A 49,083-nucleotide genomic window follows, 5' to 3' on the forward strand; every position below is an offset into this window, starting at 1 on the left:
ATTTTCAAGTGAAAATGTCCGTAATTGGGAAGATAACGGACATTTCGGTGGATTTTCGAGGAAAAATGTCCGTCATTGAGAGGATAACGGACATTTCAGTAGCTTTTCCATGAAAAATGTCCGTCATTGGGGGAGTAACGGACATTTCAGTGGCTTTTTCGATGAAAAATGTCCGTCATTGGGAGGATAACGGACATTTCAGTGGCTTTTCGAGTAAAAACGTCTGTCATTGGGGAGATAACGGACATTTCGATGAAATTGAGATTTCGGGAACCATTAAGCTCTTACCATTCCTGTTTTCTTCATTTCGGATTGTTTAATACTTTTGCAAAATCAGGTCTTTAGAAATTAACACAAGCAGCCCCAAGCTCAATAAAGCTTTGGGGCCGTTTTCAATATGCGCATGCGATAGGCGTTTTTTGCGACTTCGCCTAGATGCTCCATTAAATTATTATTTGCGTAGGCGCCAATGACCGCACCAATTCCAGGGACAAGCTGAAGGATTTTCACAAAATCGATATAGTCTCGATATTCTTGTTGAAATTCTCTCCAGTCCATATCTTTCAATCCTACACTTCTGTCTTCCCATTCCTCAATAATCTGCATCGTTTCCCTTCTTTTTTCATCACTCGAGAAAGCGAGCTTGAAGACATGGAGTATAAAAAGGCGTTCTTCATATTCATTCGTATCATATCCATAAACAGCTGCCACTTCAAAAAGGAATTTCATTTTAATTGATAAAAGCAATGGAAAATCAGCTAAACCAAGAAGTATTCCTCCCGCTCCTGTACCCGCCCCTTCAATAATGGCTGTTTTCCGGTATGAAGATAATTTCCCAGTAAATTCAGCATCTTTTTCTGCAAGCGATAAACTCTTTGATTGTCTTTTTCTCGTCATTAAGTTCGATCCCACTAGAGTCGCTTTGACCATGTTTTTAATACTGTCAGTCATAATTTGATGAGCTTTGTCCGGAATAAGATTATTTACCTTCATTTGCGCCTTTTTCGAAAAGCGATTAAGGAGACCGGATTTTTTTAGCATTTTCCGCTTCCACTCTTCGATCTCTTGATAAGCTTTTACCTCGTACTCATTCATAAGCGATTCTTCCTTTGCGATTTCTGCTATTTAATACGTTAATCTGCGATAGTTAGTTTCATTCAGGAAGACTATTTCCCTTATCGTTTTAGGATTGAAGCTTTTTCTGAATATAAATATTAGTAAAGAAGTAAGCAAAACATAATCCGGCAATTAAGGAGATGATCGACACTATCATATCCCCTTTTACGAAAACCGCTATCGATAATAAGACAGTTTGTAAATATAAAATCCGCGACAAAAGCTTTTTAAACGATACTTCTTTAAGCGATTCCTCTACCGGGTAAAGTTTTATCCAGAGTTTGTTTTGATGATGATTCCATAGCGGCAACAATTGAAAGCCTGTTAAATACATGAACAACAGCATGAGCAATATTTGGCCCCAACCAAATGAGAGGACATAGATTGCGGCTGCACCAATAAAAGTCAGACGAATAAAAAGACCAAAATAATCACCAGCTCGTAAAAATGCTGTTATGTAAAGATGGCTAAAAGTGTTTTTTTGCGCAAATGTTAGCTTGCTCAACAACCAATCTAGCCATTTCCGCCTTTTCACTCGGTCCCTCAAATTCGGGACATCGGTAAACATATTGGCAAGCCGATAAAAGGTAGTCATGCGTCGTTGCTCCTGTTCTATTAACAACTCCCACTTTAATCCCTTTTCCTTCATATTTTTATGATAAAAGAATATTAAAACTAGCAGCAGTGCTACTTCTGGGAGAAGAAAGCTCATACTTGCTCCTGAAAAAATAAAAAATAAAAAAACGGCATTCACAGCATATCTAACAAAGGAATCTAATAAATGAACTTTTATTTCAACAAAGTATTGTACTTTCCAGCGAATAAGGAGGTTTAATACCTTAAAAATTAGCATAGCAAGTAAAAAGGGCAAAAATGCTTGAAAATCCCCATTGTTAACCTTCGCATACATAGGCATAAAAATCCCAAGTCCCATAATAAGCAGGTAAACTTGAACAAGAAAACTTACCATCATTGAGCGTCTAAAATAATTGCGCAGTTTGCTTTCAAGCGGTAGAAGAAAGATGCGGTCTGCTTCTAAAAGAAATGTAAAAATAGGACTATATGTCAGTAATATCGCCAAAAACAGCGCCATAATCAGAGCAACAGGAAACTGCTCCGGAATTGTTTTTAACCATTCTTGATAGTAAAAAGCGGCAGTGCCAAGTAAAAATATCATGACAATGACGATATGCCCATTAAAAATGTAGCGAAGATAACGACTAAATTCTTTGCTTGACTGACTAAACCGTTCTTTCCATAACTTCTTCTCTTCAAACATTGTCTTCTTCCTTTGTCAGTTGAATATAAAGATCATCAAGCGTTGCACCAGGCATGGCGAACTGAATCCTTAATTCTGAAAGCGTCCCCTGCGCCCTCACCTTACCTTCATGCAAAATGACAAACCGGTCACAATATCGTTCTGCTGTCGCAAGAATATGAGTAGACATTAAAATACCCGCGCCGCCATCTTTCATTTTTTTCATCAGATCAAGTAAAGATTGAATGCCTAGCGGGTCAAGCCCGACAAATGGCTCATCGACGATATATAAGGAAGGCTGAACCAAAAAAGCACACATAATCATCACCTTTTGCTTCATCCCTTTGGAAAAGTGAGCCGGGAACCATTTCAACCGTTTTTCCATCCGGAACTCCTTTAAGAGCCTCTCCATTCTTTCCTTAAATACTTCTTCATCAAGGCCATACGCCATTGCCGTAATTTTCAAATGTTCTTCCAATGTTAGCTCATCATATAAAATCGGGGTTTCAGGCACGAAGGTGAACTGCCTCCGGTACCCTTCTTTATCTTTATGAAATGTTTTCCCGCTAATTGTAATCATCCCGCTATGGGGTTCCATGAGGCCAATGACATGTTTAATTGTCGTACTTTTTCCAGCTCCATTTAACCCAATTAAGCCAACAATTTCTTGTTCTCTAACTTCAAAAGAAATATCTTTTAATACCGGGTTTCTCGAATAGCCACCAGTAACATTCTCTATTTGCAAAAGAGCCATTTTCAACGTCCTTCCCTTAATTGCTATTACCATTGTAGAAAAAGCGATGGCCGCTTGTCCACTTTCTAGAGGTGTTATGAGTGTAAAGGGACTCTTTATTTTCCTTAGCCTCTCTCGGATTAAAAATAATATTTCTTTATCACTGGATGTATATGAAATCTGAAAGCGGGTATTCTAATCTATGAAGGGGAAACAAGCCACTTGATAATCAAAGAATTATCAAAATTTGAAATGAGGTGTCTGTAGCAGACAGTTTCCTTTCATTAAACGCGATAAGCTTCTAACGTTTTGCATATAAATGTATGTTCAAAAAGAAGTAAAAAACTTTTTGAGCAGCATCTATAACTAAGGGGATGGTTGCATTGGGCTACTATTGTGCTAATTAACCGAAGATCTATGCATCTGATCGCCTAACCCGAAGGTGGTCTAGCATTCACTTTGAAATGAGGTGTCTGTTAAAGACAATTACCAGGCTTTATACGTTGAATAACATATAAAGTAATAAGGGGATGGTCAGCTTGAACAAAGATCGAAAGTCTCTAGAAGTAAACACAATCATTCAAAAATAAATGAGGTGTTTATCAAAGGGAATAACCTGAAGTAGAAACGTCGAAACGAAGCTTTCCCCTTCACGAAGGCAGGATTCCATGCGGATCCTGCCTTTAAACCTTTAGAAAATTATGATAAGATAAATTGAAAAGTCCACACGCCTTCGAAAATCAAGTGTTCTAAACCTTATCAAGCACTTTCATCATCTAATTGAGCACTTTCCACATAATATTGAGCATTTTTCCGATCTTATAGGGGCGTGAAGCTTGATATTAGAAATATTTACTATTGGGAACAGGAGATGTAATGATGAGCGATTGTATTTTTTGTAAAATAGTGAATGGAGAAATTCCTTCAGCAAAAGTATTTGAAAATGAGCATGTCGTAGCTTTTCTAGATATTAGTCAGGTTACAAAGGGTCATACATTAGTGATTCCTAAAATACATAAAGAAAACGTATTCGAATTAGATGCCGAAACCGCTCGTCACATTTTTGAAGCTGTTCCTAAGATCGCTGGTGCGATTAAAGCGGAGTACAGTCCACTCGGCTTAAACATACTTAATAACAATGGCAAGGATGCTGGACAAGAAGTATTCCATTTTCATTTGCACCTTATCCCTCGTTATGGAAGTGGCGACGGCTTTGGAGCAGTTTGGAAATCGCATCAATCTGATTATACGCCAGCTGACCTGCAAGAGATCGCAGGAAGCATCCAAAAACATTTAATAGTGAATAATTAAGAAAAAAGAGACTTCTTCTAATGAATAATTAGAAAAGTCTTTTTACTTTTTTATCCTCTCCTAACTTTAATAACAAGAATTCAAATCTCACTAAACTTTTCAAAATATTCATATTTCCATCTGTACAAATACATTTTTTTTGTTAACATAAGAATATCTTTTAAATCATAGAAAAAAATCATTTTTAGATGGTCCTTTTACATCGGGGACTTTTTGAAGAATAATGGAGGGAAATAAAATGAATCGCGCATTTAATTTTAACGCAGGGCCTGCTGTCTTACCTGATTCAGTGTTAAAAGCGGCTGAAAAAAATTGGCTTAATTTTAATAATAGTGGAATGGCGGTTATGGAAATTAGCCACAGAAGCAAAGAGTATGAGGCCATCCATGAAAAAGCTAAATCCCTATTGCGACAGCTCTTGTCCATACCGGATAGCCACGAGGTTCTATTTCTACAGGGTGGAGCAAGCCTTCAATTCACGATGGTTCCAATGAATCTGCTTTCAGAAGGGAAATCAGGTCATTATATTTTAACCGGAGTCTGGTCCGAAAAGGCTTTGCAGGAGGCCGAAAAAATCGGTCACACTTCAATCGCCGCTTCAAGTAAAGAACAACAATATCGCTCTATTCCTGACTTTAACCATGAGAGTTTATCCGAGGATGCCGCTTATCTGCACATAACAAGTAATAATACCGTTTACGGCACTCAGTGGCATTCTTTTCCTTCGAATGAAAAAGCACCATTAATAGCCGATATGTCGAGTGATATCCTTAGTAAGCCTTTAAATATTCAAAATTTCGACCTCATCTATGCAGGAGCGCAAAAAAATCTCGGCCCTTCAGGTGTAACAGTTGTTATTATCAATAAAGAACTGCTTGCAAGATCAGATAAAAACTTGCCGACAATGCTTAATTATGGCACTTATGAAAAACACAATTCGCTTTATAACACTCCCCCTACCCTTGCGATTTATTTGCTCTCACTCGTTCTAGAATGGGCAGAAGGAGAAGGAGGATTGCCTATAATCGAAAAAAGAAATGAAGAAAAGGCAGCCATTTTATACAATGCCATCGATGAAAGTGACGGCTTCTATCTTGGACACGCAGAAAAGAACAGCCGGTCAAAAATGAATGTTACATTTAATCTTCATAATGAAGAATCGGCCAAAAAATTTCTTCAGCAAGCAAAAGAAGCAGGCTTTATCGGCCTGAACGGTCACAGGTCTATCGGAGGTTGCCGCGCCTCCATTTATAATGCTATTCCTGCCGAACATGTTTACCAGCTTGCAGAGTTCATGAATGCCTTTAAGAAAAAGAATTAACAGAAAATAATTTCTTTATTCAAGGCTAATATATGTTATAATTAATGAAAGTTTTTCGCTGCAGGCAATGAGTGCACTGCAGGAGAAACAAATTTTACAATGCTTAGAATAGCAGAGGAGAGATGAGAAATGAATACGAAAAATCTTGTAGCCTTATCCCTTTTGGTGGGAATGGGTGCGGTATTGCATGCAGTTGTCCCAGGCTTTTTCCTTGGAATGAAGCCTGACATGATGTTAACGATGATGTTTTTAGGCATTATTCTTTTTCCTGATAGAAAAAGCGTGATGCTGCTTGGCATAGTGACTGGCTTGATTTCCGGCTTAACCACTACCTTCCCAGGTGGACTAATTCCGAACATCATTGATAAACCCGTTACTGCAGCAGTATTTTTCGGTTTATTCCTAGCCTTACGCAAGTTTCAAAAATCGATTGTCAGTGTCGCTATTTTAACCGCTGTTGGAACTCTTATTTCCGGAATTGTGTTTTTAACATCGGCTTACTTTATCGTTGGGTTACCAGGTCCGTTCACTGCATTATTCGCCGCAGTTGTACTGCCAGCAGCAGCTGTAAACACAATCACAATGATTGTTCTTTATCCAGTGGCACAAACAATTGTAAAGAGAACAAAGCTGACACAACAATCAGTTAGTCATTAATAAAGAAAAAACCCGCAGCTGCGGGTTTTTTCTTTATTAATGGAAATTTCTTATTACCGGAAGCTATGCATAATCACTCCGATCAACAGAAAAACAATCCCTCCAGCAGCAAGTGTAGCCGCCCTCTTTTTTAAAATATATTTTGGCGGATATACCCCGGGCCTTTTGATCGCCAACATAAAATGAACTCCGCCGGCGATCAATATAGCCCCAATCGTAAAGATCCCCGCTGTCATTCCTGACATTCGGCTTCCCCTCCCCATGAACCATCCGAACGATCTTTTATTATTATATGTATGCTTGTTTCCGCAAAGCTATGAAATAGAAGCGATTCCTTTTTTCAATCAAATTCGCCTGGCGTATTTGCCATATTTTTATCGAGCCTGTTCGATAAAAATCTGGGGCATCCGCCGGAGGCTTAACTTTATTCAGCCGGGGTTTAAACCCCCACTGAATTGAAATACATGTTTGCATTCATCTCAAAACTTCTGCTGAATAAAGTTAAAGAAAAGGCAGCCATACTTAAAAACCGCTCATCATTTTTCAAAAAAAAATATGTTTTTCATTTGGCAGCAATTTATTCTATAAAAAGAAGGAATATTCCTTTTTTAGTCGAAAACTAATATATTACTAAAAGACTTTTTTCTCAGTTTTGACGATACTGAGTTCATTTTCTTATTAATGGGCATGATACATCGCTATACAAAAAAATTTCTAAAAATTTGGTATATTTTTATCTTTATTAATTTTTGTTTTATTGGCATAATGTATAGTAGAGAATTTAAAAAGTGGGTGACGAATTGAATGACTGAAAAACTGTACACAATGAAAGAAGCAATGCTCTTTAGCCAGAGGATCGCTCAATTAAGTAAAGCATTATGGAAGTCCGTTGAAAAGGACTGGCAACAATGGATCAAGCCCTATGATTTAAACATTAATGAACATCATATTCTAACGATTGCTTATCATTTAAATGGCGCCTCCATTTCCGATGTAGCAAAATTTGGAGTAATGCATGTTTCAACTGCATTTAACTTTTCAAAAAAGCTCGAGGAACGGGGATTACTAAAGTTTTCTAAAAAAGAGAGCGATAAACGGAATACTTATATCCAACTTACTGAGGAAGGTGAAAAGGTTTTATTATCCTTGATGGAAACTTATGATCCTGATAAAAACGCGGCGTTTTCTGGTGCAAAACCTCTTCGGGAATTGTATGGAAAGTTCCCGGAAATTATCGAAATAATGGCGATCGTCCGCAATATATATGGGGATGATTTTATGGAGATCTTTGAAAAGTCATTTTCAAACATCGAAAATGATTTTATAGAAGCCGAAGGAAAACTAAAGAAAAGGGAAATCTTCCTGCAAGAATCTGTTTAGTATTCAAAGATGGTTTATTAATTTTTTCATAAGGGGCAGGAATTAACTTTGCTTTATACAAGCATGCACAACCTCTTGAGGCTACAGACGAGGATGCAATGATGTGAAAGTTCTTTAAAAAGCGGATGAAAATGAACAAAAGCATCCGCTTTTTGTTTTTCTAAATCTTTGCTCAATTACTCACATAAAGTATCGAATGACTCAACTCCTTTTTAAAGTTCAAACTTACAGCATGCTCTCGAATTGAATTAGGTTATTTTCCTATTGATTTTTTCCATCTTTCGTCGTAAAGTATCTTTGTAAGTTTGGAAGTACAATATTTCTCCCTTTGGAGGTATGTGACGATGAATTGCTGGAAGACGGTTAACTTTACAAAACAATATGGGTCACAAAGACTTTTTATTATGTCTTCCTTAACGACGTTATTAACGTTTATATTTATCTATGTACCTGCTCAGTATTTATTTGAGGCCACAACATTTTATGATAATTATTTTTTATTATTTGTTGTTAGCCTATGGTTGATGTACCCAATCCATAAATTTTTCCATTATTTACCGATTGCCCATCACAGTAGAAAAGTGAAAAAAAGCGTGACATTTAAATATGGCATCTTCCCGATCATTCAGATAAGAGTTCATGAGCCTATGTCAAAATGGTTATTTATGTTCGCACTATTTACCCCGTTTTTGGTAATTAATAGCATATTGCTTTGGGCTTGTTTTATTTTTCCACATTACGTACACTATTTTACCATTTTACTAGCCTTTCACGTCGGACTTTGTTTGCCCGATTTGATTTGGGCAAAAAATGTGCTTTCTGCACCAAATCGTTCATATATTGAAGAGAGCGAAGACGGCATTGAAATTTTGCTGCATAACAATTAGAAAACAGTCGATTAAAAAGGTATCCATCAGAGGATACCTTTTCTATAACTGGGTAAAGCAAAATATTACTTTAACATCCTTAAATACTATCTTTTTTCAGCAGATTTTGTTATTGTAAATTAATACAAACGAATGGGTTGTCATTTGTCGCCAACTATTTTAAGTTTGTGCAGATCGGGCCCATTTCAATACACAAACTGACAGGTAGAAGGAGGGAATCTTCGATGATCTCCATTTTTATTATCTTTGCTATTTTTATTTTATATAATATTAACAAGATGACAAATTCCCTTTGTCTTCAAAAGGAAATCCCTGAAGAGCGACAGCCTAAGGTATTCCGAACCATCAATATTTTAATCACAATCCTTTTAATCTCCTCCTTCGTGGAAATTCTTTTTGCTTAAATAGGAAAAGCGGTGGAATTTTATTTCCACCGCTTTTATTTACATCGAATTACTTAGTAACGGGCATCTATAACCACGAAGTGCCGATAACAACCAAGAGGATGAAAAGTACGACAAATCAATACAAATCCTCCGCCAAAACCAAATCCCCAGTTATATTTAATTTCCTCCGCCTTGCATCCATCCGATTAAATCATTAGATGGCATTTTTCCTTGTAAATTACAGCCAAGAAGCCCCAACAATGATTAATAAAATAAACAATCGTAATCTTTTGCGATCTTACTAACAGAAAGTAAAGCAAGAAGCCCCAACAATGATTAATAAAATAAACAATACTACGATTAACGCGAAACCACCGCCAAATCCAAAGCCACCCATGAGAATCCCCCCTTTTTCATCTTACTACCCTATCCTATTCAACAGTCACTGTGTTCGAATAGGCATATAAATCAATAAACCCAATTTTCTTCCAGGTTTCATGTGTGGGTAAGAAGCTGTGTCCTATTTATCATATGTTTACCTGCTTCATACGGGATGGGTATTCGCCCATTTTTTCAAAAACAGAAACCCTTATTAATTTTGTTCCCTATTCCATTTGTGGTATAGTAGGTTTTGTGAAAACTGGTATTGAAATAAATTCTTTTAGGAGTGTTCAACATGAAGAAATGGATGATATCCCTCTCCATCGCGGCTGGAGTTTTAGGATTAAGTGCATGCAATACTGCAAACAATTCTGAAGCTGTCGTTGATACGAAAGCTGGAAACATTACAAAGGACGAGCTTTACAACGCGATGAAAGAAAAGTATGGTGAGCCGGTACTTCGAGAGCTTGTATATGAAAAAGTTCTTTCAGAGAAATACAAAGTAACCGACAAAGAATTAAACGAAAAAGTTGACGAGGCAAAAGAACAGCTAGGTGCGAACTTTGAGATGGCCCTCATGCAATATGGATTGAAAAACGAGGAAGATTTAAAAGAAATGTTAAAGACTGGCCTTATGCAAGAAAAAGCGGCAATCAAAGACATTAAAGTGACTGAAAAAGAACTAAAAGAATACTACGATAATTACAAGCCAGAAATAAAAGCCCGTCATATTTTAGTTGAAGATGAAAAAACAGCAAATGAAGTAAAGAAAAAATTGGATGAAGGCGCTAAATTTGAAGATTTAGCTAAAGAATATTCTAAAGATCCCGGCTCTGCAGCAAATGGCGGCGACCTTGGCTGGTTCGGACCTGGAAAAATGGTGCCTGAATTTGAAAATGCGGCCTATGCTCTAAAGGTAGATGAAATCAGTAAGCCCATTCAATCACAGCATGGCTTCCATATCATCCAAGTAACCGAGAAAAAAGAGAAAAAATCTTTTGATGAAATGAAGGAAAAAATGGAATACGAATTGAAAGTTTCAAAACTGGACGGGGAAAAAATCCAGAAAGCAATGGAACGAGAATTGAAAGATGCCAACGTAAAAGTTAATGATAAAGACTTAAAGGACATCTTAAAAAGTCCTGAACAGGCTCAATAATAATTTGATTGGCTTGTGCGGCTGGATCTGGTTGATTGGCTCGACTAAACTTACGATCGTTTCATAAACAGCCTAACTAGAAAATGATAGCCAAACGCTACACTCTGCTACTAAATAGCATTATGAAGCTGTTAAACAATATTGTGGACATAGTCGCGGGATCGATTTATCTTCCGAGAGGCGGGGTAAAAACAATGCTCCTGCGCCAAAGCGTATTCGAGGAAGCTTCGTACAGCTCGTCGCAAGGCAGCACGTATTAGCTCATTGAAGTAAGCTTCGATGTGATTGAAGTCAGCTGCCTTGCTATCGTAAAAACGGCTCTCTACAGGCAAAATCGCCCCGCTAATATTCATTTTCAACATAGGTCATTAATAAAGCCTTCTTTAAATCAAAAACAGGTTCCCATGTTTGGAACCTGTTTTCATTATATTTTTATACCTCAAGGGATTGTCGGCTTGCTCTTCTCGCCTCCCGCTCTTTTTCCAGCCTTTCCATATAAATCCTTCCTTCAAGCTCAATACTTTCATTTTCTTCCTCTCGTTCTTCCCTGCCTGTCCTTATCGCCATATATGCACTTAATAGTATCCCTATGGCAGCAAAGTAAACCCAAATTGGGATGATCATTATTCTTCCTCCTCCGTCGAATGGTTTGTCCCACCTTAATAAACTTTATGCTGCCAAAGGAAAAATATGATTATGCCCCTCTATTTTCTACTAAATTGTAATTTTAGAAAGTAAAATTCAAAAAACCGCCTCCCTATAACTCTAGGGAATGCGGTTTTTGAAATTATTTATGAAAAGTAGGTTTATAGAATGATCTGTTATCCAAGGCGAATACTCTTTCTGTGAACTCGCCTGGTTTGACTCTTTCAAGTGCGCGGTCAAGCATATTCATCTTTGCATCGAGGTTATCAATATAATGAAGTATTTCAGCTTCTTTAATTAGCGGCGGCTTTGGACTTCCCCATTCTGCTTTTCCATGATGGGACAGAACTAAATGCTGCAGTACGAGCACTTCCTCACTAGTAATCGAAAGCTCATCAGCTGCCTTCCCAATTTCATTAACCATAATCGTAATATGGCCGAGTAAATTGCCTTCGATCGTATAAACGGTAGAAATAGGGCCTGATAGCTCGATCACCTTTCCTAAGTCATGTAGAATGACACCAGCATATAGAAGGTCCTTATCAAGACTAGGGTAAAGTCCTGCGATCACCTTTGCCAAGTCCAGCATCGAGACAACATGGTAAGCCAAACCCGAAACAAATTCATGATGGTTTTTTGTTGCGGCCGGATATTCGATAAATGCTTGCTGATGTTTTTTTAGTAAATGACGGGTTATCCTTTGGATATTCGGATTTTTCATTTCAAAAATATACTGGGTGATTTTCCCTGTCATTTCCTCTGTACTTAATGGGGCCGTTTCAAGGAAATCAGCCAGCTTTACATGATCCGCGGATGACGCCGGCCGTATTTGCCGGACTCTAAGTTGATTACGCCCCCGGTAGTTCAAGATGTCTCCCGATACTTTCACAATCGTTTCTGGGCTAAAGCTCTTTTCATCTCCATCCGAAACATCCCAAAGCTTTGCTTCTATTTCTCCACTCTGATCCTGAAAAATCAGCGTTAAAAAAGGCTTCCCATTACTGGCTATTCCTTTGACAGTATTTTTTATTAGTAAAAAAAGATCGATTTGTTCGCCAACTTCATAATAGACAATTCCTTTAGACATACGTGAACCGACGCTCCCTTCTAGTAAAATAATATACCATATTGGCCCCTAACTCTACTAAACAACTCTATCTGGTGAAAAAAAAGTGATCGCCTCTCGAGGCATCCATATAAGCTTGCCCGCTGCACTATACCGGCAAGCTTGTCTCCTTATTTACAAGTGCAATTTGTTCGTCTGAGAAATACGGCAGCAAATGCTTGTGACATGTAAAGAAGATAATCTGCCTGCCTGGTAAGCTTTTCAATAGACCAATAATCTTTTCCATTCTGATATGATCAAAGTTGACAAAGCTATCATCGATGATTATCGGAAAAGGAAACTTTGCATAAACAGTTTCTGCTAAGGCAAGCCTCAACGAAACGTAGATTTGCTCTGTCGTCGCCTGGCTTAGCTCATTCGCTTCAAATAAAAATCGCTCTTTGCTCTCAATAAGAAATCCGCTGGTGTCTTTTTTAGGATATATCCGGAGGTAATTCCCGTCAGTCAAATAACAAAGAAACTCCTCTGCTTTTTCCAGCAATAGGGGTAACCGCTCCTTTTTAAAGCTTTCAATTGTACGGTTAAGTATGTCCTTCGCCATTGCAAATCGGGCCCATTCCTTTGCTTCAGCCTCAAGCTCCGCTTTTTTTTGTTTATAGGTGTGTAAGAGCTCTGCATATGTGCCGCCTTCTTCAATTACCTGGATTTCATATTTCTTCTCTGCAAGCCGACTTTGTAAAAATGGAATGGCTTCTTTCAGTTCATCCAGCCTTTTAGCGATCATATTGCTTAAGTCGTTTGGATTTGAGATGTTCATATGCTCATCTATTTCATCTTCCTTAAGCGGTGACAGCTTGATTTGCCTACGAAGATCCTTCAACTCGTCATCGAGCTTAGCTTTTTTTTCTGCTAGCTTACCTGATTCTCTATATTGCTCTAGATTTTCCACGCTTGCAAGCTGAAGAAGCTTGCCCTGTTCGGATTGAAAATGCTCTAGCTCTATCTGAAGCTTTTTATACTCATCTTCCAGCTCTATAAGCTTGGCAGTTCTTTCCTCAAACTTGATTTGATTTTCCATCTCTTGTTTTAATCTTTTTCTTAATAAATAAGCAGTTTCCTGAAGATTAGATGATCCGCTTCCCCAAAAGGCAGTACTTAGCCAATTAAAGGCATTAATCATTTCATTCATATGTGAAGTTACTGATTTGTGACTTTCGAGTGTCGCCTTCTTCTCTCGGAATAGTTCCTTTAGCTGTTCGATTAACTGAAAAGCATCATCTAAATACGAAAGAGCAATTTCCTTAGGAAGCAATAGTTCTTTTCCAAGTTCAATCATGAGCCTTTCATGCTTAAGTGTTTCTTTTTCCCATGATTCAAAAGCCAATAAAACTCTTTCATATTGCTCATTTTGCTGCTTCCATTGTATATTGAAATGGCGAAGCTGCTCTGAAATTTCTTTGTCTTTCGCAAGGCGGTTTTCGATAAAAGCGATTTGTGAAAAGTCAGTCCCATTCATTTTTTGAACTAATCGCTTTTTCTTTTCTTCCAAAGCTTTTATTTCTTCTTTAACAAATTCATTGTCTGTGGAATCTGGCTTTCGGGAAAACATATAGAGCGCGAAAACAATTCCAATTGCGCCTGCAACGACAAGCGGCCATTCCGAACCCCATAGGCCCCATGCAATTAAGACACCAAATAGGCCAACAAACATATAAAATTGTGATCGATCTTGAACCTTTTTCCTGTTTATTTTTTCGTTCTCTCTTTTTTGCGTCTTACGAAGAAACTCAAGCCTGTCCTCTGTTTGCTTAAATTCTTGATCGATGAAATGTCTCGTCTCGGCATCTTTTATTTTTTCTTCAAGTGCCTCTCTTTCTATTTGCGGTAGGAGCTGTTGTTCTAAATCCTTTATTTTTCCTTCCGTTTCCTCAAGCAATTGCTTTTCTTCATTAAAAAGTTCATCCAAATCAATCTTTTTGGCTTTCAATCGCCTGAATTTCTCCCCGGCGCTTATGATTTTCTCTTTCATAAAAATACTCGTATTAATGGATAATAAATCTTCTTCCTGAATAGATAAATGCAGCTTTTCTCTCAAAATTGATTCTTTTTGGCCATTTTCTTGAAGCTTGCCGTTCAGCTCCTTTTCCTCCTGCTGCAGCTTTTCTAATAAGGAAAGACTTTCAACCGCCGTAATAATTTCCGGCTCTTTGCTTAGCAGAAGCTCATCGGGCGCACTCCCCTCTAGCTCCCCCTTTAAAGTGCTCATTCTTTGCGAGATACTGGCGATTTGTCCTTCAATTGGCTTCATTATTTCATCCAAACGATCCAATCTCGTTATGCCATCAATGGGGAAGTGAATGCCATTAAATTGCTCTCGCTCTGCTTTTAACGTCTTTTCCTCTTCAATTAACGGCTTTATTTGCTTCCATGCGTCTAGTTTGGAAAGCTTATTCTGATTCACCAATTGTTCCTTTTGTTTTCCGGCTATATCACACTCTAAAGCTTCCGTTTCCTTCAGTAAAATCCAGTATTGTTCATTATGTAGTTTAGCTTTTTTCAATTCCTCGTGAAGCAGCTTTATTTCTTTTAGCTTTTCATTGATGCTTGGCTTTTTCCCATTCGGTTTAAATCGGTTTTCGAGTTCCTTTTGAATGGTAGATTCAGCACGCAGCAGCTGATCGGTTCCAAGTGCTCCCGCAGAAAATAAAAACTTCCCCAACTCTTCGCTTTTCATCTGATGAACATTTTGCAGCCCATGGATATTGAAAGAGAAAATGGATTGATAGCGGGATTTATCAACATCGTGCAAAAGGTCCGTTAATAATTCTTCATCCCCTCTTGTCCCATCTTCGAGATGGACACTGACATCCCCCGACGCCTTCCCTTTTACCCGCTCAATGACAGCCCTGCCTCTTTCCGGAAAAATGGCTGTTAACCGACCACCATATTTTGCGCCTTCCTTCGGTTCATACCTTAGCTCAGATTGCTGTTTTGTCGGAAAACCAAATAGTATGCTATGGATAAAAGCCATAATGGTTGATTTTCCTGCTTCATTCTCCCCATATATCACCTGAAGATCTTGCAGGCTTGAAATTTTCAGATCTGACAGCTTGCCATACCCATAAATATGTAAATCCGTAATTTTCATCCTTGCGCCTCCTTTTGTCCGTATAAAGTGAAACTTCTATCAGTGGGGGTTTTACTGCCCGTTAAACTACGATAAAAGATTCACTAAAAGGTTTTCTGCCTCCTCCGCGAGTTTTCTTTTTTCGTCAACCGATACTCCTTCCAGAAATTTGCGTGCCGCTGGAGAATCATATAATGTAGAAATACTTCTATCTAGCTGTTCATACTCTTTAGCTGTTTTAAAAAGCTCATTGTAAAAATCAGATTCGTTCGCTAACTGTTCGCGGTTCCATTCGATTTTTTCAGTGATGGACAAATTGGAAATCCAGACAAATGCTTCTTCTTCCTTTTCTTCTTCCTGCAAGATTTCTAACAGTTCTCCATTTTCAAGCGCCTTCAATTCTTGTGTTGGAATATTTACGTTCTCTAATGAAAGCGATAATAGAATCCCATGTTTTTCTTTCCGAGCTTTATCAATTATTTCCCGGCACATTAAATAAATATCATGAAACGTTGAACATTCAGATGCATCAACGGTCAATTCCTTCCAAATCACAGTTGATGTTTCGATAAATCCCAGATTGGCATCCGTGTCTGTCAAATGAACGCAATAACAGCCCTTCATTCCTGTTTCTTTCCGATGGCGCCCTTGGATATTACCCGGATAAATAACTGGGGGATGCTCACATAAAGTTTCCCGTTTATGGATATGACCGAGGGCCCAATAATCAAAGCCTTTATCGACCAAGTCTTTTAGCGTGAATGGGGCATATTTCCCATGGTCACTACTTCCGTCAAAATGGCCATGCAGAATACCAATATGAAAGTCCGCTCCCTCTTTTTTTGAATAATTATTGATCATTCGATCATACACATGCCTTTTCGGGTAACTGAAACCGTATAAATGAACGGATGATCCTCCGTTTTGTGAATATTTTACCGTCTCAACCTCATGTGAAAAAATATGAACATTTTCTGGCATTGGCAGATGTGCCCAATTCCCCTCCATATGATCATGATTACCATGCACGGCAAATACAGAAATATTCTTTTCTGCTAGGCGTTCCATTTCTTTGCGGAATCTCGTCTGGGCACGAATACTACGATCCTCCCCATCGAATAAATCGCCGGCGAGAATAACGAAATCAACATTGTGTACGAGAGCTGCATTTACTATATTTGTTAATGCATCGAAAGTACTTTCCTGAAGCTTTCTAAAAATATTTTGCGGCAAATGCTTTAAGCCGATCATCGGGCTGTCCAAATGCAAATCCGCTGCATGGATAAAAGTTACCTTTTTCATGTCAATTCCCTCTCGTTCTCTTTTTTACCATTTTAACCGATTGCGAAAGCGAATGCACGTTCTTACGAGTGAATTATTATTGTGTTTGAAATAGAAGAGATATTTCATATGTAGGCAATCGGTGGATCGCCGATTGCAGCAAATATGCCCTTTAAGATCTTACCTTTATTAAGGAAGGTGCACCATTTTTAAATGCAAAAGCTTCCAGTAAGTGGTCTCTCCGTCAGCAGTTATCAATTCAACGATATTATTTTGCACACTTTTCAGTAAGCCAATTTTATTGGGGTGATCCCCCGCATCAAATACGACAAGCTTTCCTTCTTCCTTTTTCAATTGTTCTTCAAACGACCTTGATATTGGAATATTAGTTGGCTGAACAGGCAGCTTCTCGCTATTTAAAGTATACGGAGTCAGATTGGAACTATATGGGATTATCCATTTTATATGATGAAGGGAAATGAACATTGTTTTGAAAACAGGGGAATAAAACACTAAAAAATCATTTAAGACACTAGTAATATATCCATGTATCGTTTTGTTCCCACTCACAAATATTTCAACAAACCTCCCTCTAGCATTTGTTAAAATTTTGCGGTAAGAAATAGAATCAAGATCACTCAATGAAGGCAAGTCTTTCCCAAGCTCAATCATTTCTTCAACAGGTTGGCTCTTTTTTATATTTTGGATGTGATTGAAGGGGATATAAAAATATTTATTTCCATCATATAAGACGATAATATCTAATCCAGTATCGACTAATATTCCTCTAAAACCCATTTTACCTGAAATCTCGATTTCAATATGTTCTCCTTTAAGGTTGCTAATACCTGACAAAGAAATAATCCTCCTTTCCCTTAGGAAAAGGTGCATTGATTATAATGCACCTATTAGGAAATTAGTAATCAAATTCGCCTTGGCGTATTTGCGCCCAGATTTTACCTTAGCTTGCTCAATAAATTCCTTTAAAAAATTGAAAGGCTCGCCGGAGGCTTCACTTTATTCAGCCAGGGTTTGAACTCCACGGAATTGGATACTTGTTTGTATTCATCTCGCCACTTATAGAAGTAAGACTTCTGCTGAATAGAGTTAAAATCTAGGATCTCCTCGGTCTCCACATATAATCAACTGTTCTAGTGACATTCTCACGTGCACGCCTCGGCACTGAACGATGACTCCTTCTGTGGGAATGCCTCGACCCAGATCTTCTATCGCTTCTGCCTGACAAACTGTCATCGGATTCCATTTCATTTTCTTGATTACCGTTATTATCATTATTTTGATTTTGTTTAAATGATCCTTTTGAACCTGTGTTAATGCTGCGGATATGGAAAGGGTGTATACGGAGAACTTCTTCATTGTTTACAAGTGTATAATGGCCTTCTGCTGTTTCAACAAGTATCCCTTCCATTGCTTCGGGTCCTCCACGATTGATTGAAACCCATCTTTGGCTCATTTGACTAAATAAATCATGAAAACAATCAGCCTGGATATATCTAGGGATGTATGTCATTGCATCCACGAAATTACATTCATTATTATTCATCTTGCTGTTTTCAGAAACACTTTTGATATGGTGGATATTAAAATAAACGACACCGTCATTTTCTGTGTGTAAAACAATATAATCATTCACCACTTCCAGGACCAACCCTTCAGTTGATTCTGGACCTCCTTGATTGATGCGAATGTTTTTATTTTTGAGATTTTCAATTACGCATCGGAAATCTTCTGCTTCAACAAAATTCACATCGAGCTCCATCTCATTAAAATCCTGTTGAGAATTGGATTTTGAGTTTTCACTAATACTTTTTACATGATGAGTACGATAGTAGATAATATGATTATTTTGATTTTGATTTTGATTTTGAATTTGATTTTCGCCTTTGTTTTTGTTCTCATCGTTCTTGTTTTTTTGAGTATAGAGTGTTAGGAAATCTGGTTTGACGTCCAGTAAAATTCCTTCCTTTGATTCTGGTCCGCCTCGATAAACTTTCACCGTCCTGCCTATCAGTGAATCTAGAAACCCAAGATATCCATCATCATTCGGTTCTTCCCACATTCTAGTTGCCATTATTAGATTTCTCCTCCTTATTCCTTGCCTATTTAGTTATTTATACTGCATATATACGTATCATGGGGGGACAATGAACCTAGTCAAACGCCTATTTGTAAGAAAATCAACATTTACCTATACTAAACTTTTTGAAGTTTTTTCAGTTCACTGCGAAGATAGGCATTTCTATCAGTAATAAATTGATAGATGAAGGCAAGTTCTGAATCAAATTCTTTGATGTAATCTTTTTTGTATGGGTCTTTTAAAATAAATGGACGTATACGTGTGTGCAGTTCCTGGATTCTAGGTTCCATAAAATCCAATGTAAATTGATTATTGAGGATTTTATGGAGGATCCTATAATATAGATTCCTAAACGAAGGGACATCGAGAATTCTTGCCGTTAAAGTATTAAAACCTTCTAACCTTACATAGTCATAATCCATCACATCACCATGAACATCTCTTCCCCAAGTTGCATCGTAATCCCATGGAAGTACTTCATACAATCCTGACTCGCCATTCTTGCACAAGGCATAGTTATGCACAAAACCATCGTAGTTTTGCGTACAAACCACTCCCGCCAGCCAATACAAGTACTTTTCTACATTCAAGTATTTTCCGATCTCCTGTTCAAATTCCCCTCTTAAGAGTGTATTTACTTTAAAAATAAACTCTTGTAAGAGCAACCATTCCTCCTCTTTTCCATATTTTAATTCATACCCTAATTCTAAAGATTGCTTAGGATCCTGTTCATGATCAGTTAATAATGAAAAATTAGCATCTCCATCAACTGCATAGAAGATTGCTTTTACTGGAAGATTCCTTTTTTTAAAATAGTACTCATCCACTGATTCCAACTGCAAATACACTCCTTCCTGCCTGCCATTTAAATTAAGAAATACATGCTCAGCAGAAGGTGCTAAAACTCCAAGGCTTGAAAAGAAATCAAATGATAGCTTGTTTCTTATTAATGAGGGATCTTTATATTCCGCGTTTAAATGTATTTCTTTTGCTCCCTTCCATGTCTTGGGTTTGTAAAATTCAACATGATACGATTTCTTTTTGAATTCTCTAATATGTGAACCCCTATACACAATGTCAATATCATACTTTTTGTTTTGAATGGTTACATTCCCGGGAACAGGATCATCATTCCAAATATCGCTCCTTAAATCGATGAGATATTGAGGATTTATAAATAATTTGTAAATTGGCAGTTCATTGTTATCCACATGGGTCACCCTTTACTAAATACGATATTAAATCGTATGACAAACTTTTAGAGGGTGACACAATCATTTTTAGCCTATTTTCATCGACATACGCAGTAGTCTAATCAAATCATTACTAATATTCGTACTTTATTAGTAGAAATCGGAATGTTTATGAAATACTCACAGTTCCTATTTTTTAAAGATTCCTATTAGTATTCCATTAACAAAAATAATAAGGAGGATTTTACTTTGGTTAAATATAATAAATTAGATATCCAGCATGCAATTAACGAAGTGGCTGCAGCTGGAATGGAGAACTTCCTTTTTCAAGAGCCATTTGCTCAAAGACGTTCACGAAGATCTCGAAGAAGCTCAAGACGTTCTAGTAGAAGGTCAGGCAGATCGCACCGTTCGAGACAATCACGCAGAGGTCCACTATCACGTCGCCGTTCAAGACACTCGAAACGTTCGGGACATTCGAGACGTTCAAGACGCTCAAGACACTCAAGACGCTCTAAACGTTCAAAACGCTCAGGACACTCAAGACACTCAAGACGCTCTAGACGCTCTAGACGTTCAAGACGTTCAAGACGTTCAAGACGCTCAAGACGTTCAAGACGTTCAAGGCGCTCTAGACGCTCTAGACGCTCTAGACGCTCTAGACGCTCTAGACGCTCTAGACGCTCTAGACGTTCAAGGCGTACTGGTCGTATCATACAGCCAATTCGAACTACACCGTTTCAAACACAGCAGCGTTACTGGGAAGACGGAAACATGTGGGAGCTAAGAATGCAAAGATAGAGGAAATAGGAACAGGATCTTGTTATATACAAACTGAAAGCCCCGCCGTCGCGGAGCTTTCGTCGTTTATTAATCATTTTTCGTTAACTGCAATGCTTTTTTAATATCTTTAAAGGAGTTCGATTTTCCGTACATGAGGACTCCGCCTTTATAGACCCTTGCCCCAAAGATTGCCAGTACAACGATGGTAATAATAAGGATCGCAATCCCCAATAAAGGCTCCCAAACTGGCAGGGTGAGCATTCCCACACGCATAAACATTAGCATCGGTGTAAAAAAAGGAATGTAGGAAATAATTGTGATAAAAGGAGTTTCTGGCTGACTAAGACCAAACATAGCAATCATAAAGCCAGCAACAACCACAATTGTCATCGGCATAATCATTTGCTGGACATCCTCAATCCGACTGACAAGCGAACCGAGAAATGCTGCCAGTGTTGCATACAGGAAATACCCGAGAATGAAAAAGATCAATGCATAAACAACAGTAGTAACAGGAATGTCCCCAAATCCAAAAAACTCAAAAAAACCGCCCTGCATTGTTTCTAGGTTACGTTTAATAAAGTAATAGCCGACCAACAAGATTGCTGCCATTTGCGTCAGACTTAGGAAGGCAATTCCGAGGATTTTGGCGAACATTTGTTTAATTGGTGATACACTTGAAATAAGTATTTCCATTACCCGAGAAGATTTCTCTGTTGCGACTTCCATCGCGATCATATTTGCATACATGAGAACAGCGAAATAAATAATAAATAATAGTACATACACGAGGCCTCTTGCCTGATTCAACTCTTCTTCCGTTTTTGCATTTGCTTCAAGGGCAATTTTGTTAAAAACGACTGGCTCGTATAGCTTGCCTAATTGTTCTGTTGTTAGATTGAAGTGTGAAGCTGCAATTTGGGTTTTCATTTGTTGTAGCCCATGCTGCAAATCAGCTGAAATAGAAGAATCCGCAATACTCATCGCTTTATAAGTGGCTTCCGGAAGGTTTTCTTTATTGAATGAAAGAATTAACAAACCTCTGTAATCCCCATCTTCAACAGCTTTTTCAGCATGATCTTCGGTGTTCTCAATTGGCACTAAAATAAGAGCGCTGTTTATAAGCTTCATCTGTTCCTTCAATGGAGTAAATAATTCACCTGTTTGATCCATTACAGCTACTTTCTCTTCTTTCCCATCCTTGTTAAAGAAATTCATTATTTGGGAGATGTTTGTCAAGCCGACAACTAGAAAGAGCGTAATGATAGTGGTAATTATGAATGATTTCGTTTTTAGTTTACTAAAATATGTATGCGCAAGTATAATCCAAAAATTATTCATAGGAAGCACCAACCTTTTCAATAAAAATATCATTCAAAGAAGGTTCTTCAAGAACGAACTTTCGGATAAATCCATTCCCTACAAGATCCTTTAAAATGGCTTCCGCAACATTTTCTCCTTCGATTTGCAGCTGGATTCCCTCAGTAGTCAGTCTAGCTTTTGTCACACCAGGATAGTTTTTTAGAAATTCCAAATTAAAATCAGCGTGAATAACAAGATTCTTTTTTCCAAATGCCCGTTTTATTTCTTTTAATTTTCCTTGTACGACCGGCTTTCCTTTATGCATAATACAAAGATTCTCACACATTTCCTCTACATGCTCCATCCGGTGCGAAGAAAACACAATCGTTGTTCCACTTTCCTTTAAGTCAAGAACAGCATCCTTCAACTGTTCGACATTCAACGGATCAAGTCCACTGAAGGGCTCGTCAAGGATTAATAATTTCGGCTTATGGATAACCGCCGTTATGAATTGAATTTTTTGCTGATTTCCTTTCGAAAGCTCTTCAACCTTTTTATCCGCATATTCCGGCACTTTAAAGCGATTAAGCCAGTAGGTAAGTTCCTTTAATATATCTTGTTTTTGCATCCCGCGTAATCTCGCTAAATAAACAATCTGATCCTTCACCTTCAGTTTTGGGTAAAGTCCACGTTCTTCAGGCAAATAGCCAATAAGCGGACTCGTCGAATAATCAATCGGCTTCCCGTCCCAAGTTACCTTGCCTTCACTAGGATCAATCAGTCCAAGGATCATTCGAAATGTCGTCGTCTTCCCAGCTCCATTCGCGCCAAGAAAACCAAACATTTCTTTTTCTGGTATCGAAATTGAAAAATTATCAACAGCTGTAAACTTCCCAAAACGCTTTGTTACATGCTCAAGCTGCAATGCCATTATTTAACTCCTCCTTTGCCTCCTACATTTACGGATCATCGCAAAAAAAGTTTCAATTTTTTCCACCAGAAGAAATTCTTCTTCCGGATTTCTCCTATTATGTTATTATTTCTTTGCACATTCATAAATGTTATGCAAAAATACATATAACTATCTGAATAATAAAACAAGGAGGAATATCTGTTGAAAATGTATAAATTGACTGCTTTTGAACCAAATGGAGAAAAACTTCTTGATGAGGCATTCCAAGCCGGGAACGATGCCGAGGCAAAAGGAATCGGAGAGCAAATGCTGAAAGAGAAAAACTTACAAGAGAAAACCCACCGTTGCACATCGCCGGCCGGGAAACTGATTTTGTTTCATAACTAATTCTAAAATAAAAAGCAAAGAGTACACCAACTCTTTGCTTTTTTCATTTTGGCCACTATTGATGACTATTTTTCTCTTTTCGAGGAGCTTTCGGGAACATATGACGACTTTATGTGACCGGTTTTACCTTTTTAAGGAGCTTTCGGGCACATACGGCGCTTTGTGTGACTGTTTTTACCCTTTTGATGAGCTTTCGGGAACATATGGCCACTTTGTGTGACCCGTTTTTACCTTTTTAAGGTGCTTTCGGGAACATATGACCACTTTGTGTGACCGCTTTTACCTTTTTAAGGAGCTTTCGGGAACATATGACCACTTTATGTGACCATTTTTACCTTTTATCCCTTTACAAACCAGCCTACATCATTATTTCCCTCTGAAAATCGGCTGTCTTTTTTCTAAAAAAGCTTGGATTCCTTCTAAATGGTCCGCTGTTTTTCGCATTTTATTTTGTCCGGCTTTCTCAAGCTCGAGCACCTTTAACAATTGCGCACTGTTTTTTTCTGCAAGGATTTTTTTCGTTTCAATCATTGCTTGGACTGGGCTGTTCAGCCATTTTTGCAGCTTGGCTTCCATAGCTTCATTCAATTCGCCTTCTGCGACTTCATGGATGAGTCCTGTTCCGAATGCATCGTCAGCAGTTAAAGGCTTCCCTTCCCAAATTAAATGCTTTGCTTTATCTTCTCCGAGGCGCTTTTCTAAGAAATAGTGAGCTCCTCCATCGGGAATCAATCCAATTCCGATAAAATTCATGGCCAGTTTACTTGTCTTTTCAGCTACGATGTAATCGGTAGCGAGTGCAAGACTAAGACCGAGGCCAGCAGCTGCACCTGAAACAGCACTGATCGTCAGCTTCGGCATGTTGTAAAGGGTCATAATTAAATCGCAAATACAATCCATAACAACAGGGAAGTCACTATCATCCCCAGCAGCTAGCATCGTCTTTATGTCTCCTCCAGAGCAGAAAGCCCGTCCTTTTCCAGTTAATACGACGATATCAACATCTTCTAAACTGCTAATCTCCTTTAGAGTTGACGCTAATCCTTTAAGCATCTCTAAATTTAAAGCATTCAATGAATCCGGCCTGTTCATCTCCACTGTAGCTACACGGCTGTTGACATGTAAATTTACGGTATCCGTTACAAATTTAGTCGTCAAAAATAATTCCTCCTCTGTTGTTCTTTTCTTTATTATAATGGGAAATATTATTTTTTGAAGGTTCAAAATCTTTATCAAAAAACAGCCACAAATATCCTGTTTACGGCTGCTAGATTGATAGTCTATTTTTTTGTGTATTCCTTTTGAACCTGTTCTCTCAATGACATTTTCAGGAATTTCCCAACTGACGTTTTTGGAATTTCTTCGAGGAATAGAATATCGTCCGGGAGCCACCATTTTGCGAATTGCGGCTTGAGGAATTCATAAAGCTCCTCTTTATCTGTTTTCCCTTTATAAGCATCCTTCAACACAACACATGCGACCGGCCGTTCCTGCCATTGTTCATGTGGTACCGCCACAACTGCAGCCTCAAATACTGCTTCATGGGCCATTAATGCGTTTTCAATATCGACAGAGGAAATCCATTCGCCTCCGCTTTTAATTAGATCTTTTGTTCTGTCAACGATTTTCATAAATCCTTCTTCATCAATCGTGACAACATCACCTGTATAAAGCCAGCCATCACGGAATGCTTCTTCCGTCCTGTCATCCTTATAGTATTCAGAGGCAATCCATGGTCCGCGAATAGCAAACTCACCCATCTCTTTCCCATCCCAGGCCACTTCGCCATTCTTGCCGACAATTTTCATCTCAAGACCTGGAACAAGAATTCCTTGTTTTGCTTTAATATCAAACTTTTCTTCTGCCGAAAACTCCTCCTGGTAGCTCTTTAAAGTAGAAATGACAACTAATGGACTTGTTTCTGTCATTCCATATGCATGTATAAAAGGAATGTTATGCTTTTGCTCAAAGGCTTTGATCATCCCTTTCGGTGCAGCGGAACCACCACAAAGCACCGCACGAAGGGAACTCATATCATAGGAGTTTTCATCTAGCTCCTTTAATAGACCAAGCCAAATGGTCGGTACACCGGCAGTAATCGTTATCTTTTCTGCTTGAATGAGCTCAGCCAAAAGTTTTGGTGTGAAATATGGGCCAGGCATAACTAGATTTGTGCCGAACCATACAGCAGCAAACGGCAATCCCCATGCATTCACATGGAACATTGGAACGACCGGCATGGCGATATCTCTCTCGCTGACACCTGCACTATCAGCCATTCCTAATGCCATGCTGTGCAAGACAATCCCTCTATGTGAATAAATGACTCCCTTCGGATTTCCGGTTGTGGCCGATGTGTAACACATGCCAGCAGGAGCATTTTCATCAAGGTCATCCGGATATTCATATTCGCCGCTCGCTTGTTCAAGCAATTTTTCATAATGGTATACAGGGGAGAGTGTTGTATCTGGTAGTTCTGGTTCGTCCGTCATAATGATATAGGCTTTGACTGTTTTTAATTCGTCTTGGCATTTCTCGATTAATGGCACAAGATCAGGATCAATTAATAACACTTTATCTTCTGCATGATTAATAATAAATGAAATATGCTGAGGGGAAAGACGAATATTGATCGTATGAAGAACAGCTCCGCTGCATGGAATCGCAAAATACGCCTCTAAATGTCGATGATGGTTCCAGGCAAGTGTTCCAACCTTATCCCCTCTCTCCACCCCGAGCCTTTGAAGGCTTTCTGCTAATTTTCGTGTCCGCTCTGCAATCTCCTTGTATGTAAATCGCTGAATTCCACTTGCTGTTCTTGAAACCACTTGTTTCTTTGGAAAAAACCTTTCCGCTCTGTTGATCATTTGCGTCATTGTCAAAGGTGTTTGCATCATCATATCGATTCCCCCTTTTATTAAAGCGCTTTCATTTAAATGATTCTCTACTTTAATAAAAAGTCCTCTTTATCAACTTTATTTTTTAAAATATACTGATAAATAAAAAAAGTATTTTGGGTTATCCGTAAAAGTAAACACTATTTCCGTAAAAATTTCATTTTATCCGTAAACCCAATCATTAAACAAAAATCCCCGCCTACTCGGCGTGGGATTCTTGTTTATCAAATAACTCACTTAAAATTCTCAGCTTCTCTTCTGTATATTTTTCAAAGCTGTCATTATACGATTTTGGATCTTTCGGATTGGCAAAGTGGGTGATCTTCCCTGTAATTGGATGCAGAAATTTACTTGCCGCACCACAGCCAAGTCCGATAATGGTCTGCTGTTCTTCCATAATCATAATATTGTAGATACTTTCTTGATTAGGGCGTGCGTAACCAACATTCTCTAGATTGCCAAGGATGTTCTTTTGCCGGTAAAGATAGTAAGGGGCATATTGATGCTCCTTCGTCCAGTTTTCAGCCATTTCCATCATGCTTTCAATTTCTTCTCTGCCGGCTACTTTATATTTGTCTTTATTCTTCGTCATTTCAGATGCCCGTTTGAAGGAAAGCGTGTGAACAGTTAGTGATTCGGGCATGAGCTTTTCTGTTTCATTTAGCGTATGTGAAAACTCGGGTACTCCCTCACCAGGCAAGCCGATAATTAAGTCCATATTGATATTATTCATGCCCATGTTTCTGGAAAGGTGGAATTTATCAATCGTTTCTTCAACTGTATGGTGTCTCCCAATCGCTTTTAACGTTTCTTGGATATAAGATTGCGGGTTGATGCTAATGCGGTCAATTTTCCACTTTTTCAAAACCTTGAGCTTTTCCAGTGTAATTGTATCCGGTCTGCCTGCCTCTACAGTGATCTCACGGATGTTTTCTACATTGGGGAAAGATGCGTACATTTCTTCATAAAGCATGTCCATTTCTTCCGCTGTAATGCTTGTTGGCGTTCCGCCTCCGTAATAAACGGTCGTAATTTTTACATTATTCTCTTTCAGCCATGCGCCGATATGACGGATTTCGTAGTGAAGCCCGCCAAGGAAAGAATCCACCGACCCTTGCCGGCCGTTAATGGCATATGCCGGAAATGTGCAATATGCACATTTCGTCGGGCAAAACGGAATTCCGATGTAAATACTGACTTCATTTTGAAGTTCATATAGGTCTGGAACGACAGTAAGCTGGCGGTCAACAATTTGCTGCATAAGCTGAATTTTATCATCCGTAATTAAGTAATCTTCTTTTAATTGGAGATGTGCAGCAGCCTGTGGCGTTTTCTCCTGCATATGGCGGTGCAGCAGTTTTGTTGGGCGAATTCCGGTTAGGATGCCCCATTTTTGCGTTATGCCCGTCCAGTCTTGAAGAACTTTCAAGTATACATGAGAAACGGCATTTTTGATTTGTTTAAACTGTTCTTTTTCTGAATCAGCAGCGATAAATGTATTTTCATAGTACGCTGACTTTTCATTGCCATTTATGTCAGATAATAAAGCCTTCACACGAACAGACTTATCCGTTTCCAATTGAAAAACAATCTTTAAATCAGCATGATTCTGAGACTGCAATGACACTTCACATTCCTCAAAAAAAAGATTCCCTATCAACCGCAGCGGTCGATGAAATCGGTCATCCTGTAAACCAATAATTGATATTTGCAATGTAATCACCTTTTATAAAAAATGTAAAACTACCATCGAAATCTATCTTGATGGTAGTCTCAATTGACATTATTTTAAGCTTCTTTAAGTGTACAGAAGTGCATAATTAAGGTCAATAGATTCTGGAAGTCGAAAGCGGGAATAGAAAACCGGCAAATTAGCCGATTGCTTTTTGAATATTAAAAAAGAGTCGTCCCTATGAGACCAACTCTTTTCAGCATCAAAAATATTATTTTAATAAGTTCATTTTTCTTAAAAATTCAATCGGGTGCTGTTTTCGAAAATGCTCTTTCACCATGTAAGTGACCCCATGATCATTATTAGGACGTGTCACCCAGTCGGCTGCCTTCTTTACTTCCACTGGTGCATTCCCCATGGCGACACCAAGACCAGCGGCTTCAATCATTTCTATGTCATCTAAGCCATCACCAATAACGACCATTTCATTGCGGGAGATTCCTAAATGTTCGCCAAGATACAATAGTCCATTTAATTTTGAAACGCCGGCAGGCATAATATCCAACCGCAGATCGTTTAGTTGAATCGAATCTATGTCTTCGAACATTCCTTGTATCGCTGCCTTCGCATCTTGAAGATCCGTTTTATTTTCAAAATATATTTCGATTTTTGGAGGTGTAACAGGTTCCTCGAGAATCGTGTCACTTAAAGAATCGACAAATTGCTGAGGGTAGAAAATGGGATCCCCCGATGTAAAGACGGTACGCGCCAACATATTATGGTTAAGCTTTGACTTATTGGCGATCGAATATTTCTCATGTACCAATCTGATTTGGCAAGGGAAACCCTCGAGTAAACGGACAATTTCATACGTAACATCCTCGGAAATGCGTTTAACAAAAATGGGCTTTTCTTGTGAGCTGGAAATATAAGCTCCTCTATGTGCAACAAGCAATGAGTTTAATTTTAATGCTTTCGCCACTTTTCTAGCGGAGGGAAAGCTTCTTGCAGTCACCAATGTCACATAAATCCCTTTATGCAGGACATATTCAACTGCTTCTTTTGTTGATTTATGAATTCTTCCATTTGATTGAAGAAGAGTATCATCAATATTTAATGCAAGCAGACGGTAGATCATATTATTGCCCCCTATTCCTGGTGTAAATGCCCCTATTACACTTTTATGAATGGATGAAAAGGAATAGAACAATACATGGACAATGTTGATTTTTTATTTATACAGAAACAAACCGCTCCCGAATTTTCGGAAAGCGGTTTGTTTGATTGGCTGTTTTCGTAAAATTTGTTGCAATTTAACCAAAAAGAGGTGTAGTTGATTTCCGCTCCAGGACGCTCGCTCCAATCAACTTTATACAATACTTATTTAAAAACAACAATCATTTAGAAAACAGCCTTACAATTACACCATCGGGACAATTACCCCATTGTGCCATACAGTTCTTCAAGTGGTTTCATAATAATTTTATTCATTTCGGCAATGATCATGCTCATTCTTTGTTCTGCATCCATCAATCTTGAAATTTTCGGATTCTGTTGAACAAGTGCTACTGTTTTTTGAGCCTGTTCTATTTCCTGCTGAGAAATGTTTTCGCCCATCATTTGTTTTTGCTGTAAGTCCATTTGAATATGACGGAAGTTTTCAAACATTTCTTTTGCAGATGGATCTGCATTCACTTCATCATAGGCTTGTTTTAAATTACTGTACTCAACACTTTGCCTAACTGCCTTTTCAAGATCGTAGGCTGAATCATATAAATTTACTGCCACTATTTACACTCCATTCTAGAGATGAGAGGGGGAATACCATACCCTTTTCAAAAACTGGGTTCTCATCCTCATAAAATTGTTTTTTAAATCACTCTACTATAACAAACTATGTTCGTAAAAGCGATAAGTGACCATTTACTTCATGAAAATTGCAATGAATCCTTGAAAAAGACCGATAATCCCGCCGAGGAGAGCTCCTAAAAAAGTGATCATCTTTAATTCGCTATTTACGATGGAAAGAATCATTTCCTCCAATCGGACAACGGAAAAAGTCTCCACTTGCTGACGAACAATTTCTTGCAGCCGAAGCTTTTCCATTACGGTATCCATTCGGGTTGATAGCCAATTACCTAAAAGGTTCACACCTTTTTCCGCTATTTTTCCAATGATTTCTGTTCGGTAAGCGGCCGTTAATTGTGCTAACGGTGTTTCGAAAAATGACTCCAAGTTTATTACTTTACCTGCATAGTCCTTTATCATGGAGAGAATATTTTCTTTATCAAATTGCTCTTCGATCTTTTCTGCGTCCCATTCAAGAATTTTATCCCATTCTTTTTTTAACAGTGTTGTCACAATATCCGCTGTCCCCTCATTTTCTAGGAACTTAATAATTTCCGGCTGAATTTTATCGGTAAGGTTGATGTTGCCCATAAACATTTGCATCATATTCCCAAGCACACCGCTTCGTCCCTTGATAAAATCATCGGCCATAGTCTGAATCCGTTGCTTCCCTTCGATACTCGAAAAATAATCGATTCCTTTTTGAAGAATAAAACCGCTAATCAGCGGGAGCTTTGAGTCGAATTTTTCAAGCATATTCTGTGAAATAATCATTTTTAATGGTTTATTTCGATATTTCTCCATTAAACTTTCATATTTTTCTTCGATAAATTGATCGAGCCGCTTTTCTACTTTTGCTTGTCCATCCGGTATCCCTAATGTATCAAGCAATTCAGAAGGAGTCTTTTCCGTACGTATGAAATTCTCCATTTCCTTTTGAACTAAACTAATCATTTCATTTTGAAAGCTTTCATTTAAAAATTTCCTCTGAATGCTTTCAGGAGTCAAAAGATGATTAATAACCATCTTCCCCATTTGTTCGGCAAGCTCATCTCGCCGTTTCGGAATTAAGCCTGGAGTAAAAGGAACTCTCCACTTTCCAATATATAAAGTGTTATATGGCCTGAAGAGCATTTTAATCGCAAGGTAGTTTGTGAATCCACCAATTACAGCTCCGAGTACGACCATCGTCAATACAGTCATTGCAATATTCATCTTATTAACATCAACCTTCCATCTTCTTATAAGAAGGCCCTTTTCGTATATTGATGTATGCCTTCAAAGTTTGCCCGTTGATTTCCGCTACGGGCACTTGCTTTCCGCGTGGAGGGACGGGAGTCAAATGCCCTTCGCTCCAATCAACTCAGATAGTCAAATTAAAAATACACTAATAAAGCAACAAACTTTACGAAAATAGCCTATAGGAAAAAGCTTTGGTGCACCATTTTATTGATAGTTACATACGATACCTTATCAGCTTTTGCCTATTTTTTCATTATATAGGCATAAACACAGACGAGCAAATGAGGAATACTCATGACTGTTTCATTACTGCCTATTACGATTGTTCCGATAAAAATGTTTCAATCAAATGAATATCGGATTCAAATAAGCCATTCACTCCTCAAATACTGGAATATTGATATAGATCGGCCCCTTATCATAACAATTGGCATAAATCGGGTGGAGGCGATCATTGAAGGGGCGGCCATCATGAAAGAGGAAATTAAATTAAGTGAAAATATTTTCCAAGAATTCTCACTTCCCATTCAGGAAAACCGTCTTCTGGCCAGCTACTCAAATAAAGATTCTACTGTCACATTCGGGCCGATTATTGGATTATTGACAGAGTTAAATGACCAAGAGGAAGGACCAGATTTCCGGTCTGTTCATACATTTTGCGAAGAATTACATGACATGATTTCAAATATAGGCGGATTTTTCTTCGTGTTTCAATTAAAAGATTGGACTGAAGGAAAGCTAAATGGCTTTTGTTTTCAAAATGAGCAGTGGCAAAAAACACCTGTCCCTCTGCCCGATGTTATTTATAATCGTATACACTCACGCAAACTTGAAGCAAGCCCATCCTTCCAAAAGTTCAAAACCGATATTGCCAGCTGGAATATCCCCATTTTCAACGATCAATTTTTATCGAAAGAAAAAGTCCATCAATATTTATATTCAGAAGAGCATATGCAACCATATCTACCGGAAACTGTAGCGATAACAGAAGCAGACTTTCAGATGATGATAAAAAAATACCCATCCCTTTATATAAAACCGATCCATGGAAGCCAGGGCCGGAATATCATACGGATTTCAAAGATAAATAAAAAACTGCTGGCGGAGATGTCAACAGGAATGGGGGAAGAAAACACCCGTCTATTTGACGACTATACTCGATTTTATCAGTGGTTTAAGCCCTATCTTAAAAATAGAACCTTTCTAGCTCAAGCATCTATTCCTTTAATGACTTACAAAAACAGGCCGCTTGATTTTCGAATCCTTTGCCATAAAAACTTTCGGGATTCCTGGAAAGCAACTTCTGCCATTGCACGAATTTCAGCCGATCAGCAATTCGTTTCAAATATTGCGAGAGGCGGAGAAATGATGAAGCCGTTTAACATCCTTGCCATTTTGTCCAATCGGAATACGGCCATTCAGCAGCTTGCATTAATGAAAGAACTTGCTGTCGAAGTCGCTTCCATTATTAGCCAACGAGCAGAGGGTTTAATTGGAGAATTAGGAATTGATATCGGAGTAGATCAAAATGGAAAACTGTGGATTATCGAAGTGAACGCCAAGCCTTCCAAGAACTTTGAAGGTCAAGATAAGAAAATCCGCCCATCAGCAAAAGCACTTATCGAATACTGTACGTTCTTAGCCTTTTCGAACGTAACAATAAAGGAGGAATGAAAAATGCTTTCATTCGGATTAATGACTTTAAATAAAAATAATGAACAAACCTATTTTTTCGAATTAGCGAGACGTGCGCATCATTTCGGAATCGAATGCTTCCGCTTCATCCCTTCGCTTATTAACCCGAGTACCGAGAAGGTGAACGGAGATCGATTCAACCCGATAACAAGTGAATGGGAGCCTAGTGAGTTTCCCATTCCAGATGTCCTCTATGACCGCTGTTTTTACGGAGAAGACACACATTCTAAACAATGTATGGCGATCGTGAAATGGCTGAAAACGAGAAATGATATTACGTTTTTAGGCTATGGCCTCCCAAACAAATTAGAATTATATGAAGCACTTCAGCATTCTAATTTAGCCCCCTATTTACCGAAATCAAAACCTCTCACTTCCGGTGAAAGCCTAATACAGGAGCTTGTTGCGAGAGAGCCTGTTGTCATTAAACCTGTAAACGGCTCACAAGGGCATGGCATTTATTATTTAGAAAAGGCCGGCAAGGAATTAATTGTTCGAACAGATAAACGCGACAAACAAATTACCCGGACATTTACCAATATCCCTGATGTAATTTCTTGGCTTAATCAGCTCATCGAAAAAAGAAGCTACCTCATTCAGCCCTATTTTGAACTTACAAATAGAAGCAATCATCCATTTGACATTAGAACTTTGCTGCAAAAGGAGGAAAACGGAATCTGGACAGAAATCGGCAAAGGCATTCGCACAGGTAAAGAAGGTGGGATCATTTCGAATGTAAGTGCAGGTGGAACGATTACAACTTTCGATTCTTGGCTGAATTCCCTGCCTTCTTCCCAAAGAGAATTTCTTCATTCCGAAATCAAAGATATTTTGAAGAGCATCCCTAAAATTGCAGAACAGGAATTTCCGCCTTTATTTGAGTTAGGTGTAGATATTGGAGTGGCCAAAAATGGAAGTGTTTGGATTCTTGACATTAATTCAAAACCCGGGAGAAAAGTTGTGTTAGAAACACAGCCTGAACTTAGTGAAAAGATCTATACAGCTCCCCTTCATTTTGCAAAAGCTATAACGAATTCTGAGGAAAAAGTTCAGCACTTTAGCAGACGCTAATATCCTGAACATAAATCAAATTCGCTTTGCGTATTTGCGCCAAGATATTTACCTTAGCTTGCTCGATAAATTCCTTTAAAAAATCGAAAGGCTCGCCGGAGGCTTATCTATATTCAGCCGGGGTTTAAACCCCTGCTAAATTGGATACCTGTTTGCATTATCTCACCACTTATAGAAGTGTAAGACTTCTGCTGAATAAATTAAAAGGAGACGTTCAAATGCGTAAACATTATCAAATTGAAATCCTTGATGACATCGTACAAAAAGTCTATATACCAGAAGGCTTAACCTCGAAAACAAAATTAACAAAAATTGCTTTTGGCACTCATTCTATTGAAACGGTGATCGAACGGCAGCCTAGAAATCGAAGTTCAATCGCTATTAGCCAAGACATCGCAGACTTTCTTAAATTCCCTGATTTAAAAATCCCACTGCATGCATTCATCGAGAACGAAACATTATATATCGGCCCTCTTGTCGGTATTTTCACATCGGGTTTCACCCCCTTCCCAATGCGGCCGGTTGGTGAACGCAGTTTATTTTTTGCAAAGCTTCTTTCTGTCAAAAAATCGGTTGGTGCATTGCCATTCCTTTTTGGGGAGCAGCATCTTAATTGGGAACAAGGAACCATCAAAGGTTTTTTCTATCATCGCGATGGCTGGGAGACGTTTGAGGTCCCTTTCCCGAACGTAATTTATGATCGGCTGCCGAATCGTAAAAGTGAAAGACATAGTGAGTTAAAAAAAGTAAAGGATCGTTTGCAGACGGAATATTTAATCCCATGGTATAATCCGGGTTTTTTTAATAAATTAGATGTGTACGAAAGACTGCAACAAAATGAAAACATTGCAGAATACTTACCTGAAACACATTCTTTCACTTCATTTTCCGAAATCGAACGAATGCTTTCTGATTATGGCCATGTTTTTATTAAACCGAAAAATGGCAGCTCTGGACTTGGAATCCACCAAGTTCTATACGATAAAATGGAAGGAACCTATTATTGCCGTTACCGTAATCAAACAGATGTTAATAAATTGATGAAGTATAACAGCTTAGAAGCGTTAATGAATCATATCTTTGCAGGTAAAAAGCTCGATCGGATGATCGTTCAGCAAGGGATTCACTTGATGCGAACCGATTCTCGGCCGGTAGACTTCAGGGTTCATACTAATAAAGATGATAAGGGAGACTGGCTCGTCACCGCAATAGCTGCAAAAGTTGCGGGGGCAGGCAGTGTTACCACTCACGTAAAAAGCGGGGGCGTTATCAAAACAATTGCTGAAGTATTCCCATCAAATGAAGAACAAAAAATGGCAGAAGCAAAACTTTCAAAAGCAGCTCTTGATATAAGTAAGGCAATCGATGAGAATATGGAAGGCATTATTGGTGAGATTGGATTTGATTTAGGGTTAGATCGAAAAGGAAATGTGTGGCTGTTCGAGGCTAATTCGAAGCCGGGAAGATCGATTTTTAAGCACCCGGAGCTGAGAGAATTTGATCTCCTAACTAGAAAATTATCGCTTGCATTTGCCGTTTTTCTTACAGAAAGAGCGATAAAAAGACCAGAGGATATATTCAAATGAACATTTACTATGATCGGAGAGCTAAAAAATGGTTCTTCCTTTCAAATCTGACAAAGATGACGTTCGGCAGCAGCCGGCTTCCTATTCAAAGTTTAGACGCATTGCCGGTAGACAATATTCATTCTTTTCAAGTTCAATCACTTAATAATAATATCGGTCCCTTGATCGGCATTTTGACGGGTAGAGGAAAGGATCATTCTGTTGTCGGGAATGGTCCTTTTTTTAAAGAACTTCAGAAAGAAATCTTGAAAAACGGTGGGATATCCGTTGTGTTTACCCCTCAGGATTTAAATGAAGAAACGATTGACGGATTTGTTTATTCACCTGAAGAAGGTAAATGGTTTCCAATTCTTTGTCCCCTTCCCCATTTAGTCTTTAATCGGGTGCCGTTTCGCAGCCTGGAAAAATCCAGCTCTTTTGAAGATTGCTTTCGTGTTTTTAAGGATCGTGACATTCCTTTTTTTAATCCTTGTTTTCTAAATAAGTATGAACTGCATCAATTGTTAATGAAAGACTCTATTCTTCGTCCTTACTTGCCTGAGACGATTTTAGCCAGTACGGAATCATTGCTTTATGAGTTCTTAAAAACACATAACAACCTATATTTAAAGCCTGTTTCCGGGGCAAAAGGGAAAGGCATTTATCAGATTTTCCTTCATCAAAACGAAACGATCGAACTGAATGGCCTAAAACAGAGTTATTCTTTCAGCAACTTCCCCGCCTTCTGGAATGAATGGGAAGATGCCTTAACAGAAGGTTTGTACATCGCTCAGGAGACAATTGTCCCCTCTTTGTTCGACGGCAAACGGTTTGATTTTCGTATTCTCGCTCATTCCACCAAAAAAGGTTATCAAGTTACAGGGACAGGCGTTCGCCTATCTAAGGATCAAGAAATTACAACTCATGTCCCTAATGGCGGTGTATTGATTCCATATGAACAGATTCAAACAGCTCAGCATGACCAATTTTTCGAAATGGTTGTCGAACGAGCAGGAAACATACTAACAGCAGAAAAGGGGTTTTTTGGCGAATTTTCGATTGATGCAGGGGTAACAGAAACAGGTAAATATGTGATTTATGAAATTAATTCAAAACCAATGAGTTTTGATGAAAAAGAAATTGAAAAAAGACGGATTCAGACATTGGCACAACTATTCGCAAAAATGGCGGGATTCGATTGATTTGATGCTGGTATCAGCTTTTTGGAAGTTGATACCAGCGGGTTCATTATAAAGTCGTCAACTTTTTCACATTATCTTCGGGATGCGCCTTCAGCAAACGAACGGAATTGATCTTTTAATTTCTGACGTGATTCCTTATTTCTTAAAAAATAGGCAGCCCCAAGCGCTAAACTTGCCATTGCCAATCTGTTTTTTTTCATTTTTTTGCCCCCTTTAATATGTTCCTGCTTGTTCATATTATTTTTGCCCTCGTATGCAGGTAAATAAACTGGATAAAACATGCCATCATTGGTGTGATTAAGTTGGGATGTAGAGAAAGAACAGGTAAAATAAACGTAAGGAGGCTGAAACATGTTAACCCATTTTCAATACAAGCCATTATATGAAAATAAACAAATCCCAGGATGGGGAATTTCCTTTTATTTCAATAAGCAGAAAATGACAGGGATTTATCACCCGGATGGAAAAATTGAATGGACCGCTCAAGCACCGAATGGGGAAGATGAATCAAAACTAATCAACCAAATTCACGAATTAATGCTATTTCATGTGTATGATAATCAACGATAATTGTCTTTTGTATGATTTAACCCCTTCTTTGGAAAAGTAAAATAAACGCTTTAAAGGAGGAATCAGCATTGCAAAAAGATAAAAATGTTCAAGCCTGTGAAGATTCATGCCATGAAGGAAGGGATAAAGCCTTTATGGACGTTGATCGCATGATTAACGAAGGAATGTCCGGCGGCTCGGTTCATATGCGTGCAGAAACAACAAATATTGAAGAAGCGAGAGAGCTTTTTGAGGAAGATCCTCCATTTAGGACGGAATGATTCATTGACATGATAAAGCGATAATATAGAAAGACACCCATTCTTATCAACTTTGGGTGTCTTTTCCTTTTGTCAGTCACCAAGATGGAGGAATATTCCTTATTTTGTTTCTCTCGGATAAAACATTCCTGTTATAATAAAGTATCCCATATCAAGTAAAGGAACCTGAAAAATGCTAATTAAATTACATGGCTTTTACGCCAATTCAATATTCAGTGAAGAAGCCCCAAGTTTTCAGATGCAAATGGGTCGTTATTGGTTTCACCATCATGACACAGGCAAATGGCTTGGTGTCCCAGTGGGGGAAATCAAGTATGAAGAACTCTTATTGCTAAAGACCTTATTTGATTTTTTCGAACCGACGATGATCAATCCGCCCTTCTTGCAAGGCTGGCATGACTTTTTATTCTCTCATGGTGAAATTCCGATTAAAGCAAAGGGGGCATCTTACAGAAGCATTCAATTTCAAGTTGCTGCAGAGGACTGGGAACGTGAAAATATTGAATCAGTCTTCAAAGGGTTTTTTGCAGGGAATTTATTAATTTTATGGATAAACCAAAACAAAGGAATGATTTTAGAAGAACAGAACACCGAAGCCCCAACTGAAGAAGATTTTTACTCCCTTGCAGCGACACTGGAAAGTGATTTTTATCTGAAAACATATTTTTATATGGGAATTCCGTGTACCGTGAATACTGACTTTCCAGATCATTTTCAAATGGAGAAGGAATTATTTAAAAATGGAATGAAATTACTTCCCTCCGAGAGGGTATTCACATTTGAAAAACTATTTCCTTCTTTAGTCATGTCTGGGATGCAGGAAGATATGAAATCCAGCCTTGCCCTTAGGCTGCAAATTTTAAAGGAAGATCCAGAGCTTATGACAACGCTTAAAGTCTTTTTACAAAATAATTCCAACGTTTCCTTAACCGCTAAAAAACTTTATATTCATCGAAATACGCTTCAATACCGGCTTGATAGATTTACAGAAAAAACGGGCATCAATTTGAAAGACTTCAATAGTGCTACAACCGTTTATTTAGCCTGCTTGCTCCATGATCAAATATAGCTGGTAGCAAGTACGATCATAATTTCAGCAGTATGCATAAAACGTTTTCATTTTTTTCGTGCAGTATACCCATATGGGAATCGAGTTTAATTCGATAAACTGATACAAAGCGAATTAATTATCGAACAATTCAGGAGGTTCCCACAATGGCAGAACTAAGATTAGATCAAATTTATAAGGTGTATGAAAATAAAGTAACCGCTGTAGAGAATTTTAACCTTCATATTCATGACAAAGAGTTTATCGTATTCGTCGGGCCTTCAGGCTGCGGGAAATCAACGACACTACGTATGATTGCTGGCCTTGAGGAAATCTCACAAGGAGATTTTTATATCGATGATAAACGAGTAAACGATGTGCCACCTAAAGACCGGGATATCGCGATGGTCTTCCAGAACTATGCATTATATCCTCATATGTCCGTTTATGACAATATGGCATTTGGGCTGAAACTTCGCAAATTCCCTAAGAGTGAAATCGAGCGCCGTGTAAAAGAAGCAGCTATAATTCTTGGGCTTGAGCCTTATCTTACTCGTAAACCAAAAGCACTTTCAGGAGGACAGCGCCAGCGTGTGGCATTAGGACGTGCCATTGTCCGCGACGCTAAGGTATTCCTAATGGATGAGCCTTTATCTAACCTTGATGCGAAGCTTCGCATACAAATGCGATCCGAAATTGTTAAGCTCCATCGACGTTTACAAACAACCACTATTTACGTAACACATGACCAGACAGAAGCGATGACCATGGCTACTCGTCTTGTCGTAATGAAAGATGGGATCATCCAGCAAGTCGGAGCACCTAAGGAAGTATATGAAAAGCCGGAAAATGTATTTGTTGGGGGCTTTATCGGCTCACCTGCCATGAACTTTATTAATGGAAAGCTAGAAGAAGGAAAATTTATCGTTGGTAAAACAAGTCTCTCCATTCCAAAAGGAAAAATGAGCGTTTTACGTGAACAAGGGTATGTCGGAAAGGAGATTATTTTCGGCATCCGCCCCGAGGATATTCATGATGAACCCGTATTTATTGACGCCTCGCAAGAGACAAAATTCAGCGCCCGTATCGATGTATCAGAATTAACCGGTGCTGAAACGATGATTTACTCAAGTATCGAAGGCCAGGATTTTGTAGCACGTGTCGATTCCCGAACAGATATCCACCCAGGTGATACAATCGACCTTGCTTTCGATATGAATAAAGTCCATTTCTTCGACAAGGAAACAGAGGTAAGGATAAGACAATTAAATGAATAATAGTATTGAACCCCATTACATTCTCTAGTAAAGGGGTTCTTTTTTTCATAATTGATCGAACTGATCATGATCATGAAATTTGCGATGTAATCCGAGCAACGAAAGATGTTAAATCATTGGAAAGTAAGTTATCGGCGACTTTTCTAATATATCAGCGACTTCTGATACTTTATCGGCGACTTTCCCTTTATATCAGCGACTTCCGGTACTTTATCAGCGACTTTTCCATAATAACGTATTATTCCGTTTGCTAAGCCCTACTCTTTAATGAATTTCACTTCATCATGTCCGCAAGCAACGCATTTGAGTAAATGTGGACATTCTTTTTTGGTATAGTCTGTTGGATAGCCGTCTGCTAATTTCAATTGATCAATCGGCATGTAGGGGCTATAGTTACCATAATAATCCATGATTCTTCCGTTATCACTTAATGCTTTTCCACAGACAGAGCATTTTGCATTGATTTTTTCAAAACCATTACAAATCGGACAGATGGCCATTACCCTAACCTCTCCATTCGTTATTCAATTTCATTCCTTATATCGTTCGTTTGTTTTACTTTTGTTATGTAAAAATCGACAGGAAATAATTCCCTATAAATTACAAGGAATAATCATGAAAAAAATAAACATAATAGATAGTAAACACAGCAACATGATCAACTTAACTTTATTCAGCTGAAGTCTCCCACTTCTATAAGTAGCAAGATGAATGCAAACCGATATCCAATTCAGTGGGGGTTCAAACTCCGGCTGAATAAAGTTAAGCCTCCGGCGGATGCCTCAGATTTTTTAAAGGAATTTATCGAGCAAGCTCGATAAAAATCTGGGCGCAAATTCGCCAAGGCGAATTTGATCCTATACCGATGGGTTAAACCATATAGAGGTAACAAGAAAATCTTGTGCTGGTGCAATTCCAGCTAGCCCAACCATAATTTAAAAAATAATGAGGAGATGAAGACATTATGAACCAAACTAGCAGAAGCAATTCCTCAAACCAATTACTTGTACCAGGAGTAGCGCAAGCTCTTGACCAAATGAAGTTTGAAATCGCAAACGAATTTGGCGTAAATTTAGGGCCTGATACAACATCTCGTGCCAACGGATCTGTTGGAGGAGAAATTACAAAGCGCCTTGTAGCAATGGCAGAACAGCAACTTGGCGGTACCCACTAATCATTTGTTAAAACCAATTAAATAATATCTGGATTGGCTCCCTTTCAAAGGGAGCCATTTATTATTGTCACACCATTTTATCCGGGTTTACCCACTCTTCGAATTGCTCGCTAGTAAGATATTTCGTTTTCAAGGCCGCTTCCTTTAATGTCGTATTTTCATTAAAAGCAAGCTTGGCAATTTCCGCTGCTTTTTCATAACCGATATGGGGATTCAGGGAAGTAACGAGCATCAGGGACCTTTTAACATGATCCTGTATTATCTCTTCATTTGCTTCTAAACCTGCTATGCATTTTTCATTAAAGGACTTCATACCATCCGACAAAAGACGAATACTTTGGATCAAATTGTAAATGATCACTGGCTTAAATACATTTAACTCAAAATTCCCTTGACTGGCGGCGAACCCGATCGTTGCATCGTTTCCAAACACTTGGCAGACGATCATCGTAAGTGCTTCACTTTGTGTGGGGTTTACCTTTCCAGGCATAATCGAACTGCCCGGTTCATTTGTTGGAATGGTTAGTTCGCCAATGCCACTCCTTGGCCCGCTTGCAAGCCATCTGACATCATTGGCGATTTTCATGAGATCAGCAGCTAGAGCCTTTAATGTCCCATGAACATGAACAATTTCATTATGGCTTGTCAAGGCCTGAAATTTATTCTCTCCCGATCGGAACGGGTGTCCCGTCAGTCGCGCTATTTCTTTTGCCGCCTCGGCCCCGAATGTTTCGTGTGCATTAATGCCTGTACCAACAGCTGTACCTCCAATCGCAAGATCGAGCAAATACGAAATAGCATCCACTATCATTCGTTCACTTTTTTCCAACATTGCACGCCATCCACTTATTTCCTGACCTAATGTTAATGGGGTTGCATCCTGCAAGTGTGTCCTGCCTATTTTCACAATATGTTTGTATGCTTCCTCTTTGATGCTGATGGTATTTTTCAATTCTTGCAAGGAGGGTAGCAGACTTTCAGACACTTCGATATATGCAGTAATATGCATAGCAGTTGGGAACGTGTCATTAGAGCTTTGGGACATATTTACATCATCATTTGGATGGATTTTCGTTTCTATATCTCCTTGTTCTTGCAATCGTTCATTCGCTCTATAGGCTACTACTTCATTTACATTCATATTCGTTTGGGTGCCGCTCCCGGTTTGCCAGACAGCTAATGGAAAATGCTCATCTAATTTCCCTTGGATGATTTCTGTAGTCGCTTCTACGATCGCATTCTTCTTTGCTTCAGGCAACTTCCCGAGTTTAAAGTTTACAATCGCAGCCGCACACTTTACTTTTGCATAAGCATAAATGACCTCGATGGGCATTTTCTCTAAGCCAATTTCAAAATTATCCTTGCTTCTTTGTGTTTGAGCACCCCAATATTTATCTGCAGGCACTTTAACCTCTCCAAGCGTATCTTTCTCAATCCGATAATCAGTCATATAATTCCTCCTCAAAAGAATATTATGCCATTCCAACATATATATTCTATTCCCTTAATTTCGAACTTTTATATAGACAGGGTGAAAAACACTTTCAAAAATTCATAAAAAAAACTGCTTTGCGAGTAGCAAGCAGTTTAAGATTTGACAATTGTATAGCCAATAAAATAAGTAAGAACCATAAAACTTGCAATCACTAAAGTAATTGATAACTCTTCCATCGTGAAACCCCCAAATAATAATTTTTTCTTTGATTACAGTAAACGTAACATATATAATTGGGGGATTTTCGATGAAATTAGCAACATTTCGTGTCAGAAAAGTGGACAAATTATGAACACATTTTCAATTTAGTACGGCGAACCTTTTGGCTGTTTTCGCATATATTTGTTTTTTTAGCCTACAAAGTTTGCCCGTTGATTTCCGCTGCGGGCACTTGCTTTCCGCGGGAAGGGACGGGAGCCTCCTCGGCGTAACCGCCTGCGGGGTCTCCCGCTTCCCTCTATTCCCGCTGGAGTCAAGTGCCCTCCGCTCCAATTTAACTCAGATTATTAAATAAAAATCACATTATAAAAGCAACAAACTTTGCGAAAACAGCCTTTTCTATTGAATGACCTTCATTTTGACGATATTAACAACGGTTCTATTCAATGAAAACAGCTGTTCCATACGCTATTATTTCAGAAGCATTCTGCATCACTGCTGAGCTTTGAAGACGCATTCCGACAATTGCGTTTGCACCTTGCCTCTTTGCATCATCAACCATTCTGCCAATTGCTTTTTGCCTTGCTTCGTCCATCATTTCTGTGTATTCCGATATTTCTCCGCCAACAATCGTCTTTAGGCCGGCCATGATGTCCTTTCCAATATGCTTGGATTGAATGCAGCAGCCTTTGACAAATCCTTTTAAATCCTTAATTTCTTTCCCGGGAACAGTTTCAGTAGTTACGATAATCATTTCGATCGTCCTCCTCTTTTTCTTTTTTTCGTTCTATAAATAATAGGACAAAAATCGCGACAACCATGACAGCATACAAAGCATAAAATAAGATGGCAGCCTTGAGATTAATGAACAGCATAACAAGCCCTATAAGTTGACCACCAACAGCAATCAGCAAAAACAACTGCTTTAATTTCCCCATTTCATAATCGTCCCTTTTTCCTCCAAATTTTCCTCACAAAAATTAGATATACGAGGGTTGGCATCGGTGCCTGTATTAAACCAACAATGCCCCATAGCCAATAATTATGTCCATGCTTTCTTGCGTTCGTAAACAGGAAAATGCTCTGACTGATAAGAATGATGGCAACAATTATAAGCAAATGAGGGCTGATTTCATTACTCATGTTTCATTCACCTGTTTTCCATTCCAGATCGCAAAATAAGCAACGATAAATACAGCGACAAGCCCTTGGATAGCAACAAAGACAATTGGGGTGCTATATAATGTGAACAACACTGCACTTAAAATAAACATGGCAATCACTGCAAAAAGGGCTACATCCATAAAAAGCCTTTTTCTCAAAGTCTTTTTTTGTTCAACAACTAAATTTTCGAACCATTCCAGGTTTGGTGTATGGACCGGAACATGTTGTTCAACTGATTCCAATCCATCTTCAATTTCTTTAACAATCGCTAATAAATTTTTATCTAGATGTTCGTCGTCCACTTGATTAACTTTCCTCGACATCATTTAGCTTTAGCTCCTTTCTGACAGCCTTAATTCCATTATGAACCCTTGACTTGATTGTCCCAGATGAAAGATTCATCATTTCTCCAATTTCTTCGTATGAATAACCATAATAATGCTTTAAGATAATTGGCATACGAACGTCCTCTGCTAAATTCCCTAGGGCAGACAAAGTATCATTCCATTCTTCATTCCGGCTTTCCATATGCCATTTCAACTTTCGGAATACCTCTTCCTCCTGCTGCCAGCTTTTTTCTCTTTTATATTTCCGCTGCTGATCAATGTAAATATGTGTTGCAATCGAAATGAGCCATGTAGAAAATTTCGATTTTCCTTCGAATAAGTGGAACTTCTCAATACACCTACCCATTGTCTCCTGAGCGAGATCTTCAGCTGTATCAGGATTCATCGTCACTTTTATTAAGTATTTGACCAAGAAGGGGTAATTTTTCTGAAAAAGCATGGCAAAAGCGCGCTCGTCACCTCGTTTGGCACTTTTAATGAGTTCATTCTCCTCCATTGACTACTATTCCTCTCTTTCCCCTCATCCCGCTTCTTCAATGACTGTATTCATTTGTTAGACGGTCAAGGTTACTATTTCGTTCATTTTATTTGCATCAAAATTTTAAAATAAAAAATCATTGAATCACTGCAAATTTTTCCTCCCTTAAGAACGGAAGATCGTGACTCTCAGCCCGATTATACATATTTTAATCCGAGATCGGAGACAATATTGCTAGCAAATAAGAATTGGGGGGAATTGACATGGAAACAGGACATCAAGTCGGCTTAACTTCTGCTGAAATAGCAAATATTTGGGCAAAATACCAAAATGATACGATGGCTATCTGTGTTCTGAAATATGCGCTGTCCACCGTTCAAGATACAGACATTCGGAGCGTTTTAGAATTTTCTTTACAATTATCTCAATCACATGTCGAACAATTAACAGCTATGTTTAACGAAGAACAACTTCCCATTCCAGATGGATTTAACGAAAATAACGACCTTAATTCACAAGCCTCTCCTTTATTTACAAGACGGGACTTAGGCGCACTTTATCCTCGATCAATAGCAGAAATCGCCCAATATGGAGAAGATGGAGCAAATATCATGATTGATAATCGTTGGCTTGAGCAACCACCGCAAGCAGCAGACCGTTATCAGTTAGCCAATAAGATGTGAATAATATGTCAAAGGTCGGACGCTTGGAGAAAGTCCTTTGGAGTATTGCATTTCCCGGCTTTGGGCAATTATTAAATGGGAAGTTTCTCAAAGGATTACTTTTGATTATATTAGAAGTAATAATCAACGCTCAATCAAAGTTTAATAAAGTGATTGTTTATAGCTTTCAAGGCGATATTCACGCAGCTATTGACCACGCCAATTATCAATGGCTCATGTTCTATCCCTGTGTTTATCTGTTTTCAATTTGGGACGCTTATAAAGATGCCGGAGGAGGGAAAACACCTTTTTCTTTTCTTCCGTTTGTTTTTAGTGCTTATTTTGTAACCGTAGGGCTCATCTATTCCTCAAGTCTAAAGGTATTTGGAGTGCTTTTCGGTCCTGTTTTTTTACCAATGTTATTTTTAATTCCCGGAATCACCATCGGCCTCCTTTTAAAAATGGCATTAGGAAATTTAAATATCTTTCGGACTTAGAATGATTGGGATTACTTAATGATTTTTTTACGTGAAGGAGTTGTATTAAAGATCCTTTAATTCAAAGCTGGTTTCGCATAGATTATTACTGTAGGTACCGATGTGAAACTTTTTGCTACTAAAGTTTAAGAAAAGAGCCTAATTCAAAGAAAAGTGAGGACGCAGTGTCCTCACTTTTCTAGTTATCCTTCTCCCCTTTATCCTTCTTCTTCCTTTTTTCCCTTTCCTTTTCGAGTTTCTTCTTCCTTTTTTCCCTTTCCTTTTCGAGTTTCTTTTTCCATTTATCTGTCTGCTTATTGAGGCTATCTGCAAATAGTTTTTTTTGCTGTTCTTTTTGCCTTTTTTCCATGAAAGTTGCAATATGTGGGACATTGAAGGCAACAGCCTCTTGATTTCTCAATGCTTTTGACATGATCTCTCTGAAAATCGGTGCAGTGCCTTCACTGCTAGTTGATGTTAGAAAATGATCTTTATCGGTTTTATCGTATCCAACCCAGACTGCCCCGACAAGCTGAGGAGTGTATCCGACAAACCATTGGTCTTTTACGCCATTTATACCTTCAATTGGCACTTGGGTCGAACCCGTTTTACCAGCCACTTCTCTGCCTGGAATTTGAGCAGCTCTCCCTGATCCATGTTCAACGACACCAAGCAGCATCGTTGTCATTTTATCTGCGACATCTTTTGTCGTGACTTGCGTTTTCGTTCCGTTCCACTCTGCGACAGTGTTCCCATTCGAATCCTCTATTTTAACAATGGCATGGGCTTCGAACTTTTCGCCGCCATTAGCAAACACCGTATAAGCTTCGGCCATATTCAGCGGGGAGACTCCCGTACTTGTGCCCCCGAGTGCAAGTGCTAAATTCCGGTTAATCGCTTCTTCTGGAATCCCAAATCTCTTGGCAGCCTCTATCCCTTTTTCAATTCCGATCTCATTCAGGAGCCATACTGCAGGAAGATTAAGAGAATCTTTTACAGCTTCATACATCGGAATCCGGCCACGGAATTGGTGGTTATAGTTATTCGGTTCGTAATCTCCGAACTTCATTTTCTCATCTTTTACTTCATCTGTAATATCCCAGCCCATTTCAAGAACAGATGTATACGGCACGAGTGGCTTCATCGTTGAACCTGGCTGCCCCACTGGATGTACTGCACGATTAAGCCCTAACAGTGTATGTTCGCCTCTTCCACCGACAAGTGCCCGAATGCCTCCGCTTTTCGGATCAATCAAAATCGCCCCGCTTTGGACGATTCGATCCTCTTTGCCCACAGGAAAAATGGAATTATTCTTGTATGTTTCCTCAACTCCCGCCTGCATAGCTGGATCAAGCGCAGTATATATCTGATAGCCTCCAGTCAATAATTTATCCAGAGACAGTCCGTATTTCTTCATTCCTTCCTCTAAAACATGATCAACATAATATGGATATTTCCCTTTGAAAGGATCTCCACCTTTATCATCAAAAACTAATGTTTCACCTATTGCTTCATTATATTGCTGCTCTGAAATAAACCCATGCTCCTTCATTTGCTGTAAAACGAGGTCTCGTCGTTCAAGCGCTTTCTGTTCATTTTTATATGGATTGATCGCAGATGGAGCATTAACGATACCTGCCAATAAGGCGGCTTCACTAACAGTCAGATCCTTAACCTCTTTCCCGTAATACTTTAATGCTGCACGTTTGATACCCCATGCCCCTTCTCCAAAATAAATCTGATTTAAATACATTTGGAGAATTTCATTTTTTGTATATTTCTTTTCGATTTCTCTTGCTAGGAAAAATTCCTCCAGTTTTCGTTTATATGTTTTTTCAGGGGAAAGCATGGCGTTTTTCGTTAATTGCTGGGTGATTGTACTCCCGCCTTCTATCACTCCCCCTGCCTTCATATTTCGGAATAGCGCTCTTCCGATGCTCGTAAAATCAACACCGTTATGCTCATAAAATCGATGGTCCTCGATTGCGATAACCGCATTGATCATATGCTCAGGGATTTCTTCGATCCGGACACCTTCAATTTTATTTGCTGAAATTTTGCTTGCGACCTCTCCGTTCAGATCATAAATAACGGTCGATTGCTCCATCCCATCTTTTAATGCACTAATATCCGCATCATTTGCAAAAAAAGCAAAAAAGCTTAAAAAAGCCAATACTGCTATTGATGTCAAAAGAATGGCAATTTGAGTCATGTGCAACTGCTTCCAAATCCTTTGGATTCTATTAATAACATGTATTTTATTGCCCATATTTCCTCCACTTTATGAAACTATTTTCTAAGGTGTTTTTACCGTAAAGGCTTAGCCTTGGCTATAAACAATTCGAGATGGAGTCATTTCTTATGGGGGCTAGAAGATAATTATTGAGGCTTGGGACTGATTTCTGATGAGAAGGAATGCGCTTGATAATCAGGATTGTGCTCGATAATATCGGGCGCGTACGTCGAAAAAGCTTCCACGCCGAAACATTTTCTTAACATTTCATAAAAAGTGGTGCAGCCCTTAGCATGCTGCACCACAAAAAACGCTATCTTCCGCCTTTTTCAAACACTAATTCAAAAAATCGTTCTTTACATGAGGCTTCATCAAAGCTGCTATATATCCGGAAGTGATCCTCATCAATGATTCGATAATGCTGGCTAATAATATTCTGCTGCAGCAGAAGTCCATTTTGTTTTGCTACTTCTCTCCACCAAATTTTCCCGCCGAGCGTTTTTTCTTTCCGATAGTCAATCCCTTCCCGAGCAATTGTCTCTAAAACTTCCATCGGTTCATTTCCAAATAAGAATCGAACAGTTTCTGTTTCTCGAAAAAGAGCACAAACAGCCACAACTGTCGACCAACCGGCCTCTGCTCTCCCTTTTTCAATTTGGACAAGGGTTTTTTTGGAGACACCAATAATTTCAGCCATCTTATCTTGTGTATATCCGGCCTCCGTGCGGATTAAGCGCATTTTTTCAGATACTTTATAAATAATTTCGTCTCGGGTCAATGTCGGCTTCATTCCCTTATATCTTTTCGTGTATTTTTACACTGATAACTTCATTATATAGGATGTAATCGAAATATTACAATTAAATAAGGGACACCTACATCGAAAAGGTGAAAAAATAGCACGATCGGGGGGGATTCGTGCCGACGAACATAACACTTAATTCCATAGAAAGAATTTTACTTTTTGGTTGTTTTCTAAAAGATTGTTGCTTTTATCAACATTGAAAACGGTGAGTGGATTGGAGCGGAAGGCACTTGACTCCTCGAAAATGCTATCGCATTTCCTTCGTGCGTGGGCAGATTCAAGGATGTAAATTCAGTATCCTGCGGGAGATAGAGGGAAAGTCGAGACCCCGCAGACGGAACGTCGAGGAGGCTCGACTT

General features: G+C 38.7%; 50 protein-coding genes and 1 pseudogene. 20 read left to right on the forward strand and 31 right to left on the reverse strand.

Annotated features, from left to right (window positions below; translation table 11 throughout):
* Positions 1-369 precede the first annotated feature (369 nt).
* The 3 genes from BGM26_RS13555 to BGM26_RS13565 form a co-directional block, all read right to left on the reverse strand.
* Complete coding sequence (locus BGM26_RS13555; protein ID WP_217040317.1) at positions 370-1,095, reverse strand: EcsC family protein; 726 nt, start codon at positions 1,093-1,095, stop codon at positions 370-372.
* Positions 1,096-1,183: 88 nt separating this feature from the next.
* A complete protein-coding gene (locus tag BGM26_RS13560) occupies positions 1,184-2,395 on the reverse strand; it encodes an ABC transporter permease (RefSeq protein ID WP_217040318.1) in 1,212 nt (403 codons plus the stop codon).
* A complete protein-coding gene (locus BGM26_RS13565; RefSeq protein WP_217040319.1) occupies positions 2,388-3,128 on the reverse strand; it encodes an ABC transporter ATP-binding protein in 741 nt (246 codons plus the stop codon). Before BGM26_RS13565 ends, BGM26_RS13560 begins: the two co-directional genes overlap by 8 nt.
* An 858-nt stretch (positions 3,129-3,986) precedes the next feature.
* On the opposite strand from BGM26_RS13565, the gene BGM26_RS13570 reads away from it, so the two are divergent.
* The 3 genes from BGM26_RS13570 to BGM26_RS13580 all read left to right on the forward strand — a co-directional run bounded on the left by BGM26_RS13570 (position 3,987) and on the right by BGM26_RS13580 (position 6,396).
* Positions 3,987-4,418, forward strand: coding sequence for an HIT family protein (locus tag BGM26_RS13570; RefSeq protein WP_217040320.1), 432 nt, complete (start codon positions 3,987-3,989; stop codon positions 4,416-4,418).
* Positions 4,419-4,656: 238 nt separating this feature from the next.
* Positions 4,657-5,739, forward strand: coding sequence for a 3-phosphoserine/phosphohydroxythreonine transaminase (gene serC / locus BGM26_RS13575; protein WP_217040321.1), 1,083 nt, complete (start codon positions 4,657-4,659; stop codon positions 5,737-5,739).
* A 129-nt stretch (positions 5,740-5,868) separates the two neighbouring features.
* Complete coding sequence (locus tag BGM26_RS13580) at positions 5,869-6,396, forward strand: tryptophan transporter (RefSeq protein WP_217040322.1); 528 nt, start codon at positions 5,869-5,871, stop codon at positions 6,394-6,396.
* A gap of 53 nt (positions 6,397-6,449) precedes the next feature.
* Here BGM26_RS13580 and yhzF read toward each other — a convergent pair whose 3' ends face one another.
* Positions 6,450-6,641 carry a membrane protein YhzF gene (yhzF, locus tag BGM26_RS13585; protein WP_217040323.1) on the reverse strand — a complete coding sequence of 64 codons (192 nt, stop codon included), beginning with the start codon at positions 6,639-6,641 and terminating at the stop codon, positions 6,450-6,452.
* A 559-nt stretch (positions 6,642-7,200) separates the two neighbouring features.
* On the opposite strand from yhzF, the gene BGM26_RS13590 reads away from it, so the two are divergent.
* From BGM26_RS13590 to BGM26_RS13605, 3 genes are all read left to right on the forward strand, one after another.
* The gene (locus tag BGM26_RS13590; protein ID WP_217040324.1) at positions 7,201-7,776 is read left to right on the forward strand and encodes an HTH-type transcriptional regulator Hpr; all 576 of its coding nucleotides are present in this window, start codon (positions 7,201-7,203) and stop codon (positions 7,774-7,776) included.
* 344 nt (positions 7,777-8,120) lie between these two features.
* Positions 8,121-8,663, forward strand: coding sequence for a DUF3267 domain-containing protein (locus BGM26_RS13600; protein WP_217040326.1), 543 nt, complete (start codon positions 8,121-8,123; stop codon positions 8,661-8,663).
* Between the two features lie 224 nt (positions 8,664-8,887).
* On the forward strand, positions 8,888-9,067 hold the full coding sequence (locus BGM26_RS13605) for a hypothetical protein (protein WP_217040327.1): 180 nt from the start codon (positions 8,888-8,890) through the stop codon (positions 9,065-9,067).
* 67 nt (positions 9,068-9,134) lie between these two features.
* On the opposite strand, the pseudogene BGM26_RS21820 reads toward BGM26_RS13605, so the two are convergent.
* Both BGM26_RS21820 and BGM26_RS13620 read right to left on the reverse strand, forming a co-directional pair.
* Positions 9,135-9,182: pseudogene (locus tag BGM26_RS21820) on the reverse strand (YjcZ family sporulation protein); the annotation flags it as partial.
* 168 nt (positions 9,183-9,350) lie between these two features.
* Positions 9,351-9,446: a YjcZ family sporulation protein gene (locus BGM26_RS13620; RefSeq protein WP_217040328.1), complete on the reverse strand. Its 96-nt coding sequence runs from the start codon at positions 9,444-9,446 to the stop codon at positions 9,351-9,353.
* Positions 9,447-9,725: 279 nt separating this feature from the next.
* On the opposite strand from BGM26_RS13620, the gene BGM26_RS13625 reads away from it, so the two are divergent.
* On the forward strand, positions 9,726-10,589 hold the full coding sequence (locus BGM26_RS13625; protein ID WP_217040329.1) for a peptidylprolyl isomerase: 864 nt from the start codon (positions 9,726-9,728) through the stop codon (positions 10,587-10,589).
* Between the two features lie 432 nt (positions 10,590-11,021).
* On the opposite strand, the gene BGM26_RS13630 is transcribed toward BGM26_RS13625, so the two are convergent.
* The 7 genes from BGM26_RS13630 to BGM26_RS13660 form a co-directional block, all read right to left on the reverse strand.
* A complete protein-coding gene (locus BGM26_RS13630) occupies positions 11,022-11,213 on the reverse strand; it encodes a sporulation YhaL family protein (protein WP_254119277.1) in 192 nt (63 codons plus the stop codon).
* Positions 11,214-11,376: 163 nt separating this feature from the next.
* Positions 11,377-12,321: a 3'-5' exoribonuclease YhaM gene (gene yhaM / locus BGM26_RS13635; RefSeq protein WP_217040330.1), complete on the reverse strand. Its 945-nt coding sequence runs from the start codon at positions 12,319-12,321 to the stop codon at positions 11,377-11,379.
* Positions 12,322-12,448: 127 nt separating this feature from the next.
* Entirely contained in the window at positions 12,449-15,448 is a 3,000-nt protein-coding gene (locus BGM26_RS13640; RefSeq protein ID WP_217040331.1) for an ATP-binding protein, read from the reverse strand.
* Positions 15,449-15,514: 66 nt separating this feature from the next.
* The gene (locus BGM26_RS13645) at positions 15,515-16,729 is read right to left on the reverse strand and encodes a metallophosphoesterase family protein (RefSeq protein WP_217040332.1); all 1,215 of its coding nucleotides are present in this window, start codon (positions 16,727-16,729) and stop codon (positions 15,515-15,517) included.
* A 168-nt stretch (positions 16,730-16,897) separates the two neighbouring features.
* Entirely contained in the window at positions 16,898-17,563 is a 666-nt protein-coding gene (locus tag BGM26_RS13650; RefSeq protein WP_254119279.1) for a DUF2642 domain-containing protein, read from the reverse strand.
* 259 nt (positions 17,564-17,822) lie between these two features.
* Positions 17,823-18,800 carry a spore coat protein gene (locus BGM26_RS13655; RefSeq protein WP_217040334.1) on the reverse strand — a complete coding sequence of 326 codons (978 nt, stop codon included), beginning with the start codon at positions 18,798-18,800 and terminating at the stop codon, positions 17,823-17,825.
* A gap of 122 nt (positions 18,801-18,922) precedes the next feature.
* A complete protein-coding gene (locus BGM26_RS13660; RefSeq protein WP_217040335.1) occupies positions 18,923-20,017 on the reverse strand; it encodes a CotH kinase family protein in 1,095 nt (364 codons plus the stop codon).
* A gap of 231 nt (positions 20,018-20,248) precedes the next feature.
* Between BGM26_RS13660 and BGM26_RS13665 the strand changes: the two genes are divergently transcribed.
* The gene (locus BGM26_RS13665) at positions 20,249-20,800 is read left to right on the forward strand and encodes a CotG/ExsB N-terminal domain-containing protein (RefSeq protein ID WP_254119282.1); all 552 of its coding nucleotides are present in this window, start codon (positions 20,249-20,251) and stop codon (positions 20,798-20,800) included.
* 69 nt (positions 20,801-20,869) lie between these two features.
* Here the strand turns inward: BGM26_RS13665 and BGM26_RS13670 are convergent, their stop codons facing one another.
* Both BGM26_RS13670 and BGM26_RS13675 read right to left on the reverse strand, forming a co-directional pair.
* Positions 20,870-22,123, reverse strand: a complete 1,254-nt coding sequence (locus BGM26_RS13670) for an ABC transporter permease (RefSeq protein WP_217040336.1) — start codon at positions 22,121-22,123, stop codon at positions 20,870-20,872.
* Positions 22,116-23,015 carry an ABC transporter ATP-binding protein gene (locus tag BGM26_RS13675; RefSeq protein WP_217040337.1) on the reverse strand — a complete coding sequence of 300 codons (900 nt, stop codon included), beginning with the start codon at positions 23,013-23,015 and terminating at the stop codon, positions 22,116-22,118. The genes BGM26_RS13670 and BGM26_RS13675 overlap by 8 nt, the downstream gene beginning before the upstream one ends.
* Before the next feature lie 183 nt (positions 23,016-23,198).
* Here BGM26_RS13675 and BGM26_RS13680 point away from each other — a divergent pair, with 183 nt between their 5' ends.
* Positions 23,199-23,384: a YhzD family protein gene (locus tag BGM26_RS13680; protein WP_217040338.1), complete on the forward strand. Its 186-nt coding sequence runs from the start codon at positions 23,199-23,201 to the stop codon at positions 23,382-23,384.
* Positions 23,385-23,750: 366 nt separating this feature from the next.
* Here the strand turns inward: BGM26_RS13680 and BGM26_RS13685 are convergent, their stop codons facing one another.
* The 6 genes from BGM26_RS13685 to BGM26_RS13710 form a co-directional block, all read right to left on the reverse strand.
* Positions 23,751-24,542: an enoyl-CoA hydratase gene (locus tag BGM26_RS13685; protein WP_217040339.1), complete on the reverse strand. Its 792-nt coding sequence runs from the start codon at positions 24,540-24,542 to the stop codon at positions 23,751-23,753.
* 122 nt (positions 24,543-24,664) lie between these two features.
* Entirely contained in the window at positions 24,665-26,281 is a 1,617-nt protein-coding gene (locus BGM26_RS13690; RefSeq protein ID WP_217040783.1) for a long-chain fatty acid--CoA ligase, read from the reverse strand.
* A 199-nt stretch (positions 26,282-26,480) separates the two neighbouring features.
* Positions 26,481-27,995 carry a coproporphyrinogen III oxidase gene (locus BGM26_RS13695; protein ID WP_217040340.1) on the reverse strand — a complete coding sequence of 505 codons (1,515 nt, stop codon included), beginning with the start codon at positions 27,993-27,995 and terminating at the stop codon, positions 26,481-26,483.
* Positions 27,996-28,224: 229 nt separating this feature from the next.
* Complete coding sequence (locus BGM26_RS13700) at positions 28,225-29,091, reverse strand: Cof-type HAD-IIB family hydrolase (RefSeq protein WP_217040341.1); 867 nt, start codon at positions 29,089-29,091, stop codon at positions 28,225-28,227.
* Positions 29,092-29,390: 299 nt separating this feature from the next.
* The gene (locus tag BGM26_RS13705) at positions 29,391-29,741 is read right to left on the reverse strand and encodes a YlbF/YmcA family competence regulator (protein ID WP_217040342.1); all 351 of its coding nucleotides are present in this window, start codon (positions 29,739-29,741) and stop codon (positions 29,391-29,393) included.
* Between the two features lie 135 nt (positions 29,742-29,876).
* Positions 29,877-31,016, reverse strand: coding sequence for a DUF445 domain-containing protein (locus BGM26_RS13710; protein ID WP_217040343.1), 1,140 nt, complete (start codon positions 31,014-31,016; stop codon positions 29,877-29,879).
* A 321-nt stretch (positions 31,017-31,337) separates the two neighbouring features.
* On the opposite strand from BGM26_RS13710, the gene BGM26_RS13715 reads away from it, so the two are divergent.
* The 4 genes from BGM26_RS13715 (at position 31,338) to BGM26_RS13730 (ending at position 36,576) form a co-directional block, all read left to right on the forward strand.
* Positions 31,338-32,717 (forward strand): YheC/YheD family endospore coat-associated protein, encoded by a 1,380-nt coding sequence (locus tag BGM26_RS13715; protein WP_254119285.1) that lies wholly within the window; start codon positions 31,338-31,340, stop codon positions 32,715-32,717.
* Between the two features lie 3 nt (positions 32,718-32,720).
* Positions 32,721-33,809 carry a YheC/YheD family endospore coat-associated protein gene (locus BGM26_RS13720; protein WP_217040344.1) on the forward strand — a complete coding sequence of 363 codons (1,089 nt, stop codon included), beginning with the start codon at positions 32,721-32,723 and terminating at the stop codon, positions 33,807-33,809.
* 218 nt (positions 33,810-34,027) lie between these two features.
* Positions 34,028-35,395 (forward strand): YheC/YheD family endospore coat-associated protein, encoded by a 1,368-nt coding sequence (locus BGM26_RS13725; RefSeq protein WP_217040345.1) that lies wholly within the window; start codon positions 34,028-34,030, stop codon positions 35,393-35,395.
* On the forward strand, positions 35,392-36,576 hold the full coding sequence (locus tag BGM26_RS13730) for a YheC/YheD family endospore coat-associated protein (protein ID WP_217040346.1): 1,185 nt from the start codon (positions 35,392-35,394) through the stop codon (positions 36,574-36,576). Before BGM26_RS13725 ends, BGM26_RS13730 begins: the two co-directional genes overlap by 4 nt.
* A gap of 71 nt (positions 36,577-36,647) precedes the next feature.
* Here BGM26_RS13730 and BGM26_RS21715 read toward each other — a convergent pair whose 3' ends face one another.
* Positions 36,648-36,776, reverse strand: a complete 129-nt coding sequence (locus tag BGM26_RS21715) for a hypothetical protein (protein WP_302053233.1) — start codon at positions 36,774-36,776, stop codon at positions 36,648-36,650.
* A 151-nt stretch (positions 36,777-36,927) separates the two neighbouring features.
* Between BGM26_RS21715 and BGM26_RS13735 the strand changes: the two genes are divergently transcribed.
* The 4 genes from BGM26_RS13735 to BGM26_RS13750 all read left to right on the forward strand — a co-directional run bounded on the left by BGM26_RS13735 (position 36,928) and on the right by BGM26_RS13750 (position 39,731).
* The gene (locus BGM26_RS13735; RefSeq protein WP_217040347.1) at positions 36,928-37,146 is read left to right on the forward strand and encodes a YheE family protein; all 219 of its coding nucleotides are present in this window, start codon (positions 36,928-36,930) and stop codon (positions 37,144-37,146) included.
* 68 nt (positions 37,147-37,214) lie between these two features.
* On the forward strand, positions 37,215-37,406 hold the full coding sequence (locus BGM26_RS13740; RefSeq protein ID WP_217040348.1) for a hypothetical protein: 192 nt from the start codon (positions 37,215-37,217) through the stop codon (positions 37,404-37,406).
* Between the two features lie 172 nt (positions 37,407-37,578).
* On the forward strand, positions 37,579-38,475 hold the full coding sequence (locus tag BGM26_RS13745) for a PucR family transcriptional regulator (RefSeq protein ID WP_217040349.1): 897 nt from the start codon (positions 37,579-37,581) through the stop codon (positions 38,473-38,475).
* Between the two features lie 146 nt (positions 38,476-38,621).
* Entirely contained in the window at positions 38,622-39,731 is a 1,110-nt protein-coding gene (locus BGM26_RS13750; RefSeq protein ID WP_217040350.1) for an ABC transporter ATP-binding protein, read from the forward strand.
* Between the two features lie 257 nt (positions 39,732-39,988).
* Here BGM26_RS13750 and BGM26_RS13755 read toward each other — a convergent pair whose 3' ends face one another.
* Positions 39,989-40,231 carry a hypothetical protein gene (locus tag BGM26_RS13755; protein WP_217040351.1) on the reverse strand — a complete coding sequence of 81 codons (243 nt, stop codon included), beginning with the start codon at positions 40,229-40,231 and terminating at the stop codon, positions 39,989-39,991.
* A gap of 464 nt (positions 40,232-40,695) precedes the next feature.
* Between BGM26_RS13755 and BGM26_RS13760 the strand changes: the two genes are divergently transcribed.
* Complete coding sequence (locus BGM26_RS13760; protein ID WP_217040352.1) at positions 40,696-40,905, forward strand: alpha/beta-type small acid-soluble spore protein; 210 nt, start codon at positions 40,696-40,698, stop codon at positions 40,903-40,905.
* A gap of 67 nt (positions 40,906-40,972) precedes the next feature.
* Here BGM26_RS13760 and fumC read toward each other — a convergent pair whose 3' ends face one another.
* The 6 genes from fumC to sigY form a co-directional block, all read right to left on the reverse strand.
* Positions 40,973-42,355 (reverse strand): class II fumarate hydratase, encoded by a 1,383-nt coding sequence (gene fumC / locus BGM26_RS13765; protein WP_217040353.1) that lies wholly within the window; start codon positions 42,353-42,355, stop codon positions 40,973-40,975.
* A 643-nt stretch (positions 42,356-42,998) separates the two neighbouring features.
* Positions 42,999-43,313, reverse strand: a complete 315-nt coding sequence (locus tag BGM26_RS13770) for a YbjQ family protein (RefSeq protein ID WP_217040354.1) — start codon at positions 43,311-43,313, stop codon at positions 42,999-43,001.
* The gene (locus tag BGM26_RS13775) at positions 43,294-43,497 is read right to left on the reverse strand and encodes a hypothetical protein (protein ID WP_217040355.1); all 204 of its coding nucleotides are present in this window, start codon (positions 43,495-43,497) and stop codon (positions 43,294-43,296) included. Before BGM26_RS13775 ends, BGM26_RS13770 begins: the two co-directional genes overlap by 20 nt.
* Before the next feature lies 1 nt (position 43,498).
* Positions 43,499-43,702 (reverse strand): sigma-Y antisigma factor component, encoded by a 204-nt coding sequence (locus BGM26_RS13780; protein ID WP_217040356.1) that lies wholly within the window; start codon positions 43,700-43,702, stop codon positions 43,499-43,501.
* Complete coding sequence (locus BGM26_RS13785) at positions 43,699-44,049, reverse strand: YxlC family protein (RefSeq protein WP_217040357.1); 351 nt, start codon at positions 44,047-44,049, stop codon at positions 43,699-43,701. The genes BGM26_RS13780 and BGM26_RS13785 overlap by 4 nt, the downstream gene beginning before the upstream one ends.
* On the reverse strand, positions 44,030-44,566 hold the full coding sequence (sigY, locus tag BGM26_RS13790; RefSeq protein ID WP_217040358.1) for an RNA polymerase sigma factor SigY: 537 nt from the start codon (positions 44,564-44,566) through the stop codon (positions 44,030-44,032). Before sigY ends, BGM26_RS13785 begins: the two co-directional genes overlap by 20 nt.
* Before the next feature lie 245 nt (positions 44,567-44,811).
* Between sigY and BGM26_RS13795 the strand changes: the two genes are divergently transcribed.
* Both BGM26_RS13795 and BGM26_RS13800 read left to right on the forward strand, forming a co-directional pair.
* Positions 44,812-45,231, forward strand: coding sequence for a DUF3231 family protein (locus BGM26_RS13795; protein WP_217040359.1), 420 nt, complete (start codon positions 44,812-44,814; stop codon positions 45,229-45,231).
* Between the two features lie 5 nt (positions 45,232-45,236).
* Positions 45,237-45,707 (forward strand): hypothetical protein, encoded by a 471-nt coding sequence (locus BGM26_RS13800; RefSeq protein ID WP_217040360.1) that lies wholly within the window; start codon positions 45,237-45,239, stop codon positions 45,705-45,707.
* 178 nt (positions 45,708-45,885) lie between these two features.
* On the opposite strand, the gene BGM26_RS13805 is transcribed toward BGM26_RS13800, so the two are convergent.
* Entirely contained in the window at positions 45,886-47,955 is a 2,070-nt protein-coding gene (locus BGM26_RS13805; RefSeq protein WP_217040361.1) for a transglycosylase domain-containing protein, read from the reverse strand.
* Positions 47,956-48,232: 277 nt separating this feature from the next.
* Entirely contained in the window at positions 48,233-48,697 is a 465-nt protein-coding gene (locus tag BGM26_RS13810) for a helix-turn-helix transcriptional regulator (RefSeq protein ID WP_217040784.1), read from the reverse strand.
* Positions 48,698-49,083: the final 386 nt, after the last annotated feature.

The organism is Bacillus sp. FJAT-29790 (assembly GCF_019039215.1).
Taxonomy (GTDB): Bacteria; Bacillota; Bacilli; order Bacillales; family Cytobacillaceae; genus Cytobacillus.

Excerpts from the sequence above, each read along its gene's own strand:
- BGM26_RS13620 (WP_217040328.1), bottom strand. The coding sequence starts at position 9,446 with ATGGGTGGCTTTGGATTTGGCGGTGGTTTCGCGTTAATCGTAGTATTG.
- BGM26_RS13770 (WP_217040354.1), bottom strand. The coding sequence starts at position 43,313 with ATGATTATCGTAACTACTGAAACTGTTCCCGGGAAAGAAATTAAGGAT.
- BGM26_RS13645 (WP_217040332.1), bottom strand. The coding sequence starts at position 16,729 with ATGAAAAAGGTAACTTTTATCCATGCAGCGGATTTGCATTTGGACAGC.
- BGM26_RS13560 (WP_217040318.1), bottom strand. The coding sequence starts at position 2,395 with ATGTTTGAAGAGAAGAAGTTATGGAAAGAACGGTTTAGTCAGTCAAGC.
- BGM26_RS13725 (WP_217040345.1), top strand. The coding sequence starts at position 34,028 with ATGCGTAAACATTATCAAATTGAAATCCTTGATGACATCGTACAAAAA.
- BGM26_RS13775 (WP_217040355.1), bottom strand. The coding sequence starts at position 43,497 with ATGGGGAAATTAAAGCAGTTGTTTTTGCTGATTGCTGTTGGTGGTCAA.
- BGM26_RS13640 (WP_217040331.1), bottom strand. The coding sequence starts at position 15,448 with ATGAAAATTACGGATTTACATATTTATGGGTATGGCAAGCTGTCAGAT.
- sigY (WP_217040358.1), bottom strand. The coding sequence starts at position 44,566 with ATGGAGGAGAATGAACTCATTAAAAGTGCCAAACGAGGTGACGAGCGC.
- yhaM (WP_217040330.1), bottom strand. The coding sequence starts at position 12,321 with ATGTCTAAAGGAATTGTCTATTATGAAGTTGGCGAACAAATCGATCTT.
- BGM26_RS13675 (WP_217040337.1), bottom strand. The coding sequence starts at position 23,015 with ATGGCATTGCAGCTTGAGCATGTAACAAAGCGTTTTGGGAAGTTTACA.
- BGM26_RS13735 (WP_217040347.1), top strand. The coding sequence starts at position 36,928 with ATGTTAACCCATTTTCAATACAAGCCATTATATGAAAATAAACAAATC.
- serC (WP_217040321.1), top strand. The coding sequence starts at position 4,657 with ATGAATCGCGCATTTAATTTTAACGCAGGGCCTGCTGTCTTACCTGAT.
- BGM26_RS21715 (WP_302053233.1), bottom strand. The coding sequence starts at position 36,776 with ATGAAAAAAAACAGATTGGCAATGGCAAGTTTAGCGCTTGGGGCTGCC.
- BGM26_RS13800 (WP_217040360.1), top strand. The coding sequence starts at position 45,237 with ATGTCAAAGGTCGGACGCTTGGAGAAAGTCCTTTGGAGTATTGCATTT.
- yhzF (WP_217040323.1), bottom strand. The coding sequence starts at position 6,641 with ATGTCAGGAATGACAGCGGGGATCTTTACGATTGGGGCTATATTGATC.
- BGM26_RS13760 (WP_217040352.1), top strand. The coding sequence starts at position 40,696 with ATGAACCAAACTAGCAGAAGCAATTCCTCAAACCAATTACTTGTACCA.
- BGM26_RS13590 (WP_217040324.1), top strand. The coding sequence starts at position 7,201 with ATGACTGAAAAACTGTACACAATGAAAGAAGCAATGCTCTTTAGCCAG.
- BGM26_RS13600 (WP_217040326.1), top strand. The coding sequence starts at position 8,121 with ATGAATTGCTGGAAGACGGTTAACTTTACAAAACAATATGGGTCACAA.
- BGM26_RS13720 (WP_217040344.1), top strand. The coding sequence starts at position 32,721 with ATGCTTTCATTCGGATTAATGACTTTAAATAAAAATAATGAACAAACC.
- BGM26_RS13750 (WP_217040350.1), top strand. The coding sequence starts at position 38,622 with ATGGCAGAACTAAGATTAGATCAAATTTATAAGGTGTATGAAAATAAA.
- BGM26_RS13690 (WP_217040783.1), bottom strand. The coding sequence starts at position 26,281 with ATGATGCAAACACCTTTGACAATGACGCAAATGATCAACAGAGCGGAA.
- BGM26_RS13785 (WP_217040357.1), bottom strand. The coding sequence starts at position 44,049 with ATGATGTCGAGGAAAGTTAATCAAGTGGACGACGAACATCTAGATAAA.
- BGM26_RS13745 (WP_217040349.1), top strand. The coding sequence starts at position 37,579 with ATGCTAATTAAATTACATGGCTTTTACGCCAATTCAATATTCAGTGAA.
- BGM26_RS13780 (WP_217040356.1), bottom strand. The coding sequence starts at position 43,702 with ATGAGTAATGAAATCAGCCCTCATTTGCTTATAATTGTTGCCATCATT.
- BGM26_RS13565 (WP_217040319.1), bottom strand. The coding sequence starts at position 3,128 with ATGGCTCTTTTGCAAATAGAGAATGTTACTGGTGGCTATTCGAGAAAC.
- BGM26_RS13670 (WP_217040336.1), bottom strand. The coding sequence starts at position 22,123 with ATGAATAATTTTTGGATTATACTTGCGCATACATATTTTAGTAAACTA.
- BGM26_RS13625 (WP_217040329.1), top strand. The coding sequence starts at position 9,726 with ATGAAGAAATGGATGATATCCCTCTCCATCGCGGCTGGAGTTTTAGGA.
- BGM26_RS13655 (WP_217040334.1), bottom strand. The coding sequence starts at position 18,800 with ATGGCAACTAGAATGTGGGAAGAACCGAATGATGATGGATATCTTGGG.
- BGM26_RS13570 (WP_217040320.1), top strand. The coding sequence starts at position 3,987 with ATGAGCGATTGTATTTTTTGTAAAATAGTGAATGGAGAAATTCCTTCA.
- BGM26_RS13795 (WP_217040359.1), top strand. The coding sequence starts at position 44,812 with ATGGAAACAGGACATCAAGTCGGCTTAACTTCTGCTGAAATAGCAAAT.
- BGM26_RS13605 (WP_217040327.1), top strand. The coding sequence starts at position 8,888 with ATGATCTCCATTTTTATTATCTTTGCTATTTTTATTTTATATAATATT.
- BGM26_RS13630 (WP_254119277.1), bottom strand. The coding sequence starts at position 11,213 with ATGATCATCCCAATTTGGGTTTACTTTGCTGCCATAGGGATACTATTA.
- BGM26_RS13580 (WP_217040322.1), top strand. The coding sequence starts at position 5,869 with ATGAATACGAAAAATCTTGTAGCCTTATCCCTTTTGGTGGGAATGGGT.
- BGM26_RS13700 (WP_217040341.1), bottom strand. The coding sequence starts at position 29,091 with ATGATCTACCGTCTGCTTGCATTAAATATTGATGATACTCTTCTTCAA.
- BGM26_RS13710 (WP_217040343.1), bottom strand. The coding sequence starts at position 31,016 with ATGAATATTGCAATGACTGTATTGACGATGGTCGTACTCGGAGCTGTA.
- fumC (WP_217040353.1), bottom strand. The coding sequence starts at position 42,355 with ATGACTGATTATCGGATTGAGAAAGATACGCTTGGAGAGGTTAAAGTG.
- BGM26_RS13805 (WP_217040361.1), bottom strand. The coding sequence starts at position 47,955 with ATGGGCAATAAAATACATGTTATTAATAGAATCCAAAGGATTTGGAAG.
- BGM26_RS13755 (WP_217040351.1), bottom strand. The coding sequence starts at position 40,231 with ATGGCCATCTGTCCGATTTGTAATGGTTTTGAAAAAATCAATGCAAAA.
- BGM26_RS13715 (WP_254119285.1), top strand. The coding sequence starts at position 31,338 with ATGACTGTTTCATTACTGCCTATTACGATTGTTCCGATAAAAATGTTT.
- BGM26_RS13555 (WP_217040317.1), bottom strand. The coding sequence starts at position 1,095 with ATGAATGAGTACGAGGTAAAAGCTTATCAAGAGATCGAAGAGTGGAAG.
- BGM26_RS13730 (WP_217040346.1), top strand. The coding sequence starts at position 35,392 with ATGAACATTTACTATGATCGGAGAGCTAAAAAATGGTTCTTCCTTTCA.